The 57,671-nt window shown below is 37.0% G+C and carries 51 protein-coding genes and 1 pseudogene (1 of these 52 running past the window's edge); 17 read left to right on the top strand and 35 right to left on the bottom strand.

Features of this window, described 5'->3' with window-relative positions:
* Positions 1–560, bottom strand: the 5' portion of a protein-coding gene (locus KG732_RS09950) for a DUF481 domain-containing protein (RefSeq protein WP_213523104.1). The gene continues 202 nt to the left of window position 1, outside the view; 560 of the gene's 762 nt are visible here — the first part of the coding sequence; it begins with the start codon at positions 558–560; its stop codon lies off the left edge, out of view.
* A 425-nt stretch (positions 561–985) separates the two neighbouring features.
* Between KG732_RS09950 and KG732_RS09945 the strand changes: the two genes are divergently transcribed.
* Entirely contained in the window at positions 986–2,227 is a 1,242-nt protein-coding gene (locus KG732_RS09945) for a GAF domain-containing sensor histidine kinase (RefSeq protein WP_213523102.1), read from the top strand.
* A gap of 511 nt (positions 2,228–2,738) precedes the next feature.
* Here KG732_RS09945 and KG732_RS09940 read toward each other — a convergent pair.
* From KG732_RS09940 to KG732_RS09915, 6 genes are all read right to left on the bottom strand, one after another.
* Entirely contained in the window at positions 2,739–4,289 is a 1,551-nt protein-coding gene (locus tag KG732_RS09940; RefSeq protein ID WP_213523100.1) for an SDR family oxidoreductase, read from the bottom strand.
* Positions 4,290–4,508: 219 nt separating this feature from the next.
* On the bottom strand, positions 4,509–5,429 hold the full coding sequence (locus KG732_RS09935) for an EamA family transporter (RefSeq protein WP_213523098.1): 921 nt from the start codon (positions 5,427–5,429) through the stop codon (positions 4,509–4,511).
* 123 nt (positions 5,430–5,552) lie between these two features.
* Positions 5,553–5,747 carry a cold-shock protein gene (locus KG732_RS09930; RefSeq protein WP_015363839.1) on the bottom strand — a complete coding sequence of 65 codons (195 nt, stop codon included), beginning with the start codon at positions 5,745–5,747 and terminating at the stop codon, positions 5,553–5,555.
* Positions 5,748–6,089: 342 nt separating this feature from the next.
* Positions 6,090–6,545, bottom strand: coding sequence for a KTSC domain-containing protein (locus KG732_RS09925; protein ID WP_213523096.1), 456 nt, complete (start codon positions 6,543–6,545; stop codon positions 6,090–6,092).
* A 475-nt stretch (positions 6,546–7,020) separates the two neighbouring features.
* The gene (gene lpxD / locus KG732_RS09920; protein WP_213523094.1) at positions 7,021–8,010 is read right to left on the bottom strand and encodes a UDP-3-O-(3-hydroxymyristoyl)glucosamine N-acyltransferase; all 990 of its coding nucleotides are present in this window, start codon (positions 8,008–8,010) and stop codon (positions 7,021–7,023) included.
* A gap of 122 nt (positions 8,011–8,132) precedes the next feature.
* Positions 8,133–9,191 carry an NAD(P)-dependent alcohol dehydrogenase gene (locus KG732_RS09915; RefSeq protein WP_213523092.1) on the bottom strand — a complete coding sequence of 353 codons (1,059 nt, stop codon included), beginning with the start codon at positions 9,189–9,191 and terminating at the stop codon, positions 8,133–8,135.
* 197 nt (positions 9,192–9,388) lie between these two features.
* Here KG732_RS09915 and KG732_RS09910 point away from each other — a divergent pair, with 197 nt between their 5' ends.
* The gene (locus KG732_RS09910; protein WP_213523090.1) at positions 9,389–9,844 is read left to right on the top strand and encodes a tRNA (cytidine(34)-2'-O)-methyltransferase; all 456 of its coding nucleotides are present in this window, start codon (positions 9,389–9,391) and stop codon (positions 9,842–9,844) included.
* Between the two features lie 77 nt (positions 9,845–9,921).
* Here the strand turns inward: KG732_RS09910 and KG732_RS09905 are convergent, their stop codons facing one another.
* From KG732_RS09905 to nadC, 4 genes are all read right to left on the bottom strand, one after another.
* Entirely contained in the window at positions 9,922–10,332 is a 411-nt protein-coding gene (locus KG732_RS09905) for a TerB family tellurite resistance protein (protein WP_213523088.1), read from the bottom strand.
* A gap of 342 nt (positions 10,333–10,674) precedes the next feature.
* Positions 10,675–11,238, bottom strand: coding sequence for a chalcone isomerase family protein (locus KG732_RS09900; RefSeq protein ID WP_213523087.1), 564 nt, complete (start codon positions 11,236–11,238; stop codon positions 10,675–10,677).
* A gap of 28 nt (positions 11,239–11,266) precedes the next feature.
* The gene (locus KG732_RS09895) at positions 11,267–12,199 is read right to left on the bottom strand and encodes a YihY/virulence factor BrkB family protein (protein WP_213523085.1); all 933 of its coding nucleotides are present in this window, start codon (positions 12,197–12,199) and stop codon (positions 11,267–11,269) included.
* On the bottom strand, positions 12,192–13,058 hold the full coding sequence (gene nadC / locus KG732_RS09890) for a carboxylating nicotinate-nucleotide diphosphorylase (protein WP_213523083.1): 867 nt from the start codon (positions 13,056–13,058) through the stop codon (positions 12,192–12,194). The genes KG732_RS09895 and nadC overlap by 8 nt, the downstream gene beginning before the upstream one ends.
* Before the next feature lie 213 nt (positions 13,059–13,271).
* Here nadC and rlmH point away from each other — a divergent pair, with 213 nt between their 5' ends.
* The 3 genes from rlmH to KG732_RS09875 all read left to right on the top strand — a co-directional run bounded on the left by rlmH (position 13,272) and on the right by KG732_RS09875 (position 16,858).
* Positions 13,272–13,745, top strand: coding sequence for a 23S rRNA (pseudouridine(1915)-N(3))-methyltransferase RlmH (gene rlmH, locus KG732_RS09885; RefSeq protein ID WP_213523081.1), 474 nt, complete (start codon positions 13,272–13,274; stop codon positions 13,743–13,745).
* Positions 13,746–14,086: 341 nt separating this feature from the next.
* Positions 14,087–16,264, top strand: coding sequence for a DNA mismatch repair protein MutS (locus KG732_RS09880; RefSeq protein ID WP_213523080.1), 2,178 nt, complete (start codon positions 14,087–14,089; stop codon positions 16,262–16,264).
* Positions 16,265–16,456: 192 nt separating this feature from the next.
* Positions 16,457–16,858: a thiol-disulfide oxidoreductase DCC family protein gene (locus KG732_RS09875; RefSeq protein WP_213523078.1), complete on the top strand. Its 402-nt coding sequence runs from the start codon at positions 16,457–16,459 to the stop codon at positions 16,856–16,858.
* Positions 16,859–16,920: 62 nt separating this feature from the next.
* Here KG732_RS09875 and KG732_RS09870 read toward each other — a convergent pair whose 3' ends face one another.
* The gene (locus tag KG732_RS09870) at positions 16,921–17,091 is read right to left on the bottom strand and encodes a hypothetical protein (RefSeq protein WP_213523076.1); all 171 of its coding nucleotides are present in this window, start codon (positions 17,089–17,091) and stop codon (positions 16,921–16,923) included.
* Positions 17,092–17,200: 109 nt separating this feature from the next.
* On the opposite strand from KG732_RS09870, the gene KG732_RS09865 reads away from it, so the two are divergent.
* A complete protein-coding gene (locus KG732_RS09865; protein WP_213523074.1) occupies positions 17,201–18,322 on the top strand; it encodes a TlpA disulfide reductase family protein in 1,122 nt (373 codons plus the stop codon).
* A gap of 5 nt (positions 18,323–18,327) precedes the next feature.
* On the opposite strand, the gene KG732_RS09860 is transcribed toward KG732_RS09865, so the two are convergent.
* Positions 18,328–18,963: a rhomboid family intramembrane serine protease gene (locus KG732_RS09860; RefSeq protein WP_213523072.1), complete on the bottom strand. Its 636-nt coding sequence runs from the start codon at positions 18,961–18,963 to the stop codon at positions 18,328–18,330.
* A 48-nt stretch (positions 18,964–19,011) separates the two neighbouring features.
* Here KG732_RS09860 and KG732_RS09855 point away from each other — a divergent pair, with 48 nt between their 5' ends.
* Positions 19,012–19,923, top strand: a complete 912-nt coding sequence (locus KG732_RS09855) for a lysophospholipid acyltransferase family protein (protein ID WP_213523070.1) — start codon at positions 19,012–19,014, stop codon at positions 19,921–19,923.
* Here the strand turns inward: KG732_RS09855 and glmM are convergent.
* The gene (gene glmM / locus KG732_RS09850; protein ID WP_213523068.1) at positions 19,883–21,277 is read right to left on the bottom strand and encodes a phosphoglucosamine mutase; all 1,395 of its coding nucleotides are present in this window, start codon (positions 21,275–21,277) and stop codon (positions 19,883–19,885) included. The genes KG732_RS09855 and glmM overlap by 41 nt on opposite strands.
* A gap of 62 nt (positions 21,278–21,339) precedes the next feature.
* Here glmM and KG732_RS09845 point away from each other — a divergent pair, with 62 nt between their 5' ends.
* Complete coding sequence (locus tag KG732_RS09845; RefSeq protein WP_213523066.1) at positions 21,340–21,924, top strand: ACP phosphodiesterase; 585 nt, start codon at positions 21,340–21,342, stop codon at positions 21,922–21,924.
* A 183-nt stretch (positions 21,925–22,107) separates the two neighbouring features.
* Here KG732_RS09845 and KG732_RS09840 read toward each other — a convergent pair whose 3' ends face one another.
* Entirely contained in the window at positions 22,108–23,124 is a 1,017-nt protein-coding gene (locus KG732_RS09840; protein WP_213523064.1) for a low specificity L-threonine aldolase, read from the bottom strand.
* A gap of 201 nt (positions 23,125–23,325) precedes the next feature.
* Between KG732_RS09840 and prfB the strand changes: the two genes are divergently transcribed.
* Together prfB and KG732_RS09830 are read left to right on the top strand one after the other, a co-directional pair.
* Positions 23,326–24,432: a peptide chain release factor 2 gene (gene prfB, locus KG732_RS09835; RefSeq protein ID WP_213523062.1), complete on the top strand. Its 1,107-nt coding sequence runs from the start codon at positions 23,326–23,328 to the stop codon at positions 24,430–24,432.
* Between the two features lie 394 nt (positions 24,433–24,826).
* Entirely contained in the window at positions 24,827–25,324 is a 498-nt protein-coding gene (locus KG732_RS09830) for a hypothetical protein (RefSeq protein ID WP_213523060.1), read from the top strand.
* 29 nt (positions 25,325–25,353) lie between these two features.
* Here the strand turns inward: KG732_RS09830 and KG732_RS09825 are convergent, their stop codons facing one another.
* From KG732_RS09825 to KG732_RS09765, 13 genes are all read right to left on the bottom strand, one after another.
* Positions 25,354–25,782 carry a protease complex subunit PrcB family protein gene (locus KG732_RS09825; protein WP_213523058.1) on the bottom strand — a complete coding sequence of 143 codons (429 nt, stop codon included), beginning with the start codon at positions 25,780–25,782 and terminating at the stop codon, positions 25,354–25,356.
* Between the two features lie 22 nt (positions 25,783–25,804).
* Positions 25,805–26,941: an N-acetyl-alpha-D-glucosaminyl L-malate synthase BshA gene (bshA, locus tag KG732_RS09820; RefSeq protein ID WP_213523056.1), complete on the bottom strand. Its 1,137-nt coding sequence runs from the start codon at positions 26,939–26,941 to the stop codon at positions 25,805–25,807.
* An 11-nt stretch (positions 26,942–26,952) separates the two neighbouring features.
* Positions 26,953–29,886 carry a glycoside hydrolase family 3 N-terminal domain-containing protein gene (locus KG732_RS09815; protein ID WP_213523054.1) on the bottom strand — a complete coding sequence of 978 codons (2,934 nt, stop codon included), beginning with the start codon at positions 29,884–29,886 and terminating at the stop codon, positions 26,953–26,955.
* A gap of 215 nt (positions 29,887–30,101) precedes the next feature.
* Positions 30,102–30,584 carry an ABC transporter ATPase gene (locus KG732_RS09810; protein WP_213523052.1) on the bottom strand — a complete coding sequence of 161 codons (483 nt, stop codon included), beginning with the start codon at positions 30,582–30,584 and terminating at the stop codon, positions 30,102–30,104.
* 287 nt (positions 30,585–30,871) lie between these two features.
* On the bottom strand, positions 30,872–31,714 hold the full coding sequence (locus KG732_RS09805) for an IS3 family transposase (protein ID WP_300980422.1): 843 nt from the start codon (positions 31,712–31,714) through the stop codon (positions 30,872–30,874).
* Positions 31,715–31,737: 23 nt separating this feature from the next.
* Complete coding sequence (locus KG732_RS09800) at positions 31,738–32,172, bottom strand: hypothetical protein (RefSeq protein WP_213523050.1); 435 nt, start codon at positions 32,170–32,172, stop codon at positions 31,738–31,740.
* Between the two features lie 424 nt (positions 32,173–32,596).
* Positions 32,597–32,809 carry a hypothetical protein gene (locus tag KG732_RS09795; protein WP_213523048.1) on the bottom strand — a complete coding sequence of 71 codons (213 nt, stop codon included), beginning with the start codon at positions 32,807–32,809 and terminating at the stop codon, positions 32,597–32,599.
* Between the two features lie 73 nt (positions 32,810–32,882).
* On the bottom strand, positions 32,883–33,419 hold the full coding sequence (locus KG732_RS09790) for a hypothetical protein (protein ID WP_213523047.1): 537 nt from the start codon (positions 33,417–33,419) through the stop codon (positions 32,883–32,885).
* Positions 33,419–34,210: a (Fe-S)-binding protein gene (locus tag KG732_RS09785; protein WP_213523045.1), complete on the bottom strand. Its 792-nt coding sequence runs from the start codon at positions 34,208–34,210 to the stop codon at positions 33,419–33,421. The genes KG732_RS09790 and KG732_RS09785 overlap by 1 nt, the downstream gene beginning before the upstream one ends.
* A 99-nt stretch (positions 34,211–34,309) precedes the next feature.
* Positions 34,310–34,741: a phosphoheptose isomerase gene (locus KG732_RS09780; RefSeq protein ID WP_213523043.1), complete on the bottom strand. Its 432-nt coding sequence runs from the start codon at positions 34,739–34,741 to the stop codon at positions 34,310–34,312.
* Positions 34,742–34,743: 2 nt separating this feature from the next.
* The gene (locus KG732_RS09775; protein WP_213523041.1) at positions 34,744–36,099 is read right to left on the bottom strand and encodes a (Fe-S)-binding protein; all 1,356 of its coding nucleotides are present in this window, start codon (positions 36,097–36,099) and stop codon (positions 34,744–34,746) included.
* A 6-nt stretch (positions 36,100–36,105) separates the two neighbouring features.
* Positions 36,106–37,059 (bottom strand): MlaD family protein, encoded by a 954-nt coding sequence (locus KG732_RS09770; protein WP_213523040.1) that lies wholly within the window; start codon positions 37,057–37,059, stop codon positions 36,106–36,108.
* Positions 37,060–37,132: 73 nt separating this feature from the next.
* On the bottom strand, positions 37,133–38,215 hold the full coding sequence (locus KG732_RS09765; protein ID WP_213523033.1) for an N-acetylmuramoyl-L-alanine amidase: 1,083 nt from the start codon (positions 38,213–38,215) through the stop codon (positions 37,133–37,135).
* A 197-nt stretch (positions 38,216–38,412) separates the two neighbouring features.
* Between KG732_RS09765 and KG732_RS09760 the strand changes: the two genes are divergently transcribed.
* Positions 38,413–41,073, top strand: coding sequence for a putative LPS assembly protein LptD (locus KG732_RS09760; protein ID WP_300980416.1), 2,661 nt, complete (start codon positions 38,413–38,415; stop codon positions 41,071–41,073).
* Between the two features lie 210 nt (positions 41,074–41,283).
* Here the strand turns inward: KG732_RS09760 and KG732_RS09755 are convergent.
* A pseudogene (locus KG732_RS09755) lies at positions 41,284–43,725 on the bottom strand (zinc-dependent metalloprotease).
* A gap of 102 nt (positions 43,726–43,827) precedes the next feature.
* Here KG732_RS09755 and KG732_RS09750 point away from each other — a divergent pair.
* The gene (locus KG732_RS09750; protein WP_213523031.1) at positions 43,828–44,214 is read left to right on the top strand and encodes a hypothetical protein; all 387 of its coding nucleotides are present in this window, start codon (positions 43,828–43,830) and stop codon (positions 44,212–44,214) included.
* A gap of 6 nt (positions 44,215–44,220) precedes the next feature.
* On the opposite strand, the gene KG732_RS09745 is transcribed toward KG732_RS09750, so the two are convergent.
* A complete protein-coding gene (locus tag KG732_RS09745; protein WP_213523205.1) occupies positions 44,221–45,393 on the bottom strand; it encodes a GlmU family protein in 1,173 nt (390 codons plus the stop codon).
* A 282-nt stretch (positions 45,394–45,675) separates the two neighbouring features.
* Between KG732_RS09745 and KG732_RS09740 the strand changes: the two genes are divergently transcribed.
* The 4 genes from KG732_RS09740 to KG732_RS09725 all read left to right on the top strand — a co-directional run bounded on the left by KG732_RS09740 (position 45,676) and on the right by KG732_RS09725 (position 51,809).
* Positions 45,676–46,734, top strand: coding sequence for a DUF3810 domain-containing protein (locus tag KG732_RS09740; protein WP_213523029.1), 1,059 nt, complete (start codon positions 45,676–45,678; stop codon positions 46,732–46,734).
* A gap of 77 nt (positions 46,735–46,811) precedes the next feature.
* Positions 46,812–49,766: an amidohydrolase family protein gene (locus tag KG732_RS09735; RefSeq protein WP_213523027.1), complete on the top strand. Its 2,955-nt coding sequence runs from the start codon at positions 46,812–46,814 to the stop codon at positions 49,764–49,766.
* Between the two features lie 10 nt (positions 49,767–49,776).
* Positions 49,777–51,081, top strand: coding sequence for an amidohydrolase family protein (locus KG732_RS09730; RefSeq protein ID WP_300980415.1), 1,305 nt, complete (start codon positions 49,777–49,779; stop codon positions 51,079–51,081).
* Between the two features lie 146 nt (positions 51,082–51,227).
* Complete coding sequence (locus tag KG732_RS09725; protein WP_213523023.1) at positions 51,228–51,809, top strand: NUDIX domain-containing protein; 582 nt, start codon at positions 51,228–51,230, stop codon at positions 51,807–51,809.
* Between the two features lie 147 nt (positions 51,810–51,956).
* On the opposite strand, the gene KG732_RS09720 is transcribed toward KG732_RS09725, so the two are convergent.
* The 4 genes from KG732_RS09720 to rpsF all read right to left on the bottom strand — a co-directional run bounded on the left by KG732_RS09720 (position 51,957) and on the right by rpsF (position 53,645).
* Positions 51,957–52,451 carry a DUF6495 family protein gene (locus tag KG732_RS09720; RefSeq protein ID WP_213523021.1) on the bottom strand — a complete coding sequence of 165 codons (495 nt, stop codon included), beginning with the start codon at positions 52,449–52,451 and terminating at the stop codon, positions 51,957–51,959.
* 81 nt (positions 52,452–52,532) lie between these two features.
* On the bottom strand, positions 52,533–52,982 hold the full coding sequence (gene rplI, locus KG732_RS09715; RefSeq protein ID WP_213523019.1) for a 50S ribosomal protein L9: 450 nt from the start codon (positions 52,980–52,982) through the stop codon (positions 52,533–52,535).
* Between the two features lie 18 nt (positions 52,983–53,000).
* Positions 53,001–53,297: a 30S ribosomal protein S18 gene (gene rpsR / locus KG732_RS09710; RefSeq protein WP_213523016.1), complete on the bottom strand. Its 297-nt coding sequence runs from the start codon at positions 53,295–53,297 to the stop codon at positions 53,001–53,003.
* Between the two features lie 3 nt (positions 53,298–53,300).
* A complete protein-coding gene (rpsF, locus tag KG732_RS09705; protein ID WP_213523014.1) occupies positions 53,301–53,645 on the bottom strand; it encodes a 30S ribosomal protein S6 in 345 nt (114 codons plus the stop codon).
* Positions 53,646–54,032: 387 nt separating this feature from the next.
* Between rpsF and KG732_RS09700 the strand changes: the two genes are divergently transcribed.
* Positions 54,033–54,737 (top strand): LytTR family DNA-binding domain-containing protein, encoded by a 705-nt coding sequence (locus tag KG732_RS09700; RefSeq protein WP_213523012.1) that lies wholly within the window; start codon positions 54,033–54,035, stop codon positions 54,735–54,737.
* Between the two features lie 106 nt (positions 54,738–54,843).
* On the opposite strand, the gene priA is transcribed toward KG732_RS09700, so the two are convergent.
* Entirely contained in the window at positions 54,844–57,297 is a 2,454-nt protein-coding gene (priA, locus tag KG732_RS09695; protein ID WP_213523010.1) for a primosomal protein N', read from the bottom strand.
* Between the last annotated feature and the right edge of the window lie 374 nt (positions 57,298–57,671).

Genomic DNA, 57,671 nt, shown 5'->3' with positions numbered 1-57,671 from the left:
ACAATGACTTTCTTTTTAAAGAGTACATACTTGCCATTTACCCAGACCGTAGCTCTAAAAGTATCTATCGACCTGGCTCCATTATACTCTGATATATTAAAATTGGTTGTGTTAAAATTTGTCTGCTCATACTCGCTAGAGATAGCCATTTTAAGCCAGTTGTTATTTTTATGAAGAAGTTGAAAAGTAACTCCCGCTCCAACCAAGTAACGCAAGTCAATTTCCCTTCTGAAATTAGTACTTACAAAACCTAATACTAACGGGTATATCCTTCGCTCGGGATTTAAATATAAAAAATTGAGACTTAAAATATCTTCATCTGCTTTTTCTTTCCCAAACTCTTGATAAACATAAGAATTCTGAGTTTTAAACACCCATTTCTTTAATGTTCTAAAACTAAAATCTGATTTGGCTCTAAATATTAAAGTTTCTACATTTCCACCTTGATAAAACCCAGTTAAGGAAAGAGTTGCTTTTAATTTAAGTGTATCACTTTCGTTAATTTGAGCTGAAAGAAAAAAAGGTAGCACTAAAAGACCATACAAAAGCTTTCTTTTCATATTACAATGCAGATTCTCTTTAAAAAAAAGCGAAATATACTTATTTAACAATTATTGTTTAATCATTTTAAAAAAAAATCCTGTTACCTAACAGGCCACCTAATTATACATGCTTCCATTACCTAAAAACCCCCTTAGATTACTAGCTACAACTTTCTGACTCCGAACAATCTTTATACCGAGTATAAAGCACACAGATTGCTGCATGACACCACCCAAAACAGGTTCAAAAATACCGCTCATGATACTAATAAATTTAATTAAATGGCTGGTGCAACATAAGTTTTTAAGGAACATAGAATTACAAGTGTCTTGTCAAATTTCATAAGTAACAGGTTGTATCTTTACATAATAGCTGAAACAGTCCCAATTAAAACCAAACAATATATTGTTTCTTCACTTTATAAAGAATAACCAACTGATAAATGATTACACCACCTATTCTAGATAATGAACTCCAAAGGCAAGCAGCTGTTGAAAAATACAAATTGCTTGACACCATGCCAGAAGAGAGTTATGACAGCATCACCTTTATCATTTCAACCATTTGTGACGCTCCTATTTCTTTAATCACACTTGTGGATAAAAATAGAATATTTTTAAAATCAAGGAATGGAATAGATCTATCAGAATCTCCAAGAGACACTTCTTTTTGTGGTCATGCCATTGCCGGAAATGATGATGTTATGATTGTTCCCGACGCCAGAAAGGATGAACGTTTTAAAGGAAACCCAATTGTAGATAATTTTAAAGCCATCTTCTATGCCGGTGCACCACTAATTGATAAGAATGGTTATAAATTGGGTACTTTGTGTGTTTACGATCACCGACCTAAAACCCTAACTAAAAACCAAATAAATGCTCTTAAAGCCATGGCAAAACAAGTGATGTCCCTTTTTGAAGAGCGATTTAAAACTTTTGAATTACAACAACTAAAAGCACAAGTTGATCTGCGCAATCAAGAACTTAAAGATTTTGCCGGGATTGTGTCGCACGACCTAAAAGCCCCTTTATCCAATATCATAATGATTTCAGAGTTATTGCGAAAAGGAGAAAAAAACCTGTCGCAACAATCAAATGAATATTTAGGCTACCTAAAAGAGAGCTCTAATAGCATGAGTAGGTACATTGATGGGATGTTACAATTTTACCGCAGTGAAGAATTGGTTAGTGAAGATTATGATGAAGTAAGTTATGTAGACCTTATGGAAGAAGTGATCGCTCTGACTGTATTGAATGAGAGTGTACAAGTGCGATATGTACCTGAAAAAGACACTACTTTAATAACCAACCACATAGCCTTAAAACAAATTCTTGTCAATTTGATTTCTAATGCCATAAAGTACAGTGATAAAAAACACACAAAAATCGATGTGCAACTGATCAAACATCAAGTAGAGTACGAATTAAGTGTTCGAGATAATGGAAGTGGAATCCCTCCAGAAAAAATTAACTCGGTATTTAAGTTGTTCTACGTAGGAGCAAAACAAGACAGAAATGGTAAACAAGGAACTGGAATAGGACTTGCTACGGTATCTAGACTATTAGAACACATGAATGGAAGTATAACGGTCGACTCCAAATTAGGAAAATGGACAGAATTTAAGATACACCTTCCTATAAAAGGCACAACAAACTTTCCTGCTTTTAAAACACCTGAAAATTAAAAAAGTTTAGCGCTACTACTTTAGAAGCATCCCTTCTGTATTTGACTACCTTATTCCTGAATTTTTGATTGAACTGTACATCAAAAATTAACGTTTTGTGGCATGCATCATATAATTTGCTTTTGCTTTTTTGATACTTGAAATTCTCTTTAGATAACTTAAGAAATTTCTTTATTTTTTTTTAGAATTTTATGTTCCTCCCTAAAATCAAGCAGTATAAAAATCTGCACGGTACGTTATTCCGCCATTTTTTAAATAAACTTCCCGTATCCGTGTATATCTAGCTCAAAATCTGGATCACTATCGGCAGGGTAGTTACATGTAAAAACGTCAAGAACAACTTGTAAAACTTGAAGAATTGATTGATGTTGACTGCTAGCAAATGCCGTGAAAGAAAAGAATACATAAAAAGCAAGCTATCTGTATCAGAATCTTATTTGGGATATGAGAACGAATTAAAGGTGTACGCTTTATTTAATCTTAATACTATATTTAGACAGGTAAATACTCATTACCAGCTAATAGGCCTATAATCTTTTAAAAATTTACCACACCAATGCTTACCCGTGTTGATGCCATCAAATAAAGGATCCATTACTCTAGCCGCACCATCTACAATATCTAAAGGAGGCTGAAAATCGTGTACTTCTTGTTTTTGTTTAGAAAGTTGCGCTGGATCTTCATCAGTAACCCAACCCGTATCTACCGCATTCATGTAAATTCCATGTTTAGCGAGCGTTCCTGCTGCGGTATGTGTTAACATATTTAAGGCTGCTTTTGCCATATTGGTATGTGGATGGCGGTCTTCTTTATGGAAGGTATGGAACTTTCCTTCCATAGCGCTTACATTAATAATGTGTTTCTGTCCGGTAACCTCTTTTTTCATAATTTCAGATAGCCGATTACACAATACAAAGGGAGCTACAGCGTTCACCAACTGTACCTCTATCATTTCTGTGGTTTCAATCTCACCTAATGTTAATCGCCAACTGTTTGTCATCCTAAGATCTACTTGCTGTAAATCGGCATCGAGTTTTCCTTCGGGAAAAACTTCTTGTGTTACCAATGCCTTATCAAAGCTATAAGGGATTTGAGAAAGCTTTGCACTAGCGCGCAACCCTATTCCTGGCTCTGGACCATGCCAAGTAACTGGCATATTTTTGCTAGATGAAGCACCTGGCGTTAATTGTTGGAGTTCTTGAAGGCAGGTGTAATGATCTGTTAATGTTTCTTGTGCAAAAGCTGGTAGCTTTTCAAAGCTCAATTCTTCATTAGGCATCAAATGAGCGTAAAATCCTGAAGGCCTTCTAACGGTTTGAGCCGCATTATTGATCAAAATGTCAAGGCGTTCATACTTTTGTTCTATATAGTTACAAAATATTTCCACACTGGGAATATGTCTTAAATCCAAACCATGAATGTGTAATCGGTGTCCCCAATCTTTAAAATCCTCCTCTTGAGAGAAGCGCAAGGCGCTGTCATGAGGAAAACGCGTCGTTGCAATCACAGTAGCACCACCTCTTAATAACATCAGAGTAATGTGATATCCTATTTTTAAACGTGAGCCAGTAATCACCGCTACTTGATTGTTAACATTGGCAGTTTGAAAACGTTTGGCGTAATTAAAATCACCACAATCTGCACACATTTGATCGTAAAAGTGATGCAGCTTTGTAAACAGAGTTTTACATACATAACAATTACGAGCTGAAGAAAGGTCGCCTAAATCCTTTTGCGACAGGTCAGCTGCGGCGAGTAATTTGGGAGCTCTAAAAATGGAATCCTCTCGGGCACTTCTTATTCCTGTTTCCTTACGAGCGTGTTTATCACGTTCTTTTTGCTTTCTTATAGCTGCTTTTTGTGCATCCTTCTTGGAACGTTTATATTCTTCCCGTGTTGGTCTTGAAATTTTTCCAGCAGCCTTTATTAAAGCAACGCGCTGCCCTTCAGATAGCTCAAAAATTTGTTTGGGGTCTTCTATGAATTTGTTAAGTGTCCGGATACAGGCCTCTAGTTCTTCTGAAGATGACTTTTCAAAATCCATCTTATTAAGCTCACTCATAGTTAGTTTTTAAAGACACAAATTTAACGGTAAAAGCATGATTTACACAGGATTTTTTTAATTAGTGTAGGCGTATTTGTATTTCTTTTCTAAGGAGAATAGGTCTGCTTTCGCTTTCGCGAAAGCGAAATTAACAATAGACACCCTACAAGACTTCGGACCTGTATTAATTTGTTTTTAAAAGATGTGCGAGGTCGATTAAAGATCATTAAATTAAGGCTATCTACTTTTGGGAAATGGCTTGATTTCATTTTTATCGCGTTGTCGACTATTAATAAAATAGACCCCCGTTAACATAACCGCTGCAGCAATAATGGATTGAGTAGTTATTCTCTCTTCCAAAAAATACCAACCCAAAAGCATGGCAATTACCGGGTTTACGTAGGAAGAAGTCGCCACTTTTTCTGTGGACATATTCTTTAATAGAAAATTGAAAGACGTGAACGCTGCTATACTGCCAAACAAAATCAAACAGGTCAGTGATATATACGCTGAAGAACTCCAATTTAAAGGAGATGCCCAGACTTCGTTAAAGGCAAAACTTGCAAAACCAAGAATAATGCCGGCGGCTAACATTTGATAGCCCGTAGAAACAAAGAAATTTTGAGGTAGGTCAGCCTTTGCCACAAATAAACTTGCTATGCTCCAACTTAGAATACAAGTAAGGATCATTATAATGCCAGTTAAAGCGCCTTCTTTCGTAGTAATTTCATTTTGACTGACCAGAATACACATACCTGATAATCCTAACAACACCCCTATTACAGACTTAGGCTGCAAAGATTTACGTTGTACCGTTCTCATTAATACCAGTATAAACAATGGTTGTAAAGCGGCTAATAAAGCTGCAAAACTAGTATCTACATATTTTAAAGCCCAAACAAAAACACCATTGCCGTAGGCAAGAAATAAAAAACCTGCTAAAACAGAATTACCAAGCTGCTTTTTAGTGATGCGCAAACTAAAACCAAAAGTCTTAGCTATAATAAATATTAAGGTACCTGCAGAAGTAAAGCGAATACTAGCAAGCAAGAATGGAGGTAACTCACTTACCGCCATCTTGTTCCATAAATAAGTGGAGCCCCAAAATACATAAATGGAAAAAAAGGCTAATACAATGAGCAACGTACTTCTATTCATAAGTACAAATCTAGTAGAATAAAGAATTTGAAAAGAGCTATTCTTATAAATAAAACTTATTCCTGGACATAAAAAAAGCCCGGCTAATTTAGACGGGCTCTGTAAGAAATTTAAAGAATCGAATTAATCGATTACTCTAACATTAACGGCATTTAAACCTTTTTTTCCTTCTTTAAGTTCAAATTCAACTTTGTCACCTTCACGGATCTCGTCGATTAAACCTGTTACGTGTGCAAAATGTTCCTGACCTGATCCTTCTTCTGTGATAAATCCAAATCCTTTTGCGTCATTGAAAAATTTTACTGTACCTGTACTCATTTGTAATAATTTAAATTAATAATACTTCTTATTTAGTTTGAAAAGCTCCTCTACAAGAGTATTCACCATAGAAAAACTCGATATAACTAGAAAAATGATAAAAAATAAATAAGAAATCCTACTAAATTTTATGATCATATGCTCCAATCATATAGCAAAAGTAATCATTTTATTTCAAGTACAAATAAAATACACCTAAAATCATCTATATATTATTGAAATACTTATAGTTAGTGCAACCAATTGTGATGCAATTTTTTAGACTGACGCTACAAAAGGCTTTTACCCTATCTTGACCTAAATAATACGTATTGCTTATTTAGGCTTAAAGGATCTATATGCCTATGCTTCTTGTAAGTCCAAATCCTTTTTTGATTTCCGGTATAAGAAGTTGTTAAAGATATTTCGCTTTGCAAATCTATAACGATTATCTGCGTTGATCAATTTCTTATACATTTTTACATCCACTCCAAAATACTCATAAGTTGTGCCGTCAGTAAAAACTATTTCTAATACTCGACCTTTATGATCAAAGTCTTGGATTCCTGTATTGGTAATAGTTGCTGTATACTCAGCGATATTTGCTTGTTTCGTTTCTGGAGCAATACTTACTAGAAAGTGGTAACCATCTATAATTTCACGGCTCATTACCTCGGCTTCATCCCTCTTTTCATCCCCATCTTGGAATTTATCTGGATGCCACTCTTTTACTAAATTGCGATACGTTTTCTTTAACTCTTTAAGATCGATGTCTTTATCTACGTTAAACATCTTTTTGTACTGATTGATACGCTTCATGTGCTCCTCTTTTTAAGGCGGCGCAAAAATACATTATTTATAAAGGAAGAAATGTTAAAATACGAAGAGCAATTATCATTTTTTTTAAAGGGCTAAAACAATGATTAATGATTTAAGTTACAAAAAAACACCACTATCGATTGGCACGAAAGTGATAAGCAAAGAAAAATTTGTAAAAACCTATACCTGTTCTGACCTCTAATTGAATAAAAACCTGCAGGCAACATAAATCCTCAGGCGAGGGGTACCTAATCAGTTTAGTCTTGCCTCTATAAAAAGGGTGGTAATGCGGCGCATCAAAAGCATCATAAAATTGTAAGTAGGAAATGTCCTACAAATTACTGATAAGCGCTCTAAATTCATACGCGCATTTTAAATGACGGCACAATTAATCTATAAACTGAGGATGATTTTGGTGGAACTTGTAACACTACTATTAATTACGCATGCGATAGAATAAACAACTGTTAGCGCACTATTTAGCTAATCTACGTAAAGCCACCCATTGCTTGAGCATATCTCTTGAGTCGGTCGCAGGATAGCCCAATACCGTCTGACCTGCCTTTACATCATTTATAACACCACTTCCTGCGCCTACTGTTGCTCCAGAACCAATAGTGGTGTGATCCTTTATACTGGCACTACCTCCTATAATTACTCCATCTCCTAAGGTTACAGACCCCGCCAGACCACTATGACCTGCCATAATACAAGACCTTCCCATAATACAATTGTGTGCGATCTGCACCAAGTTATCTATTTTACAACCATCTCCTATTATGGTAGAATTAAATTTAGCACGATCTACGCAGGAGTTGGCTCCTATTTCAACACCATTACCTATGACCACATTTCCTATATGTGGTATTTTAACCAGACCTCGACCATCATCAGCTGGTCGATATCCGAAACCGTCTGCGCCAATACTTACATTATTATGAAAAATACACTGTGCGCCTATTTGAGAGCGTTCTCTTATAACTGTTCCAGACCAAGCAATAGTATTAGCTCCTATAGTAGTATCATCAAACACGCTAACATTGTGGTATAACGTAACTCCATTACCTAAAACGACATTTTTACCGATGTAACAATGTGCTCCAATCTGAACACCTTCACCTATACGAGCTGTTTCATGAATAACCGCCGTTGGGTGGATGGCCTGATCAAAAATAGGAGTGGGAGGTTGAAAAGCTTCTAAAAGCTTAGCCATAGCAAGATCTGCGTTTTTTACTTTTACAAAAGCCCGATTACTGCCCGGATCTAAAACGATATTATCATTAATGATTGCTACTGACGCCTTGGAGTCAAACCAAAATTTAGCATACTTATTATTGCCTATAAATGTTAAATCGCCAAGAGAGGCGTTTCTTATTTCTTCTACTCCTGTAATGCGTTGTGTTGTATTTCCGATCAATTCTCCTTGAAGAATGTCGTTGATTTGTTGTACCGTAAAAGAATGCATAAATAAGGGTGTTGTTAAGTTGTAAAACTACTATATCCTGAGTTAAAATAAAACAGTAGTCTCCAAAACCTAAAAAAAAGGCCGTTTTATAAACAGCCTTTATAACACAGAAAAAAGAATTGTTAGTTTTTTAATGACTTCATATCTATTACAAAACGGTAGTTGACATCGTTTTCTTGCACTCTTTTATACGCCTGATTGATCTCCTCTATTGAGATCATTTCTACGTCACAAACAATGTTGTTATCCCCACAAAAATCAAGCATTTGTTGTGTTTCTTTAATTCCGCCTATTAAGGAACCTGCCACTCTTTTTCTTCCAAGAATCAAGCTACCACCGTGCATAGGCTCTAAAGGCTCAATAGCTCCTACCATACACATAGTAGCATCGCGTTTTAATAAATTTAAATACGGATTGATATCGTGCTTTACCGGAACCGTATTCAAGATAAAATCAAAAGAAGCGTGATGCTCTTTCATTTCCTGTGCGTTATTTGAAATAAGCACACCACTTGCTCCAAGTCTTTTTGCATCACCAGCTTTACTCGGAGAAGTAGTAATCATTATAGTTTCTGCACCCATTGCAGCAGCAAACTTAATACCCATATGTCCTAATCCTCCCAAACCTACGACTCCAACTTTATCACCTTTTTTAACCTTCCAATGGTTTAAAGGAGAGAACGTAGTAATTCCAGCACATAATAGAGGAGCAGCAGCCTTTAGGTCCAAGTTTTCAGGTATGGTTAAAACAAATTCTTCTCTTACCGTAATGCTGGTAGAATAACCTCCAAAAGTATGATCGCTTTCGGCTCCACCTATACGATCTTTTCCATTATATGTTCCAGTCATTCCGTTTTCGCAAAATTGCTCTAAATCGTCTTGACAAGCGCTGCAGGTTTGACAGGAGTCTACCATACAGCCCACTCCTACAAGATCTCCTTTTTTATAAGTAGCAACCTTATTTCCAACTTCTAACACTCTCCCTACAATCTCATGTCCTGGAACAATAGGGTATTTTGCATTCCCCCAATCGTTATTTTTCGCATGTATATCACTGTGACACACACCACAATAGAGTATATCAATAGAAACATCATTGTCATTTAGATCGCGACGTGTGATTGTCATTTCTTTTAAATCTGCATCTTTATTAATAGCGCCGTAAGCTTTTATCTGTTGCATTATTTTATTTTTAAGTTGTTGGTACCTGTTGTCAGGACTATTTTTTTATAAAAGTACTCATCAATACAGGTTATTGAGGTTAATGAGGAGTTAAAGCAGCTCGGTGACTACTATTTTTTTGGATAATTGTTCCGCTTTCGCGAAAGCGGGGATTATAAGAGCCTCTTTCCTCCTATATTTGTCTTTTAAAAAAATACATGTCGTTGCATATTGTTCTTATCGAACCAGAAATTCATACCAATACAGGAAACATAGGTCGGTTGAGTCTGGCCACCGCGTCCCAGTTACACTTAGTAAAACCATTCGGATTTGAATTAACTGATAAGCGTTTAAAAAGAGCCGGTTTAGATTATTGGCAGCATATCGAACTTACTATTTATGAAGATACCGAGGATTTTTTTGAGAAGAACAAGAATAGAAAAATGGTGTTTTTGAGCAGCTATGGTACTAAAGACTACACAGAAATTCCTTATCAAAAAGACGTTATGTTGGTTTTCGGAAAAGAGTCTAAAGGCCTTCCTAGCACTATCACAGAACGATTTAAAAATGATTTATACAAAATACCTCAATACAGCGAGCACCTACGCAGTATCAATTTAGCTAATGCTGTTGCCGTCGTCACATATGAAGGCTTGCGTCAGTTGCGCTCCTAAAACAAAACCCTTAAAGGACTAGTTGAGTCATGCAATGAATCTTATTTCTCTTAGTTGATGGAAATAATAGCCCCCAATTAATTACTGTTTCGCGTGTGTATTTGCATCAATTCTGACACTGGTATTTCTCCATGCGGGTATTTTATCATGCTTTGAAGTAATGTGTCAACTGTAGTCTTTCTAAAGCCGTACTGCAAGGCTACTTCGTGTAAGAGCTGTAATTCTTGTTCATCTACATGACCGTCTATGTGCATCATCAACATCATTCTATGAAAATGTATAATGCGCTTGTTGTAATCCTTAGGAGTAGATATGGATAACTCTTCCGGATGTGTCAACAAATAGTTGATCTCTTCATCACTCAATTCCATTCGTTTCCCAACAGATGTGACAAAGGCTATTTCTTCCTTTTGCAAACGATTATCGACGAATGCCATTAGGATCAACTCACTAATGATATGTTTCTTCTCTTCGGTTGTATACGTCATCCTAATTTTAATAGTGAGTAAAAATACATATTTATCAGGGGGAACTTCAACACCTTCTCTACATTTAGGAGCCGAAAACAATATTGATAAGATTGAGATTGTTTAATAATCCACTAAGGTACTTTGCCATAAATTTTCTCCTCTCTTGTATAGCTTTCTACATGAGGTTTTAGAATTTCTATTTCATCACTAACAGTTTTTCATGTAGCGATGGCTACTTGACAATTTGCTTTCGCAAAAGCAAAAAACAGTATCACTAAGGTAATTACCTAATTCATTAGGTTCCAAAAATAGGAAGCCCATGAAAGATACATGGGCTTTATAGGGTAGTACATAAAAGAATTATCCGTTGAGCATTCCCTCTTTAAGATCTTCATCCACAGGATCATTTCCTAACCATATCCCAAACAATCCTTTTTTAAATTGAAGCCCCTTTATCGTACCTATATACTTAGCATTTTTAGATACTAAGGTACCTTTTCCAGGAATGTAAGCGATTTCAAAATGATCCCCTTTCACAATAGGTTGGCTAAAGAAACCTATAAATTCATTGATTTCAGATTGTATAGCCTTGCGCTCCTTAGAAGTACAACTATCACCAAAGCCATCTTCTACAGAAGTCTTCATTTTTTCTTGAGTGACTACTTCATCAGTAATGTCTAAAGTGATGGCCATAGCTTTGTCTGCTTTAACAAGCGCATTACCATCTCTAGACTTGGTATTTACATAAAGAGCTCCAACGTACAGATTATACCAGAGTTTCTCTCTTAAACCAGCTCCATTCAAATCTAGTTCTTGTCCGGCAACAGTAATATTCTTTTCTACAGTTACCCCTTCAATTGTTTTTTGACCAGTTGCAGTATAAGTACCTAAAAGTGCTATAGCCGCTAAAAGTAATTTTTTCATTTTTTTAAATTTTTAGTTTTTAAATATACTACACTGTTTCCAAATTCCGTGCCTTTAAGGCCCGAAGAGATGCATTTAATTCAAACCCCAGCAGTAACAGGTTAGCATTAAGCCATATATAGACCATTAAAATAAGTAACGCGCCAATGGAACCATAAATCTCGTTATAGGAAGAAAAGTTATCAATATAAATCCCATAAAGATAGGAGAATAAAATAATCAACCCTGTAGTTAACAAAGCCCCTATTGATAAAAACCTCGTCGTCCTTCCTTCTTTAGTACCCGTATAATACAAGGTACAAACAAATATGAAGAGCATCATTATTAAAGTGATGTATCTGATAAGCTTCAACCAGATTTCCATGGAATCTTGAGTCATAAAATCTCGTGCTCTAAGCGCTGCTATCCAATATTCAACCACCCCTGCTAATACTACCCCTAGAAAAAGAAAAATAACCAACATAACAGAAACTGCTAAAGCAACAACATATTGTCTAAAAAAACCCCTATTCAATTCGGAATGGTAACTGCGTTCAAAACCATTGAAAATAGCATTGACTCCATTAGCCATTAAAAATAATGAAGTTAAAAAAGCTATGGTTAAAAGCCCTGTATTTTCCTGTAAAGCAATTTCTGAAAATATATTATCGAATGCTCCCGCGGCTTGTGCCGGTAATAAATCATTTACAAAAAGCAATACTTCTTCTTGAAAATTATCAATTTGAATAAAAGGTATTAAATTAAGAATGAATAGAATAAATGGAAAGATCGCCATAAAAAAACTATAAGATATAGAACTAGCTCTTGCCGAAAAAGCCCCTTGAACAATTCCTATAGTGTAAGTCTCCCATAAATCCCAAAAGGTCATTCCCTCAAAACCTGGTAACTTCCATTTATCAATGAGAGCAACAAACCAAGAGATGATGGGTATGCGATCAACTATTTTTTTAAACCTACTCATCAACAGCTTTAAGACTTAAATCTAAATTATAAACACTATGGGTAAGCGCTCCACTAGAGATAAAATCCACACCACATTCGGCATATTTTCTTGCAGTATCTAGGGTGATTCCACCACTGCTTTCTGTAAGGCATTGACCATTTATTAATGCCACCGCTTTTCTAGTATTTTCGTAATTAAAATTATCAATCAAAATGCGGTGAATACCATCATTGGTTAAGATTTCTTTGATTTCCTCCAAATCTCGAGCTTCCACAATTATTTTAAGGTTGCGATTGGTCTCTTTTAAATATTGTTTTGTTTTTTGAATGGCTTTAGAAACACCACCAGCAAAATCAATATGATTGTCTTTAAGCATGATCATATCGTATAAACCAAATCGATGGTTCACACCACCACCTATAACTACCGCCCATTTTTCTAACATACGCATTCCAGGAGTGGTTTTACGTGTATCTAAAATTTTGGTTTTAGTACCTTCTAAAACATCAACAAATTTTCTTGTTTTGGTAGCAATAGCACTCATGCGCTGCATAGCATTGAGCGCCAGACGCTCTGCTTTTAATATAGATTGTGAAGAACCTGTAACATAGAATGCTTCATCCCCAAATTTTACAGGACTTCCATCTTCTATTATTACATCCATCTGTAAGCTTGGATCTACTTCATGAAATACCGCTTTCGCGAAAGCGACACCTGCTAAAATACCATCGTCCTTAACAAGTAATCGCGCTTTACCAATGGCCGTATCAGGTATACAAGACAAACTACTATGATCCCCGTCACCTACGTCTTCTCGCAACGCATTTTTAATAATACGTGTGATTTCTTCCTGAGCCTCTTTAGAGTTGTAATCCATGATACCTATTTTCTTTTCAAAAATACGGATTTCCTCTATTATGAAGTGAAGTTGAGGCTTGCTTTATATGAAATTAAAGAGACTTTTATCACTCCTGTAATTGCCACACTCCTTTGCATTTATAATAGCATCCGTTATCTTGAAACTTTTCCAATACCTGTAAGAGTTAGCATTTTCTAAGGATGGAAATGGTAAATACCATAACTTTGCGACATGAAAATCACACTTCTAGCCGTTGGTAAAACAGACGATTCTCGTATAGAACAACTCACCCAAGTGTATGTAGATCGCTTACATCACTACATTAATTTTGAGTTAGAAATCATTCCTGATCTGAAGAGAACAAAGAACCTCAGTGAAGAACAGCAAAAGAATGAAGAAGGCAAACTAATTCTCAATAAATTGGAAAAGAGTGACTTTGTAAGCTTACTCGACGAGAAAGGTAAGAAATACAGCAGTCTACAGTTTGCAGAGTTGATCAATAAAAGAAGTGTTTCTGGTTTAAAGCGCTTGGTTTTTGTCATAGGCGGTCCGTATGGGTTTTCTCCAGAGGTATATTTCAGGTCCAATTCTAAACTATCGCTAAGCGACATGACTTTCTCTCATCAAATGGTACGTTTATTTGCGGTAGAACAGGTGTATCGAGCATTTACCATATTAAAAAACGAACCTTATCATCATGAGTAGGCTGGGATAAAGCAGGTATCTCTTTTGCTTTATTGTTCCTGTATCACAGGCTTTATACGTTGAATAGTGCCATCTCTTGTTATCCTCCTGTTTTGTAACCCAACTTCTCCACAAAACTATTTTCCTTTGTCTTTTATTCCATGTATCAAGCGCCTCAAGAACCTTTTTAATCAGTATTAAATTTTGTACAACATCAGTCTTATGTTTTTGATTCAAAAGCATCAACTTACCACATCAACAAATTATCACATCAGTCTTCCGCCTTTTTTATATTCTTTCCTTAATTTATTGTAAAATGCACTAGTATCCACTTCTACCTAACTTATTTTTGTAACACTCATATGAAGAATATTTCAACAAAAACGATTCAGGATTTAGAATTCGACGTAGTACTAGCACAAGCCAGCACTTATTGTGTTACAGAGGATGGAAAAGCTGCTGTCAACGCTTTAGAACCACTTACCACAAGGTTTTTAATAGACCGAGAATTAGCTTATACCAATGAATACTTGTGCTCGTTTTCTAGCGAGCATAGAATTCCCAATCACGGATTTGATGTTATAGAGAAAGAACTTCAGTTGCTGGGAATTGAAAACAGCACGTTGGAAAAAGATAGTATTAGAAAACTAGCAGTACTGCCACGTACCGTTAATGAACACATCAAGTTTTTTAAAAAATTACAAGAATATTTCCCTCAATTATTCAAGCGAGTACAGCCTATTGCTTTTAACGAAATCATTCCTGCTCAAGTAGATTTGGTAATGGACCGATTTGGAGAAATCAAAGATGATGCTTCTCCACATTTGAGAAATCTCAGACGTGAGATGAATTCGGTTAGAGGCCAGCTCAATGGTAGTTTTGGTCAAGCGTTGAGTCATTACGGACAGTTGGATTACCTGGACGACATTAGAGAAAGTGTTGTGGAAAACCGCCGAGTTCTTGCTGTTAAAGCCATGTACCGCCGCAAGGTTAAAGGTAAAATAATGGGGAGTTCTAGAACAGGGAGCATCTCCTACATTGAACCAGAGCGCGTGTTAACGCTTTCGCGAAAGCTATCTGAATTAGAAATAGAAGAGCTGGAAGAAATCCAGCGAATTCTTAAAGAATTAACCGAATTTCTACGTTCGTTTATTCCAGAATTTAAAGAATACCGGGAATATCTCGCTCGAACAGATGTGATTGCTGCAAAAGCAAAATATGCTCGTAAAATCAATGGTTGTTTACCTATGATGGTAGCACATCAAGAATTGGAATTGGTAGATGCCTACCATCCGTTATTATGGGTAGCCAACAAGGAACGAGGAGAAAAAACTTATCCACAAACCATACGACTGGCCCCAGAAAACAGGATTATTGTTATTTCTGGACCTAACGCAGGTGGTAAATCCATCACTTTAAAAACTATAGGGTTGCTGCAACTCATGATACAAACAGGAATGCTGATTCCAGTTCATGAAAAGAGCCGAATTTGTGTTTTTGATTATATCTTGACTGATATTGGAGATAATCAAAGTATTGATAATCATTTAAGTACGTATAGTTACCGATTGAAAAACATGCGTGGCTTTTTAAAAACAGCTAATGATAAGACCTTGTTTTTAATTGATGAATTTGGTACAGGGTCTGACCCAGAATTAGGGGGAGCGCTTGCAGAAAGCATGCTGGAAGAACTCGACGACCGTAAATCTTACGGCATCATTACTACGCACTATACCAATCTAAAGATGCTGGCTAACGAGCTTCCTGAAATGACTAATGCCAACATGTTGTTTGATTCTCAATCGCTAGAACCTATTTATCAATTGCAGCTGGGAGAAGCAGGCAGTTCTTTTACCTTTGAAGTAGCTCAAAAAAACGGTATCCCCTATTCTTTGATCAATAAAGCAAAGAAAAAAGTAGAACGAGGCAAAATACGTTTTGACAAGTCTATTGCTGCTTTACAGAAAGAGCGCTCTAATTTGAGACGGAACAACGACAGCCTGCGCGACAAAGAAGTCAAAGCCACCCAACGAGCAACTAAGCTGGAAGACACCCAAGAACGGGTACATCAAAAATTACAAGATTTTCAAGAGCTCTATGACGGTTACCAGCGATTTATTCAGTTGGGTAAGAAGTTTGATAGCCTAGCGGCCAACTTTGAAAACAATAAAAAGAAAAAGTTGTTGCTTGATGAACTGATGAAGATGGTCATCACAGAAAACGTAAAACGACATCCGGCACAAAAGAAAGAAACTCCTAAAGTTGTAAATCAACAAAAAGGAAAGCAACAACAAGTAGAACAAGAAGTAATTCAAAAAGTTCAGAAAATTAGAACTGAAAAAATAAAAGCTAAAGTTGCTCTGGTTAAGGAAGAAGAAAAGAAACCTCAGGTAGCTCTTAAAATAAATGACAAAGTACGACTGGCCGATTCCAAATCGGTGGGGACTATAGATAGTATTAAAAAGGGCAAAGCGACCATAAACTATGGCTTTTTCACCACTATTGCCCCAATAGAACAATTAGAAAAAGTCAGTAAATAGCCTAACAACCGCTGTTCTGATGTGCATAAAGTTCAGTGCTCGATGGAGTCTGTTCTAAAACACGTTGTACACTAATATGTTTTTTTACCTCTAAGAGTTGTTATATTTTTGAAAAGTGGTTATGCGTTCAAGTTGAGAAGCTTACAAACCAGCTTTTACGCAATTTAACTAATGGCATATACCACCCTATAAATGAAAGAACATCAAGACATAGTGTTATTTGATGGCGTGTGCAACTTGTGCAATGCAGCCATTCTGTTCATCATAAAGCGCGATAAAAACAACCGATTTAAATTTGCTCCGTTGGAAAGTGGTGTGGGTAAGGAGTTGCTCTCTAAACATCAAATTGATGCTTCTAAAATAGATTCTATCGTATTGGTAAGTGGGAATTCCGCTTTCGCGAAAGCGAGAGCTGCATTGCGCATCTCAAAACACTTGACTGGACTATGGCCTCTACTCTACTCGTTGATCATTATTCCTAGCTTTATATCAAATGCTGTCTATGATTTGATAGCGAGAAACCGCTACAATTGGTTTGGTAAAAAAGAAAATTGTATGATTCCTACGCCAGAATTGAAATCTAAATTTTTATAAGTTGGATGCACGGATTATAAAACCTTAAGAGTAGCATTAACACCGAAATAGAATTGCTGTACCTACTTAGTTTTCTTGTTTTGCCAGTAAAAATATACACCAGATAGCTCAGTAAAAAAACCAATAAGAATCATTCCTTTTGCGCCCACCACTTCTGTTAGAAACATAACTACCCCTACCAAAACAATGATACTGCCTAAAGCGATCAAATAAATAGAACCTTTTTTATTCATGCTTCAAAGATACTTGTTCTACTTAACGCATTGAAATTACCTATATATTTTTTGCTTTCTTTAACCAGATTAACGTAAATGTCAAGTATTTTAGCTCAAAATTTTAACGATGAAATATCTGATTGTTTTTTTAAGTTTTCTAGCTGTAAATCAATGTAATGAAAAAAATAAGGAAACACACTTTATTAATGGTGATGCTCCTGGAGTCTTAAATGGAATGCGTGTTTATCTTAATGATATAGATGAGAATGGACGCACTATAGTGGTGGATACCAGTATTGTGATGGAAGAAAAGTTCTATTTTGATAAAAAAGAAGAATTGAATACTGAAGAAATAAGATTGATCACTTTAGATGGTAGCCAAGGTAATTTTTTATTATTGATTCAAAATGATCATGTGGCAGTTAGGCTTAAAAAGGATTCTCTTTTTGATAGTGAAGTTGTGGGAAGTAAGTCCAACGAAGATTTAAAACTATTTAAAAAACGTCAATCTACCTATGCCACTAACTCAAGGAAATATCGAGATGAACGAGCTGCAGCTATCAGAAGTGGTGATCAAGCTCTAGCCACGACCATAACGAACCAATGGACTGCTGCTGAAAATGAATTCAGGGATTATGCAACACAAATGGTAACCAGTCATAATTCTAGCGTTATGGCTCCTATGATACTTGGAGAGCTATTAAGTAGCAAAATGTTAGATGAAAAAAAATCTAGGAGCATCTACACTAATTTTGATCCTCAAGTAAAAGAGTCGGTAATGGCAAAAAGAATAGATACCTACCTCCAAAAGGCAGAATCGGTCGTTGTAGGTGCAAAAGCACCTGATTTTGAGGGAGCTAGTCCAGAAGGTGAAATCATACGACTTAGTGAAGTCTTAGGAAAAGTGACGCTGATAGATTTTTGGGCTTCTTGGTGCGGTCCTTGTCGTAGAGAAAATCCTAATGTGGTGAGCGCATACAACAAATACCATGATAAAGGTTTTAATATCCTCAGTGTTTCACTAGATCGCAAAGGAGGTGAAAAAGCATGGAAAGATGCCATCATCAAAGACAAAATGGATTGGAATCATGTTTCTAGATTGCAGTATTTTGGACCACTTGCAAAGCTGTATAACGTCAATGCTATTCCAGCTACCTTTTTATTAGATGAAAACGGTATCATTATAGCAACTAATTTGCGTGGACAAGAGTTGCACCGCAAACTTGAAGAATTACTAAGGGAATCTTAGTAAAATCATTTTTTTAAAAACTTCATCAATACAAACAACACTACTATTGTGGCTGTTAAAGCCGCTACGGTCAGGGTATTGGTATAAATCAGATCAAAATTATAGATTAAAGTTACCAAAATTCCAGCCACCGCTCCACCAAAATGGGCGTCATGGCCTATGTTGTCATTAAGTCTCTTCATTCCATAAAAAGAATAGATCAAATAACCTATTCCAAATACAAATCCCGGAATACCAAAATAGATCCTCATGGAAGGATCTAATAAAATAGCACTATAAATAATTCCGGAAACAGCGCCACTTGCTCCTAGTGCACTATACTGGTACTCGTCCTTATGAAACAGGTAGCTTAAAAAGTTAGCTGCTAATAAGCTGACCAAGTAAATAATAAGATAACTTAGGTCTCCCAGCTTACTTACCACTACATGAGAAAAAAAGAACAGTGTCAACATATTAAAGAACAAATGTCGCTGATCTGCATGAAGAAAACCACTGGTGAAAAAACGCCATTGTTCGCCGCGTTGAATTCCGGCTATATTAAAAAGGTATTTACTTTTAAACGCATAATCTTGAAACCCTTTAAAGCTTATAATCAGGTTGGCCACTATAATAACAATAGTGACAATATCTAGTTGGTACATGAATGAATTTATAACTGACAAGATAGTATATTTGCTTAAAATTAGTACATGCAGGCAGTTGGTTTTTATCTTATATATCCTATTCTTTGGATCATTTCGCGATTGCCTTTTCCAATTGTTTATGTGTTAAGTGATTTCTTTTATTTTATTACTTATTACATCATCGGTTATCGTAAAGAGATCATTAAAAACAATTTAAGAATTGCTTTCCCCAACAAAGACGAAAAGGAAATTACACGATTAGCTAAAAAAAGCACCCAACACTTTTGCGACATTTTTATTGAGATGATTAAGTCCATGGGAATGAGCAAAATGTCGATGAAAAAAAGATTTCTTTGCAAGAACCCTGAAACAGTAAACGCTTTCGCGAAAGCGAAACGCCCCCTTATCGTCATGTTCGGTCATCAAGCAAGTTATGAATGGACCATGGTCCTCGATGAGGTTTTAGACTACAAGGTCTATGCTATCTATAAGCCTTTGAAAAATAAAAGGTGGAATACTTTAATCGTCAACATTAGAAAAAAATTCAATAGTGAATTGGTCGCAATGAAAGAAGCCACCGCCGCAATGAAAGAATCTGCAGAAAAAGAAGCAGCTTTATTTGCACTAGTAGCAGATCAATCTCCTATGGCGGGACGTGCTCAGTATTTCACTAACTTTTTTAACGTACCCAGTGCTGTGTTTAAAGGCGGCGAACGCATTGCAAGAGAACACCAAACAGCAGTAGTGTTTCTTAGGGTCACTAAAGTAAAACGAGGCTATTACGAAACAGAATTTGTCAATATTACAACAAATGGTGCAGAAACAAAGGACTGGCAGATAACCGACACCTTCTTTCAACTGCTTGAAGAACAAATCATCAAACAGCCAGAATATTATTTATGGTCTCATAAACGGTGGAAGTCTACTTTAGAAAATACTAAGCATGCCGTTGAGCTATCTCCTCGAGTTCAGCAATAAATCGATCAGCTAGTGCATCTGCTAGTTGTTGTGTCGAAGCCTCGGTATAGATACGTATAATAGGCTCTGTATTGGATTTTCTCATGTGTACCCAATGGTCAGCAAAATCAATTTTAATACCATCAATACTGGTAACTTCTTCAGATAGGTATTTTGCATGAATATCCTCAAGAATGGCGTCTACTGGCATGCCTTTCACCAATTGAACTTTTTTCTTGCTCATAAAGTAAGCAGGGTAACTGGCTCTCAACTCGCTTACTTTCATTTTCTTTTCAGTAAGTAAAGAAAGAAACATGGCCACACCTACTAATGCGTCTCTACCGTAGTGGGATTCAGGATATATAATACCTCCGTTTCCTTCTCCGCCTATCACTGCGTTTTTTTCTTTCATTTTTTGCACCACGTTCACCTCTCCTACTGCGGCGGCAAAATAAGTACCTCCGTGCTTTTCGGTCACATCGCGTAAAGCTCTTGAAGAGGAAAGGTTTGAAACAGTAGCTCCTTTCTTATGACCTAAAATATAATCTGCACAAGCGACTAAGGTATATTCCTCTCCAAACATTTCTCCTGTTTCATCTACAAATGCCAGTCGATCTACATCTGGGTCTACAGTAATTCCAAAATGCGCTTGGTGTTTTTTAACTGCCTCGCATAAATCTCCTAAGTGCTCTTTAAGTGGCTCTGGATTGTGTGGGAAATGCCCTGTAGGATCGCAGTACAACTCTACTACTTCTACTCCTAATGCTTTACATAAAGCAGGAATAGCTATACCTCCAGTGCTGTTAACACCATCTATAACCACTTTAAAACCAGCCGCTTTTATAGCCTCTATTTGAATAACTTCCAGATCCAGTACCATTTGAATGTGCTGGTCCATATAATCTTCTATAATTTGAACTGTTCCTAAATCATCCACCTCAGCGTAATGGAAATCCTCTTGATCAGCACTGTTTAAAATCTTCTGTCCTTCTGCTCCATCTAAAAATTCTCCTTTATTATTCAATAATTTCAGAGCGTTCCATTGCTTAGGGTTATGACTAGCGGTAAGAATGATTCCACCATCGGCTTGTTCATTGGGAACTGCAAGTTCTACGGTAGGAGTAGTACTCAGCCCTAAATCTATAATATGACACCCCATACCTATTAAGGTGTTTTGTACCAAAGATTGAATCATAGAACCGCTTAATCGTGCATCCCTTCCTATAACTACTTTAGGAGCCTCTTTTCCAGAGTTTTCTTTGATCCAAATGGCATAGGCACTGGCAAACTTAACCGCGTCTAAAGGAGTTAGATTATCACCTGGTGTCCCGCCTATGGTTCCACGTATTCCTGAAATAGATTTTATAAGAGTCATTAATTATTGGTTTACATTTGAAGCAAAAGTAGTCTTTCTAAAAATTATTACTCCAAGCTCTTATGAATTATCTCGCTCACATTTACCTTTCAAAAGAAGACAAAGAATTGAGAATCGGTAATTTTATAGCAGATGCTGTTAAAGGAAAAGACTTCAGTAGGTTTCCTATACGTGTGGCACAAGGAATTATACTCCACCGGCACATTGATACATTTACCGATACACATCCTGTGGTTAGAAAAAGTAAAGACTTAATTAGGGGGACATACGGACATTGGAGCGGTGTTATCGTAGATATGTACTACGATCACTTCCTTGCTGCTAACTGGCTTGACTTTCATGAAATGCCTTTGTCAGATTACGTACAAGGATTTTATAAAGACCTACAAGAGCAGCATGCGATATTACCAAAACGAATTCAAAATTTCTTGCCCTATATGATAGAGCAAAATTGGCTGTATAATTATGCAACCGTAGAAGGTATTTCAAGGATTTTTGAACAAATGAATCATCGTACCAAAGGGAAAAGTAACATGAACTTTGCTCCTATTGAGTTACTTAAATACTATCAGGAACTAGAAGTACATTTTAGACTCTTTTTTAAGGATTTAAAAAGTCATGTAGAAGAACGCAGGTTAGAATTATAAAGTCACCAAATTAGATGCCCAATTCCTATTCTAAAAACCGCTCAATGATTACTTATCCTGTGATTAAATCAATTCCCTTTTACAACCCTCAGAGCGCCTTTTTAAGGCCTTCCCTTTAATACCATCCTAACTTTACCTCTTAATACTTAAACATTGGGCTGTTAAAAAGAACACATTTGACAACTACCAGCTTTTAAAATCTCTAAAAAACTGAAGAACCAACAAATGATTTTCTTGCGTATAATCCAAATGAGTGACCAATCTCAATTTGCCTTGTCCCATATTGCTAATGATCAGGTTTATTGAAGCACAGTAATCCATTACGGCCTTCTCGTCTTTCACTTCAAAGATGACGATATTGGTCTCTACCGGTTCTACTTTTACTACATAATCAAGCGAGGCAAGTAGGTCACCTAGTTCTTGAGCCCTTAGGTGATCTTCTGCCAATCGATCAAAATTATGTTCCAGCGCATAATTTGCTGCAGCGGCCATAAAGCCTATTTGTCGCATACCCCCACCCAGCACCTTACGCACTCGCATGGCCTTTTTCATGATCTCTTTTTTACCAGTAAGTACAGTACCTAGTGGTGTTCCCATTCCTTTAGAAAAACAGACGGAAATGGTATCAAAGATTTCTCCATATTCTTTAGGGTTTTGTCCAGTGGCCACTAGCGCATTCCATAAACGCGCTCCATCCAGATGCAATCCCAGACCGTGCTTTAGACAAACGGCTTTGATTTCTTGAAAGGTTTGAAAGTCGTAACAAGCACCACCGCCTTTATTAGTGGTGTTCTCCAAACATACTAAAGAAGTCAGTGGACTGTGGTAAAAATCTGGCGGATTGATCGCTGCCTCAACTTGAGCAGCCGTTACCATACCTCTTGATCCATCTAATAATTTACAAGAAACACCACTATTGAAAGAAACACCACCTCCTTCATAATTATAGACATGCGCATATTTATCACATATCAACTGCTCCCCGGGTTGCGTATGCATTTTAATTGCCGCTTGATTGGCCATACTTCCGGTTGGGAAAAACAAGGCATCATCCATCCCAAATAGTGCTGCAACTCGCCTTTCTAACTCGTTTACCGTTGGGTCTTCTTTATAAACGTCATCCCCTACTTCTGCTTGAAACATAGCCTCTAGCATTCCTTTGGAAGGTTTTGTTACTGTATCACTTCTTAAATCTATCATTGATGTTTTTTGTTGTTAGGACTTGCTACCTACTCACTTCGATCGACTCACTACGAGCAGGAGCGGTAAAGCTTTTAGGTGTTCCGCTTTCGCGAAAGCAGAACACCTAAAAGCAATATAAAAATAATATCTATCCCACACACAAGCATGGATAAAAGCAACTAATTTAATTCTATTTTTGCAGTAGTTGAAAATGACACTATGATTACTGCCGAACAGGTTAAAGAATTACAAGAACGCGTCCACAAACTAAAGGATTATTTACAGATTGATACCAAGCAAATTGAAATCACTAATCTAGAAGAAAAAACCTTTTCTCCAGACTTCTGGAATAAGCCTAAAGATGCAGAAGTGATCATGAAACTACTGCGTAACAAGAAGCAATGGACAACAGATTACGCCACAGCCGTAACCCTTACGGAAGATCTGGAAGTGCTCTTTGAGTTTTTCAAGGAAGACGAGGCTAATGAAGAAGATGTTATAGTAAAGTATAAGGCCGCAAACGATCTGATTGAAAAACTAGAATTTAAAAACATGCTTTCTAATGAAGGTGATGATATGAGTGCTGTACTTCAAATCACTGCTGGAGCTGGTGGCACCGAATCCTGCGATTGGGCCGAAATGCTGATGAGGATGTACATGATGTGGGCCGAAAAGAATGGTTATAAAGTCAAAGAACTCAATTTTCAATCAGGAGATGTGGCCGGAATAAAAACAGTTACTCTTGAATTGGAAGGAGATTATAGTTTTGGATGGTTAAAAGGTGAAAATGGAGTTCACCGACTGGTGCGCATCTCTCCATTCGATTCTAATGCAAAACGTCATACTTCTTTTGCCTCTGTATATGTATATCCGCTTGCAGATGATACCATAGAAATAGATATCAACCCAGCAGATATTAATTGGGAATTTGCCAGATCCAGTGGTGCTGGTGGTCAAAACGTCAATAAAGTAGAGACTAAGGCCATACTAACTCACCATCCATCGGGTATCGTGATTCACAATTCTGAAACGCGTTCCCAGCTAGAAAACAGAGAAAAAGCCATGCAGATGTTAAAATCACAGCTTTTTGAAATTGAATTACAAAAACGCAATGCAGCTCGAAAAGAAATAGAAGCTGGTAAGATGAAAATAGAATGGGGTTCTCAAATACGCAATTACGTATTGCATCCTTATAAACTAATCAAAGATGTGCGAACTGGTCATGAAACCGGTAATACTGATGCCGTTCTTAACGGAGATTTAGATGCTTTCCTTAAAGCTTTTTTAATGGAAGATAGCAAAGAGACCCCTAGTAACGAGCTTTAACTTAAGTATAGCATACACCATCTGTGTTTTTAAGCTTCAGTTAAAATGAGAACCACTTTATAAAATTGATCTCCAACAAAAGCAGAAAAAAAGGAACATAGCAATGAAGGAGGATATTCCGATTTAAAAGGCTAAGCCATCAACCATTGCATTTAAGTAGGCTATTAGAGCAGTAAAACAAGAACTACTCATAAATAAAACTTTATCAATAGCAACCACTTTAATACAGGGTTTTATAGATAACCATAGGCAGTAATAGGTAAAGAAAAGATGTGACAATTTTTAATAAAAGAACCTTTGTATCTGTATTTCTTAAGACATTAATCTAATCTTAACACTATAAAATACCTATCATCGATGATTAGCATCAGTTTTACAGTAAAATAATTAAATTATGAAAAAGATAGTGGTTACTTTACTTGTATTGCTAGGAGGTATTGCGTCATCAAATGCACAAGAAATTTCAAAAAATGCCATTGGTATTAGAACGGGAGGTGGAAGTGGTTTTGGTACGGAAATATCATACCAACGAGACTTAGGAGCTAACAATAGATTGGAACTGGATTTGGGTTATGAAAGTGGGAAACACTTTGACGGATTTAAAGCCACTGGAATTTATCAATGGATATGGAATCTAGAAGGTAGTGTTAACTGGTACGCTGGTGCTGGTGGTGGATTAGGAAGCAGTAATTTAGATGCTGATTTTCCCGGAAGAGAACGTTTTAATAACGACTCAGAAACTTTTTTCTTTGCCGCAGGACAAGTAGGTATAGACTACCATTTTGACATTCCTTTATTGCTTTCTCTAGACATTAGACCAGAATTCAATTTTGGAGACTTTAGAGATGGAAATGATCTGAATATCGCGTTAGGTATCAGGTACCAATTCTAGATTATCTATTTATCAAAAAAGAATGGCAATCAGAAATGGTCGCCATATTTGGTTGATCTCTGAGTTACTTTAATACTAATTTCAGATGCTGGCTGATTTGCTACGACTACTATTCCTGGAGTAGTCATACTCATAGTGACTGGTGTATTTGTCAAAGGTCTTGAGAAATAAAATTCATACACACCCTGTTTTAAATTATAACTAGGAGATGAAATGCTATACCCACCCGTATTCTGTTGTCCCATAGCTACCACAATTACTGATTGCGTGTTAAAGTCTACCTTTGGAATTTTAAAACCTGGGGATCGAGTTGCATTGAGAATTTCGTAAAATTCTTTTAGCTTTTCTTCGTTGTCAATAATCATTGACTTCTCTTCCAAGATATTGCTATTGCTATCATTGATAAGAATCTCAAAGTTTTCGGAAAGGGTTGGTTGGGTCTGAGTTGCCCTTTCCATTTTACTACAACACGAGTTGAAACTACAAATACTTAGTGCTAGCAAGCACCGAATGATACAATTTTTCATATTGGGGTATAATTTTTAGTATGTCGTATTGTTCTGCTTTCGCGAAAGCGGCATTCTTAAAATGATTTAGGACTTGATCATCTTTTAAGATCTTCAAAGCATTTGCTGCCATTTCTTCAATGTTGCCTACATCACTTATGTAACCTGAAACACCATCTTCATTCACCTCTGGCAATCCCCCAGTATTTGTGGAGATGACTGGAGTGCGATTTGCCATAGCCTCTAAAGCAGCAAGACCAAAGCTTTCTTTCTCAGAAGGCAATAAAAACAAGTCTGAAAAACAGAGAATGCGATCGATTTCTGTACTGTTGCCAACCCATTTGACCTTTATTTTTAAACCTGCTTTAATGGCATATTCCTCTGCTACGAATCGTTCTGGACCATCTCCTACCATAATTAATATGGCCGGTAGCTGTTTCTCAACTATTTCAAAAATTTTCACTACATCTAAAAGGCGTTTCACAGGCCGCATATTACTTATATGGGTAATGATGCGTTCTTGAGGAAATGCCATGATCGTTCGATCACAATCTTTGAACTCTGTTTTATACAACGACATATCAATAAAATTAGGAACCACCTCGATTTGCTTGGCACTATCAAAAAGCGCTATAGTATCCCGTTTTAAACTAGCTGAAACAGAAGTCACCACATCGCTATTATTGATACTGAAAGTAACTGCCGGTTTATAAACAGGATGGTTTCCTACCAATGTAATATCCGTACCGTGCAAAGTAGTAACCATAGGCAATCTAATCCCTTGATCTTTTAACATTTGTTGCGCCATATAACCCGCATAGGCATGTGGAATTGCATAATGAACATGCAAAAGTTCAATCCCGTATTCTTGGACCACATTTACTAATTTACTAGAAAGGGCTAACTCGTATGGCTGGTAATGAAACAACGGATATTCCTCAACGTTTACTTCATGAAAAAAAATATTCTTTGAGAGCAAATCTAGTCTTACCGGTTGTTTATAGGTCACAAAATGTACTTCATGGCCCCGTTCAGCAAGTGCTGTGCCCAACATGGTAGCAACTACTCCACTACCACCGAAGGTAGGATAACATACTATAGCTAGTTTCATTAATTCAATTTTTAGTCGATGATGGAGTCATAGATAAGTTGCTGTATATCTGTTCTGATATTTTTGTCAATGAGAAATCTATTGCCCGCATCAGGATATATTCTATTGGACAAAAAGACATATACTATTTCTTCTTCTGGATCTGCCCAAGTATAAGTACCGGTAAAGCCACTATGTCCAAAACTTCTTTTACTCACACAACCACAGGTAGGACCTTCTTCTTCTAACTGTGGTTTATCAAATCCTACGCCTCGTCTTACGTCACTTTCACAAAAATAGCAGGTATTGAACTTGTTTATCGTCTCAGGCTTGAAGTATTGTCGGCCGCCATAAGTACCGCCCTGGAGATACATTTGCATCATCTTTGCTATATCATTTGCATTTGAAAATAAACCGGCATGGCCGCCTATTCCGCCTTGCATCGCTGCACCTTGATCGTGCACATAACCATGAATCAACTGTTTTCTAAAAGTGGTATCATTTTCCGTAGGGATGATCTGAGAAACAGGGAATTTTTTACGAGGTAAGTAACCCGTGCGGTTCATTCCTAAGCTTTTATAAAAGTGATCTTGCGTGAGTTCATCTAGGTTATTACGGAAGTGATTTTCTATATATTTTTTTAATAAATAATACGGAAGGTCGCTGTATTTGTATTCGAGGTCTTCTCTTAATTCACTGTTTAAAATTCGATTAAATATAGTGTCTTGGGCCATCGTATTAATAAACAACTTGTCGGCTACTTGAGTTCTGTAATTTGCTTTAGATCCGTTGCTGTAATATTGTGACAACGGTTGATGGGTTAAAGAGTCCAGCGTATAGCTATAAAATGGAATCCATGGCGTTAACCTAGCATAATGGGACAGCATTTGCTTTACTGTTATTTGCTCTTTATTAGTGCTCTTTAAGTCTGCGTCTAATTTAGAAATAACATCATCTATAGAGATCACATTTTTTTCTTCCAGCTCCATAACTAGCGGAAGGGTCGATAGAATCTTTGTAACAGAGGCAATATCGTAAAGATCACTAGAGGTGACTGGATCTTTTTTATCATAGGTATGATAGCCATAGGTCTTGTCTAAAACCACTTTCCCGTGTCGTGCTACTAGAATTTGCATTCCGGGAGCACCTTTTTTGTTGATCGTATAATTTGCAATACTATCTATTTTTGCAAGTACTCTAGAGTCCAAACCTACACTAGAGGGATCATTACCATAAGAAAGACGTTTTATATTTTTAACCGCTATACCTTCATTCACTTGAAACAAACCAGCGCTTACTGGTAAGGTACCTTCTGCATCTCTACCACCAAAAATGAGTTGTGCGCTCACCTGTTGACTCCACTCACTATTTTGATAAGACATAATGATTCCTTCAAAATTCTTTACCGTCTTAATCTGAGCAAGCATATAGGGACTTACAAAACCATCAAAAATAATGCGATGCTTCCGTGCTATCTCATACAACCAAGTCAACTCGCGTTCATTCAATTGATAAGATTTCCATGGATTCTCATTACCCCTATGCAATCCTACGATAACTGTATTGTATTTTTTTAGCATTTGAAGCAATACATCCAGATTATCTGCTTCAATCTTATCTACTTTGGCATACTTATTAAGCTCATTATAAAAAACCTCTCCAGAGGCATCACCCAGTGCTACATAAGCGATTTTCTTTGTTTCTAGATGAGCGATAGGTATAACAGTGTTCTGATTCCTTACAACAGTGATGGCTTTAGAAATTGCGTTTTCATAAACCACCTCGTCTTGTTCCGTGTTTAAATCCGTTATAAGGTTCGGAATAACCACGGGTTTGTATTGATGAAGGCCTACAATGTACTTGGCCATCAAGATTTTTTTTACAGAATGTGCTAATCGCCCTTCGGTAATATCACCTGCTTGCATGGCAGCAACAATTTTATCTATAGATTTAGGTACATCTTCAGAAATCAATAGCACATCATTACCCGCTTTAAAGGCTTGTAAATCTATTTCTCCTGGGGCACTAAAGTTACTCGCCCCTTTCATATTCAAGGCATCCGTAAAGATCAATCCATTAAAACCTAGCTTTGTTTTTAATAAATCGGTGACTACTTTTTCACTGATACTTGTCGGGTAACCGGACCTGGGTTCCAGACTTGGAATATTTAAATGCGCCACCATAACACTCGCCATTCCTTGATCAATTAACTTTCTATAAGGAGTTAATTCCACGCTATCGATACGTGCTGCACTAAAATCTACTGTTGGTAAGGTTTTGTGACTGTCTTGATCTGTATCTCCATGGCCAGGAAAATGCTTTGCACAAGCCAGTGTTCCTGTACGCTGCATACCATTCATAAAAGCACTGGCTTTGTCGGTCACCTTATTCATGTCTTCCCCAAAGCTTCTATTTCCGATAATAGGGTTCTTGGAATTGGTGTTGATATCTACTACTGGAGCAAAATTAATATGCACTCCTAGTCTTTTGCAATGTTCACCAATTCTTTTTCCTACCTCATAAGCGGATCTTGTTCCAGGAGTTGCTCCTAGAGTCATGTTCCATGGAAATGCATACGTGCTGTCCAGTCTCATGGCGAGACCCCACTCGGCATCCATGGCGATCAATAGAGGTATTTTGGATTTGGCTTGCAACTCATTAGTTAAATGAGCTTGTTGGACTGGCCCTCCTTTTGAGAAAATGATGCCACCTATCTTATATGTTTCCACCAATTTGCGTACCTGGTCAGCATGTGCTTTTCCTTTATTGGAAAAAAGGTCTACCATAAATAGCTGCCCTATCTTTTCTTCTTGAGAAAGGCTTTGGTACACGCTATCCACCCATTGCATCTGTGCGATAGAATCGGTAGCAACGAGAGGTTGGTTTGTGGTTAATTGTGCTTGTAATGTGTACGCTTTCGCGAAAGCGAGCACGAATACAAGCCATGAAGTATAGTTTAATTTCATATCATCGATCCAATGTTTTCAATCAGAAATCAAGAACTATTTCCATATCAAATGATTGCTAGCTTCTTTTGACGAAACAGAAATATAAATAGGTAGCCTATTGCGAGCTTCTTGATCTTGATCTTGATCGAAAGATACCGAAAAACCAAAGGCTGACATAAAAAACCCGGCCTAAAAGTAAGCTGGTTTATGAATTATTTTAAAAATTAAGTATTCTAGAAAAACCTAGAATGCCAGCTTTCACTTGCAGGCACTTCCCAGTGTTCTTTATACTCTCCTACTGTTTCAACCAAGTTATTGAAAACAATAGTGTTGGGGGAGACTGATTTTGCTTTTGCCATTTTTTTAAATTCGGCCAATTCTTTATGAGCAAGGTAGGGACCGTTTTTAAAGGTCACATTCATTTTGTCCATCAAATCAATGCGAAATGCTTTCTCAATAGACTGAATAAAACGAACACAAGAATCTATGGAACACCCTGTTGCCCCTGCTTCTGATTGATCTAGACCGATAACTATAAAACGATTGTATGGATAATCCACTCCTGCTTTAAGATTCATTCCATGAGCGGTCCATTTTTGTAAAAAATTATCCATTTGAGGTTTTAACTCATTGATCTCATCTGTAGTAAACGGCCTATTTGCTTGGTAAATCCATATTCTAGAATCGTCTGGAAGGTCTTTAAAATTTGCGTGCATGATTTATTTTTTTGTCTTTATTTCTAAATGCCATTGATATCAAAAAATCAAAGCAGATGAGTTGGAATGTAAATTTTAGTACTACTAAAAGTCTCTTTTAATCATTCTTGTAGCTTGGAAAACACTTATACCTATTAGTATCTTTCAAATTAAGTGAATTAAGACTTTATTATATAATTTAAACAATAGATTTTTTTGATTTTTGTACATAAATTAACTTCCTTTTTTATCAGTATCTGTGTAGTCCTAAATAAACGATACAGATTATTAAAGATTAAATTTATTATTTAAATCTCATTGAAGCTAGCTTCAATGAGATTTTTTGATTTGTACTGTTTCATTTTAAGTTTATTCTGTTCGTGCATCTGCTGTGGTGTTAGCATATAGTTTGATAAATGTGGTCTTATATTATTGTAAATACCAACAGCTTCTTCTACCAGTCTTTTCTTTATTTCTAAAGATTTGACTTTTTTTGCTACATCAAACTCTTGTTTGAGTATTCCGTTCACTCGTTCTGCAACTGCGTTTTCGTACGGATCGTACTTTTCAGTCATACTAGGTTTAATAGCATGCTGTTTAAGTAGGTTCTGGTATTCATTAGAGCAATATTGTAATCCTCTATCAGAATGATGAATAAGTGGTTGATCTTTATACTTTCTATTATTCAAGGCCATTTCAAGAGCTTGTAGTGTTCCATTAACAGAAAGACTTGCTGAGACATTATATCCTACGATTCTTTTTGAATAAGCATCAGTTATTAATGCTAGATAGGATGGGTTTTCTCTAGTCCCTAAATAAGTGATATCACTAACCCATACTTGTTCTGGTTTATTAATCACCATATTACAAACAACGTTTTTATGCTTTCTAAAGCGATGATGTGAGTCTGTGGTTATATGATAGGATCTCTTAGGTTTTATAAGCATATGATTTGCTCTGAGTATTCTAAATAATTTATCTCTTCCTACATTTATAGCAGAGAGTTTATCTTTCAACATATGATATAGCTTTCTAGTGCCTAGTTTAGGCATTATACTACGTATAGCCCTGACTAGCTCAATAACTTGTTGTGAGATATGTTGTTTTTGAGTTCTAGATTTAATGGCTCGATAATATACCTGTCTGTCCAGCCCAAGTAAGTTACAGGTGGAAACTATTGTTTCTTCTTGATCTTCTTTGAAGCGTTCAATAACTCGGGCGTGTAATTTTTTCTGATAGCGATGTCATATTCTTTCTCTGCCATATCAACTAGCATATCAAAGATGATTACCTTCTTATCAGCTCTTTCTGCAAGATGTTCAGCTCGAGCCTTTTGCTTTTCCAAAAGTTTGACTTTTGCCTCTAGTTCTATGATTCTTTGTTCTGGTGTTTTTGCCATGGTCACAACGGATAGGTTCTCCCAATCAAAGGTACCATATTTTCTGAGCCATGTGGTAATCGTTGACCTGGCTTGAATGCCATACTTAAGGTGAGCAGACAACCTGTCTAATTGACCAGACTCAATTTCTTCGACTATTTGAAGCTTAAAAGAAAGCGAGTAGTCTTTTTGGGTTCTTTTTGCATAACCCTTCTTTACTGACTTGTTCATTACACTAAATTTTAGTGTATCGCTATTTTAGGACGGGACAATCCCTAAAAAGAAAAAAGCATACTAATCAATTCCTAATTAGGACAAATCAAAAACAAGGCTGATTAAATAAAAAACATCACTAGACCGTAATTATTCTAGTTTTAAAGCGGCCTTTTTTTTAATCAAACAAGTTTTTAAGGAATGAGACGATCCTAATTTATGTATTAAAATTATTTACCCTTCGTCTTCTTAACTATATATCCAGCACTAAAAAAACCGAATATCAACATAAAGGCTAAGAAGAACAGGTAATAGCACCAACCATAGTCTGCCATATCAAAGACTGTAAAAAAAATATAACAAAGAAAAGTCGTTACAATAGCGCTTATGAAAGCATAAACTAGTCTCATTTTAACAGGGGCTTTTTTAAACTCAAATACACTCATTTCCTTTTGTCCTTACTCTCTTTACGCATCGACCACCATATAATTCCAGCTACCAAAAGACCAAACATTAAAAAGTCTACAGCAAACTTGATGATACTAAATCCTTCATCTCCAGTAAACTGATAGAAAATGGACATGATAATCGCATATACCAGCCCTCCTAAGGAGCCAGATAGCACAATACTTTTATAATCAGGTTGTTGTTTCAATACGTTTACTTGGTGTCTACCCTATCGATAACTAACATATTTCTATATTCGCCTATACGCGGATCGTAACTATCTAATTCCATTGCTGTAAAATATAAGTCGTCTTACCTTTAACTGCATCTTCTATCAACTCATCGTTATCGACATAAGTAAGCAATAATACATTAGGCTTGCGACCATCTTCATCTTTGATTTCGAAAGATTTGATTTTTTTATCTTCAACCTTTACTATGGTATCAATAATAACAAGACGCTCCTCTTCCTTTTCCATTTCTTCAATATCATTAGCAAACAACATAAAAAGAGAAATAGGCTCTGGGCAAGACTCTGCGAATTGAATACCTACTTGCTCTCCTAATTTCTCGACATTTTTTGCATCGTGGAAATTGAGCCCTTTGCCATCAAAATACGTCTGATTAGAAGAATAGGCTTGAAGCATACCAGATCCTAATTCCGTCTCTGCCTTTTCTCTAGTCGCTATACCTTCTTTAGTTGGTATACATTCACAGACTTTCTCTGCTAGTTCTTTGACCGCTTTTTCATTGAACTGTTGTGCGTTTACAGCTACTGTCGTCAACAATATTACTATTAGAATGGGTGCCACCTTCATTATAAATCGTTTGCGCTTGCTATTAATTCTGCGATATCCATCACTTCTACGTTACCTTCTTTTTCGGCAGCTTTTATACCATCGGTCATCATGGTATTACAGAAGGGACATCCAGCAGCAATAATATCAGCACCTGTATCTATAGCCTCATCCGTGCGCTCGATATTGATGTCTTTATTTCCTGGCTCTGGTTCTTTAAACATTTGCGCGCCCCCAGCTCCACAACAGAGTCCGTTACGCCGGCTGCGTTTCATTTCAATCAATGCGGCATCTAGCTTTTCTATCAACTCCCTTGGAGCCTCATAAATATCATTAGCACGTCCTAAATAACAAGGATCGTGATAAGTAATTTTCTTTCCTTTAAATTTCCCTCCTTCAATCGTAAGGCGACCAGTAGAAATTAAGTCCTTAAGAAATGAGGTATGGTGAATCACTTCATAGTTTCCACCCAATTCTGGATACTCATTTTTAAGAGTATTAAAACAGTGAGGACAGGCCGTAACAATTTTTTTGATCTCATAGCCGTTTAAGACTTCTATGTTCATCATCGCTTGCATCTGGAAAAGAAATTCATTTCCAGCTCTTTTTGCAGGGTCACCCGAACAACTCTCTTCTGCTCCTAACACTGCAAATTCTACTCCAGCTTTATTTAATAACTTTACAAAAGCTTTGGTGATTTTCTTTGCTCTGTCGTCAAAACTACCACTGCATCCTACCCAAAACAATACTTCTGGCTGTTTGCCTAGTGCGATAAATTCTGCCGCTGTTGGTACTACTAGATTGTTACTCATATCTTAATAATTGAGAATCCGTTTAAAGAATTTAGAATTGTTATTCTTTGTAAATTGTTACTGTTGTTGTTCCGCTTTCGCGAAAACGAAACAACACAACTATTTATGGTTCTTAAAAACCTCTATAGTTACTTCCTTCTCTACTAGATGAGTGAATTCGCCTGTATATCGTGTTGCTCTTACCATGTGGTTATCGATCCAATGGTAATTTCCACCTCTAGGTTTACCCATTAACAAGCTGTGAAATTTAAAACCATGTTTGTTCAGCCAGTCTTCAGTAACCTGACGGTGCTCCTCAGTTCTAGAGGTAAAGAAACAAATAACGTGTCCTTGATCATACCATTCATTGAGCGTTATTAACGCATCTGGAAAGGGTGCACAAGTAGCCATTCTCTCCGGCTCTTCGTTAGGCACATCTTCTGTGATGGTTCCATCAATATCTATTAAATAATTTTTCACTCCTTCTGGAAGTACTGGACTTGCCAGGGATCCATCTCTATTCAGGGCTTCCTGAAACTGTTCTTTACTCATATTTATTCGTTTACCCAATTAAGGCGGTCCATTTGATTATAAGGCCACGGTGCTCCATTGTTTTCTATATTACTCATAGTAACGTTTAATTCACTAGGTGCAGCACTGTTCTCTAACACTAGATACCTTCTCATTTCTATGATAATACTCAAGGGATCGATTCCTATGGGACAAGCTTCAACACAAGCATTACATGTTGTACAAGCCCAAAGCTCTTCGGTGGTGATATAATCATTGAGCAAGGTCTTTCCATCATCGTTCCATACTCCCTCTTTGTTGATCACCGCTCCCACCTCTTCCAATCGATCACGGGTATCCATCATTATTTTACGTGGGCTCAATTTTTTACCTGTAATGTTTGCTGGACATTCAGAAGTACAACGTCCACATTCTGTACAAGTATAGGCGTTAAGCAGTTGTACTTGATCTAAATCAAAAATATCATTTGCTCCTAGTGCGGCAGGAACTTCATCTGCGTCATTAGGATCTGACGCAGCAAATGGATCTGCATTTGGATCCATCATCATTTTTACTTCTTTAGTAACAGCAGCCATATTAGTAAACTGTCCTTTAGGAGTCAACTTTGCAAAATATACATTAGGGAACGCCAACATAATATGCAGGTGTTTGGACCAATATAAATAATTTAAGAAGATCAAAATTCCCGCAATGTGCAACCACCAACAGGTTCTTTCTATAATTAGTAAGCTTTCAAAGCTCATTCCATCAAATAAGGGTGCAATAAATCCGCTGATGGGAAAACTACCCGCATTGACATAATGTGTAGCTGCTTCACTAGTAAATCGACCTGCCATTACGCCTTCCTGTATGCTGAGATCTGCCGCATTCATGGTTAAGAACAACGTCATCAACACAACTTCAAAATAAAGAATATAGTTGGCGTCGTTTTTAGGCCAGCCTTTGAGCTCACCCATCATCAACCGCTTGATATTCATTACATTTCTACGCAGCCAAAAAATAACAACTGTGGCTACAACCAGAAATGCAAGAATCTCAAATATAGCGATCAACACATCGTAAACACCTCCTAAATAAGGAGCAAAAATTCTGTGTTGTCCAGTAATACCATCAATAATGATTTCAAATACTTCAATATTAATGATTACAAAACCTACGTAAACTATCACGTGCAAGAAACCCGCAATAGGACGTCTCACCATTTTTGATTGCCCCAACGCAATGCGCGCCATTTGGGCAAAACGTTCTCCTTTACGATCAGAGCGATCTACTTTTTTTCCAAGTTGAATATTGCGTATCATCTTTTTGATGTTACTCGCAAAGTAACCTACTCCTGCAAGGAGTAGTAAAACAAATATGATATTAGGTAGGTATTCCATAAGTAATTATTGGTCTCTATCTTCTGGTTTTTCGTATTCTCCTGCCTTTTTTCCAAAAATAGAAAAATGTACATATCGCTTAGGATTAAGTTTAATGTCCTGCATCAACATTTCTGCTTGCCTGGTGGTTCTTTCTAAATTGTTGTACAAGGAGTCGTCTGTCATTAGTTTCCCAAGACTTCCTTTACCTGAAGCTATATCACCTAACACAATATTAAATTTAGCGACAGCATCTTGTAATTCTTTCACTGTTCCTGAAATTTCAATTCGAGCTAAAGTATCTGATATTGCAGCAAAGTTTTCAGTAGTAGTATCTAAGTTCCTAATTGTTCTGTCTAGCTGTACTTTATTATCGGTAAGGAGTAGCTTTGCACTTTTGGAGAGGCCTCTTATTTCGGCTAAGGTTCTACTCACCTCATCTAAACTGTTCGTAATAGCAAGTCGGGTTTTAGGACTCAAGGTTTGATTCACAGCAGTTAAAACAGAGTCTGCACTAACTACCATGTGCTCAATCTTATCTTTTAGAGGGATGAACTCATCCATGACTTTTCCTTGAATACCGTTGTCTGTATGAGATGCTAAAGTGTCTCCAGGCTCTGCTGGTCTAGCAGCGCTTTCATAATTAGGCACTATAGCCAGTGCCTTTCCTCCTATCAAACTAGTACTGTAAACCGATGCGACACTTTCTGAAGAGAAACTAAACGACTCATCTACATGAAATTTAACCAATAATCTTCCAGATCTATCCAAAAAATCGATGTTATCTATATTCCCTACTCGTAACCCATTGATGGTAACAGGTGCTGAAGAAGTCAGTCCTTCTACATTATCATAAACCGCGTAGTACGACCTGTCACTTTTCAAAAAATTGCGCCCTTTTAAATATTGATATCCAAAAATGAACAGCGCTATGGCCCCTATTGTTAAAATACCGACCTTGATTTCTTTTGAAAATTTCATAATACTGACGTAATTGAATCTGTAAATATAAGACAAGCTATTTTTAAAAAGGCTAACATTTTTTTAGGATTTATTAAAGCCTTCGGCGTTCTCCTTTTTCATAAACTACTATAAATGCAGAGGTGTAGCCTTTTGCAATAGCCTTTTTTCTTAAATCAGACGCTTCTTGTAAAGAATACACATGACCCGTGAAATACCTATATAGGGAACCTTCTTTTTCTCTAGAAATTTCAGGCAAGCTTTTAAAGTTATAAGCTTGTGCCTCTAATTTATTACTACTTGCACTTATTTGTACTTTATAAACAGGCTTATTCCCCGATACTGATGGGCCTGTTAATTCCCTCCGTACCTGTTCCACTTCAAAAAGATTGACATCCCTATTCTTTTGATAATCTAATACTGCTGCATAAATGGAATTGGCTACTTTTTTTTGACCAGAAGTACTTCTTAAAAACGCACGCTCTTCTTTATTGGTTAGAAAACCGGTTTCTATCAATACACTGGGCATATAAGAAAGTCTTAAAACGGCAAATCCCGCTTGTTTTACACCGCGATTTTTACGATTCAGTTGGTTTTGAAACCTATCCTGTACATTGGCACCCATTTCAATACTGTTATCTAAGTACTCTTCTTGTATCATGAGATTGGTCGCAAAGCTAGACGGGTCATTAGGATCAAAACCTACATATTTCTCTTCGTAATTCTCTTCTAATAAAATCACAGAATTTTCTCGTTGTACGACTTCTAGGTTATCTGCATTTCTATGAATACCCAATACCCAAGTTTCATTTCCTTTTGCTTCTGTAGCAGCTGCAGCATTGCAATGAACAGATACAAATAGATCTGCTTTTGCATTATTTGCGATATCTGCTCGTTGATACAATTCTAAAAATTGATCTGTAGTACGCGTGTAGACTACTTTTATCTCTGTATGCGATTCCAATTGTTGACCTAAAAGCTTCACTACGTTTAGAGCTATATCCTTTTCAGCAGTTTGAGCTACATACTTGCCAGAGTCCTTACCTCCATGTCCCGCATCAAGCACTACAGTAAAAACCTTTTTATCGGTCGTTTTTGTAGAATCGATAGGTATATTTGCTATGGATGCGATGGGAATACCAAGAAGTATAATTATGAAATATATCTTTGTTTTCATATGTAAACTATAAGTTGGGTCGGTGTTGTTGATTAGTTCGCTTTCGCGAAAGCGTAATTATTAAAAAACGCTTCAAATTTATATGTAGTTTTGACGTTTTAAAAACCAAACCATTACTACTAACAAAAATAGCATAACCTAGATTGCAATTACGTTTTAAGCATATTATTTTATCCCTACTGTTTTTAACAGGCTTTATGTCTGTTATGGCCCAGGATCTTCCAGAAACAGGAACTCCTATACCAATGCAACAACCTAAGCCCGACCAAGAAGAACAGGAAGAAATACCATTAAAATTAAAAGTAATTAAAATTCCAGAGGTTTCAAAAGACTCCGTAGTGAACGACTCGGTTAAAAAACCAAAAGCGTTCCTAGAATACCGGATTGAATCTAGTGCTAAGGATTACAAACGTATTGATAGAAAAGGAAACACCATTACCTTATACAACGAGGCAAAAATAATTTACGGAGACATTACGATAGAGGCTGGTAAAATCGTTATTAACAATAATACAGGTGATGTTTTTGCCTACGGTATTGTAAAAGATTCTTTAGGCTACACACAACGCCCCGTATTCTCTCAAGGCGCTAATATAGTAAAACCAGACTCTATAATTTTTAATAAAAACTCACAAAAAGCATTAACATTTAACTCTAGAACCACCCAAGGAGAATTCAATGTCATTGCAGAAACGACAAAAAAGGTAAATGACTCTGTTTTCTATATGCAAAACGCTCGATTTACTACTTCTAAAAATCCAGAAAACCCAGAGTATTATTTTCTCGCACGTAAAATCAAGTTTGTCCCCAACAAAAAGATTGTTACTGGACTTGTAAATATGTATATAGCAGATGTTCCAACACCTTTAGGACTGCCATTTGCATACTTTCCTATGACCAAAGAACGTAAAAGCGGTATCATTATTCCTTCATTTGGTAACAACAACAGTCAAGGGTACTTCTTACAAAATGGTGGCTATTATTTTGCAGTTAACGATTATATGGATTTAACTGTTTTAGGAGATTATTTTACCAATGGAAGTTATGGTAGTCGAGTCGAAAGCAACTATACCGTGCGCTATAAATACAATGGCAGCTTGAGGTTCTTATTTGAAAACCAGCTGCAAAGCGAGCGTGGATTTTCTGATTTTGCTCAAACTTCTCGTTATAACATCAACTGGCAACATTCTCAGGATGCTAAATCCAACCCAAGCTCTAGATTTAGTGCAAGTGTAAATTTAGGAAGTAGTCAATTTTTTAGACAGTCTTTTAATCAGGTCAATCAAAGCGCTACACTTGTAAACAACTTGAGCAGTTCCATCTCTTATTCTAAGTCCTTTCCAGGGGAACCTCAAGTCAACTTTAGCGCAAGTGTCACCCATAATCAAAACACCAATACAAATGCTGTCAACCTAACTTTGCCTACACTTCAAGGTAGTGTTTCCAGAATATTTCCTTTTGCTCCCAAAGAAGGAACTAAAAAAGGAGTGATAGAAAACATCAACCTTCAATACAATTTAAGAGGAGAAAATCGCATTACTACAACAGATGAAGATTTTTTTACCGATAAAATGTTTGACAATGCTGTCATGGGATTAAAACACAGTATCCCTATAGCTACCAACTTTAAACTAGGATATTTTAGCTTTAGTGCTAATGGAAACTATGAAGAGAATTGGGTTTTTGAAACCTTTAAACAGTCTCTTGTAGAAAATGAAAGTGGTGTTTTTGAAACGGTCCGAGATACTATAAAAGGATTTGATGCGTATCGCACGTATAGCTATGGAGCGAGTGTAGGAACTACCGTTTACGGTAGTTGGAAATCAAAGAATGCTGAATCTAAAGTACAAGCCATAAGACACATCATACGTCCTAATATAAGTTACTCGGCAAATCCTAGTTTTGAGGAGTATTACGATCGCTTAGTTACAGAGCAAGGATTGGATGCTCCTGGGAGAGAAGAGCAGTTTTACAGTCGTTTTGATGGAACATTATTTGGTGCACCAGGACGTAATTTTTCTAGCAGCATTAACTTTGGGGTTCAAAACAACATAGAGGCAAAAGTGAGGGATAGCGACTCTACAAAAACAGATCTAAAGAAAATTCAAATTCTTAAAAGTTTAAACTTTAATACCTCTTATAACCTGGCTGGTGATTCCTTGAACTGGAGTCCTTTACAAATACGAGGGGTGATCCCAATTACTAAAAATATAGATCTAAATCTAGATGCTAACTTTGATCCTTATGCACTCGATAACAATAACAACCGCATCAATACCTTTAACATTAATAATGGCGGTAGCCTGTTCCGTTTGACACGTGCAGGTTTCCGCACCAGTTTTAGGTTGAGCAGCAAAGACTTTGAAAAAGACAGTGATGCAGAAAAAGATGCATCTGACGAGCGCACCCAACAAAATGGTGGCCGTACTGATGATCTTTTTGGCGAGTCTGTAGATTACAGCCGACAAGAAAATCAAGAACCAGAAAAACAAGATATCAACATCAATAAAGATCGGTATCGATTCAAGATTCCTTGGAATTTGAATTTTGCCTATACGATGACCTATAATAATGCACAGCGACAAAATGCCATTAACCAGCAAAGTTTAATGGTAAGTGGTGATCTAGAACTATCGCCACGTTGGTCCATAGGTGGTAATACAGGTTATGATTTTGCTAATAAAGGTATTTCTTTTACCACATTGAGATTTCAGCGGGACTTAGAGAGTTTTAATATGAGCTTTAACTGGACACCTATTGGTCCTAGGAACAGTTGGTTTTTCTTTATAGGCATTAAAGCAAGCGCCTTAAGCGATATCAAATGGGACCAGCGCAGACAACCAGACCCCACTTTCTAAATCCTTTTTACTTTTTCCTTAGCTGTTAGGTCGTTCCAACTTGTTTAGCAAAGACGCTAGCCTTTATTACGAGTGCAACCATATGTAACCAAAATCAATTACCCTAGTCACTAAGCTTGGGTTCTATTGGTTTTAGGTACCAACATACTTGTACCATTTCAAGCCGCATTAGAAACTTTTATAGATTCTAAAGATCAGAATTAGAGACCTCTATTTAAAAGAATACCCACAACCAATGGGACTTCCATCTGGAATCGACGGTAATTTCTTTACTTCAAACAATTCTGGATGCTTATAAAATGTATTGATTTGCATTAACAATTGGTTCTCAAAAAGATCTCGTTTGCTCAAGTCTTTTTCAATCTTTTTCAATTGGTTTCTCGCCGCAGCCTTTACGTCTATATTCGTTTGAGAACTAATTATAAGATTCATCAAGTGATTTATAAAAAGCTCTTGTGTTCTATGAATAATGGCTGTAGCATATAAATCATCATTTTTATCATTTCTAAATATGTGATCAGAAACAGCATTCAATAGGGTCCCTAAAGTCAAAATAACATTAGGAGCGTCATTAAAATCATTGATGTTTTTTACCTCTTTAAAATTATTAGATACAAGAGCATTAGCAGTGGTGATTCGGTTCATACGCTCTGGATGAAATAAGAGATCAAAGGTCATGCCTACACTAGTAGCTGCAGCATTTAATGGATCAAAACCCACCCCAGTTTCTGATTGAAAGCTTTCTCTTGTTCTAGAATATCCGTATGCTCTAGGTGGAAATAATTTTAAAACCGATTGCGGAATCTTCAACGTCTCTGGATCTATTGATTTTAATATACTGCGCAATGCTTGAACTTGTTGAAAAGCACCTACAGTTTTAAATTCTTCATTGCCATCTTTTGTTAGAAATTCATACTCCAGTCCTCCAACAAGTTTTGTAGTCGCCTCTACTTGGTACCTGTGTGCAAAATAAACAGGTACAAATACATCTTCTAACACACTTAAAGCCTCTCCAGATCTGATATTATCTAAAGAAAATTGATTCATAGCAATCTAGCGAACTTTTAAAATATGTATTAATTCTTCTGAGGGATTTGCTCCATTATCCCAAAGGTGTCCACTGGCACTTGCACCACCAGCCGCTCTAGAATCGCTGTCTGAGATGAACTTGAGGTTTTCTACGTCTGCTATGTTAATAATCGATTGTAAAAAAGCGGCTTCAGATTGATTGGCTTTTGGGCTACCATAAGAATACTGTACGGTTAAGTTGTCCCACCTTCCGATTCCTACGTCATAAGCATCTCCTAAAGAAATCACTCCATCTACAAGGTCATACTTAGGATGCGGGTAATCCATAACGCTCGCTCGGTCTTGTGTACTTGCTGCAAAATTATGCGCAAAACCTAAAGTATGTCCTACTTCATGCGCACCTAACTGTCGTATTCTCGCGAGCGCCATATCCATCATGGCCTTATGATTTTTATCGTTTTCTTTAAAAGGTTCTTTAAGCAATCCTTGAGCAATCATAAAATCTTGACGTATGCGCAAACTTCCTAAACTCACATGTCCTTTGATGATCTCACCAGTTCGTGGATCTGTGATACTACCGCCATAACTCCAGCCACGAGTGCTGCGATGTACCCATTGGATCACATTGTATCTCAAATCCATAGGATCTGCCCCTTCTGGAAGCATCTTTACTTGAAAGGCATTCTTATAACCAGCGCTTTCAAAAGCTTCATTCCACCAGCCGGCCCCTTCTAATAAAGCGCTGCGCACTGGATCTGGCGTTCCACGATCCAAGTAATAAATAATAGGTGCTACCGGCTCACTGATGGCTAATTCTGGGTTTTTCTTTTCTAATCGATGTCTGGTAATCAATCGTTTTTGGATAGGTTCAAAAACTGGTGTGCTATAATCCATATAACTCATGTAAAATGAGCCACTACGCGGATGAAATACACGAGGCTGGTAACCTGCATCTGGTAATTCTACAAAACTGTGATGCTGGATCACAGAAATACTACTGGCGTCTGGTGCAATACTTTTTACCTCGCTTCCCGCAGGGGTTCCTGTAAAGGTAAGCATGGCTTCAAACTCTGTATTCTTGGGAAAACTCTTGGTGTTTTCTATCCATAAAACACTACGTGTTTTATCTAGCTTATAGATTCCTTGTTTACGGTCTTTTAAACGTGTTGCTACTCCATGAGCATCTTGCATTAAAAACGGAGTCAAATCAATCACATACGTGCCATTTTTATGCTCTTGTATCTCAAAACCAAATAATACAGACTTTGCAAAGGCTTGTTCTATAGAGGCCTTTTCATCTTTATTTATAGAACTAGCACGATAGGTTAAATTAGGCTGTAGGAGCAATAATTTGTTCCCACTTTTGATCCATTTCACCACAACTCCATCGCCTAATTGTCCGCGATCCAGCCCTATATCATTGGACCCTAAACCACTGGTCAAGGAATGTACATAAAGAAATTCTTTGTCTAGATCTTTAACTTCCAAAAGTATACTACCTTTATCCTCCTGATAAGAGAAGTCGTAATAGCCTTTAAATTGCTGGGGAGGTAATGTAGACTGCGCTTTCGCGAAAGCGGAAATTAAAAATAATAAGGAAAGGAGGCACCGAGTACTTTTCATAATTTAATTTAAAAAATAAAGATAACCGATTTTCATAAAAGAAAATTAGTTGTGCGCAACCTTTCAAGACTTGGTGCATCTTTAAATCAAATTATTCCTATCATGAAAAAAATACTTATACTTCTCAGCGTTTTCGTCAGTTTATCCTCTTGTACAGATTGCGATGATGATGCTGTTGTGGCTGAATCAGAAATAGTAGGCAGTTGGGAACTGGTAGCCATTCTAGCAGATCCCGGAGACGGCAGTGGTACTTATCAACCAGCTACTGGAAAGATGCTTCAATTTACCGATCAAGGTGTGGTGAATTGCAATATAAGTTTTTGCTTCGGACAGATAACACAAGCGACGACAACAGGTACTTATGACATCACTACCACCAGTATTGATGTTGATAATTGTACAGGAACCTATTCCTTTAATGGGCCTTTTCTCGAGGTATCACACTTTTGTATAGAGCCTTGTGGGGAACGTTATGTAAGAGTGAACTAGTCAAGATCAATCTTTACGGTACTGAGCCGTTTGCTGATATACATGATCTAAAATATCACTATCTACTTGCTCAAAGGATAACCCACGGCGCTTCATAACCACCTCTGCTACTTCATAAGCTTTGGCAGGTTGGTAAGTTATGTTCCCTTGAGGCCCACCCCAATTGAAAGAAGGAATAAAATTACGCGGATAGCCAGCTCCGTAAATATTGGCACTCACGCCTATCACAGTTCCTGTATTGAACATGGTATTGATCCCACATTTAGAATGATCTCCCATCATCAATCCACAAAACTGAAGACCAGTTTTTGCAAATCGACCAGTTTCATAATTCCAAAGTTTTACTTCGGCATAGTTATTTTTTAGGTTACTGGTATTGGTGTCTGCTCCAAGATTGCACCATTCTCCTATAACCGAATTTCCTAAGAACCCTTCGTGACCTTTATTAGAATAACCAAAAATCACAGAATTATTAACCTCTCCTCCTATTTTAGAATGTGGACCTACGGTTGTAGGACCGTAAACCTTTGTTCCTAATTTAGTGACACTGTAATCACACAAAGCAAAAGCACCACGTATAATGGAACCTTCCATAACTTCAGCATTTTTACCTATATATATAGACCCCGTTGACGCATTTAAAGTGGCAAATTGAAGGGTGGCTCCTTCTTCTATAAAGATGCGGTCTGAATTGATATAGTTCACACTTTCAGGAATAGGTTGGCTTTTCCTTCCTTTAGTCATCAGGTCAAAATCTGCCTCTAAGGCTTTGCCATTCTTAGAAAAAATATCCCAAGTAAAATCAATACGATCTACCTCTTCTTCTAAGAAAAGCACTTGTTCCAACTCAATAGCAGGAGTGTGTAAGTCTTTTACTCGGTAAGCAACCACGTCATTACCTGCCAACAATTTTTGCTGTGGCTTTAAGTTTTTTATCGCTTTGCAAAGGGCTGCGGTAGCAAACACATTTCCAGCAATTACCGTATTATCCGTTGTTTCTACAAGTGGATATTTTGTTTGTAAATACTCCTCTGTCTGAAAACTAACTGTTTCTTCCAGTTGCTTTTCCCATTTCTCTCGTAATGTCAAAATCCCACAACGTATTTCACAAGTAGGTCGGGTATAAGTAAACGGCAGTAAGGCTTGGTGTTTATTAAAGTCGGCTAGGATAAAGTTCATAGGTTTGAATTCTTTTCTAAGGTCAAAGGTCGTAAAACTATTGTCATTTATCATTTTACTTGAAAATAATTATCATGCAGGTTGAAGAAATCATCTTCAATGAATTTCTGATGTTCAAATAGTTGTCAGACCTATTTTCAGAAAGCAAAAAAATTCGTCAGCAGCAAAGTTATGGCACAGCGATAACTAATCTTATTTTAGTCTTTTTTTATGTTGATTCCCTATTCTTAAAACTCAACGTTCCTTGTTCCATTGTCCTACATTAATTCCTAAATTAGCCGCATGCAAAAAAACCGATCGCTCTTTATTGCCCTAGGAATATTAAGTATTCAAGTGAGCTTTTATTACAGTCTGCGATTTTTTCCCTCTGTAGTCGAGTCACTTTATAGCAGGGGTATGTATCCGTATATCGCAAAAGCCATGAGGTTAGGTTTGGGCTGGGTTCCTTTTTCTTTTGGAGACTTGGTATATACCGTAGCTATACTTATGATCATTAGATGGTTGTGGTGTAGTAGAATGGATTTGATCTCGCTTTCGCGAAAGCGTTACACACAACTATTTCTTTCCATAAACGTTATTCTTGCTTTTTTTCACTGCATGTGGGGATTGAATTATTACAGAGAGCCATTGCACAAGGTTCTAGAACTGGATAACAAATACAGTACACAAGAACTAAAAACAGTGGTACGGCAACTTGTTGTCACTTCTAATTCATTACACCAGCAACTACAAAAAACAGACTCCCTTCCCGTAGTGTTCAAAAGGTCTCAAAAAGAACTTTTTGAACTCGCACCTGCTGCTTTTAAAAATATAGATCCTATTTATCCAACACTGGATTATGGAAATTCCAGCATCAAAGAATCGCTACTCACCATGCCGTTATCGTATATGGGTTACAGCGGTTATTTGAATCCGCTGACCGGTGAAGCACAAACCAACGCATGGATTAATAATTACAAAACTCCCGTACTTATTTTACATGAAATGTCTCATCAGTTGGGGTTTGCAAAAGAAAATGAAGCCAATTTTATAGCGATTATTGCAGGAATGAATCACAACGATCTTTACTTTCAATACAGTGCGAGTATTTTTGCCTTGCGCTATTGCATCAGTGAGTTATACCTCAAGGACCCAAAGGCATATAAGGAAATAAGACCCTTTATACGAGAAGGTATTTTCATGAATTACAAAGAGTTAGAAGACTTCTGGAGCCAATATAAAGGTGGTATAGAAGATGTTTTTCAAGTGACCTACGACGCTTATTTAAAAGTCAACAATCAACCTGGCGGAATGGAGACCTACAGCTATGTAGTTGCTCTTTTAGTAAACTACTACAAATAAGGATGTATTTTTTATGAATTCTTTAAGAGGTGAATACGTAGGAGTTTTGGCTATCTTTAGAGTCTAAACTTTAATTCATGAAAAGAATATTTTCTCTCTTGCTATTGGTTGGCATATCCGTGCATGCACAAGAGTATTTCCCTAACAATGACGACATCAGTGCGGTAAGCAATATCACAAGGGTGATTACTAACGCGACCATCGTTACAAGTCCTGGAAAAATAATTTCCAACGGAACCATTATTATCAAAAATGGTAAAATAGAAGCTATAGGAAACGGCATTTCTATACCTAAAAATGCTGTTGTAGAAGACGCTGGTGGCAATTACCTCTACCCTTCTTTTATAGAGTCCTATGGAGATCTATCCATAAAAACTCCGCAACGAGCGAGCAGTAACGGAACCGCACAATACGACGAAGGCCGTAAAGGATATTACTGGAATGATCACATCAGAGCAGAGCAAAGCGCGATGGATTATTTTATGTACGACACCAAAGAAGCAAAAAAATATGTTGATGCTGGTTTTGGAACGGTACAAACCCACCTTCACGACGGTATTGCTCGTGGTAACGGTATGTTGATAGCTCTAGACAATAATGGAACTGATGCAGACCGTATTTTAAAACAAGAAAGCGGGAATTTCTTCTCGTTGAGTAAAAGCCGTCAGTCCAATCAATCGTATCCAACTTCCATGATGGGAGGTTTGGCGTTGTTACGCCAGACCCATTTTGATGCAGACTGGTATGCAAAAGGACATTCTAAATCAAAAGATTTATCTCTAGAGGCTTTAAACGCAAAGAAAAACCTGGTACAAATCATTGAGGCTGGAAATAAGAAAAACCTTCTTAGAGTAGATCAACTAGGAGATCGAATAGGAAAGCAATTTGTAATTGTAGGTGGAGAGGACGCTTATGAGATGATTGCCGATGTAAAAGCAACTAACGCTGCTCTTATCGTTCCTGTTAACTTCCCAGATGCTTATGATGTTTCTAATCCCAATTTAGAATGGTTTGTTAATCTGGGAGATATGAGAGATTGGAAACAGGCTCCTGGTAATTTAATGACCCTATCTAAAGCAGGTATTACTTATGCAGTAACTACTAAAGATTTAAAATCTCCTGCAGATTTAATGAGTAAATTAAAGCAAGCAATAGCATATGGTCTTACTGAAGATCAGGCATTAGCGGCCCTTACCACTACTCCAGCTGGAATACTTCAAATAACTGATATGGTAGGAACGCTTGAGAAAGGAAAGCTGGCAAACTTTATCATGACTTCTGGAAAACTATTTGAAGATGATACCGAAATTTACGAAAACTGGGTCAAAGGTTCTAAACATCTTATAAAAGACAGAAGTACCAAAGACATTGACGGTACTTATGCGACCACTATAAATGGAACTACGTATGACATTAGTATCAAAGGAAAAGGTAAAAAGTCAACGGTAAAAATAGACAGCATCACTCTGGGTTCTATAATTACTTATGATGGAGACTGGATCAACATTGTAACCACTCAAAAGGAAACTGACAATAAATCTTACACCCGCTTTTTAGCCACATCTCAAATGAACAATTTAAGCGGAACGGCCTATTTACCTAACGGTCAAGAAATCGCCTTTACGGCAATGAAAAACAAAGATGCTTCTAAAGATGAAGACGATGAGGAGAAGGAAGACGATGATAAGGCTGTAAAGCAAATGGGAACAATGACCTATCCGAACATAGGTTATGGCAGTATTTCAAAACCTACGGAAGAAACCATCTTATACCGCAACGCAACCGTATGGACGAATGAACAAGAAGGAATTTTAGAACATACGGACGTGCTTGTTAAAGACGGTCAAATAGCTCAAATAGGTAAAAACCTAAGTGCTGGAAATGCGAGAATCGTTGATGCTACAGGTAAGCATTTAACTAGTGGAATCGTTGACGAGCACAGTCACATTGCTATAGATAACGGTGTTAACGAAGCTGGGCATAATTCCACTGCAGAGGTAACCATTGAAGACGTTGTAGATCACGAAGACATTAATATCTATAGAAATCTTGCCGGTGGAGTAACTTCTTCACAATTACTTCACGGTAGTGCAAACCCTATAGGTGGACGTAGCGCAATTATCAAGTTAAAATGGGGCTACAAAGCAGAAGAGATGATTTACAAAGACTCTCCTAAATTTATCAAATTTGCTTTAGGAGAAAATGTAAAACAATCTCGTTCTCAAAATGGAGTGCGTTTTCCACAAACAAGAATGGGTGTAGAACAAGTATTTGAAGACTATTTTTCTAGAGCCCGAGCTTATGCGAACTCTAAAAACGATAAAGACTTCCGATATGATGAAGAGATGGAAGTATTATTGGAAATCTTAGAAAGTGAGCGTTTTGTTTCCTGTCACTCTTATGTACAAAGCGAAATCAATATGTTGATGAAGGTTGCTGAGAAGCACGGTTTTCGTATCAACACCTTTACACATATTTTAGAGGGTTATAAAGTAGCTGAAAAAATGGCCGAACACGGCGCTGGTGGATCTACCTTCAGTGATTGGTGGGCTTATAAATACGAAGTAAACGACGCTATTCCTTACAATGGTGCCATCATGCATTCTCAAGGAGTACTTACTGCCTTTAATTCTGATGATGCTGAAATGTCTCGTCGTTTGAATCAAGAAGCTGCTAAAGCTGTTAAATACGGCGGCGTTAGTGAAGAAGAGGCTTGGAAGTTTGTGACGTTGAATCCAGCAAAATTATTACACATTGATGACCGTACCGGTAGTATCAAAAAGGGAAAAGATGCCGATCTAGTACTTTGGAATGCCAACCCATTAAGTGTGACGGCAAGACCTGAAATAACGATGATTGATGGGATTGTGTTTTTCGACTTGGAACGTGACCTAGGCTTTCGCGAAAGCATCAAAGAAGAAAGACAACAACTCGTAAATGAAATGATCATGGCCAAGAACAAAGGAATGAAAACTCAGACGCCTAAAAAGAAAGACAAGACTTTATATGAATGCGAAACTATTCACTGGTAACATGAAGACAATGAAAAACATAGTATATATTATTAGTGCTTTATTTGCCATAACAGCAACAGCACAACAGACGCCTGCTCCAGTACAACAAGGAGTTTATACGATTATGAATGCTACGGCACATATAGGGAATGGTGAAGTGATCGAGAATTCGGTAATCGTAATTGAAAACGGAATCATCACTGCTATAGCAGATGCCACATCAGTAAAGATGGACCTCAAAGGAGAAAGGATCGATGGATACGGAATGCACGTATACCCTGGGATTATTGCGATGAATTCTACTTTAGGATTGGTAGAGGTTGATGCTGTAAACGCAAGTGATGACGAGCGCGAGATAGGAACTTTTAATCCGCATATACGCTCCTTGATCGCTTACAATGCCGAGAGTCGCGTGGTAGAATCCATGCGCCCTAACGGAGTACTTCTAGCACAAATAGTGCCTAGAGGTGGACGTATTTCTGGAAAATCTAGCGTAGTACAATTGGACGCTTGGAACTGGGAGGATGCCGCAATACGCACTGATGATGGTGTACATATTAACTGGCCGTCTAGCTTTAGAAGAAGTGGCACATGGTACGAGCTAGGACCTATAGAACCAAGCAAAAATTATAAGGAGCAAGTCACAGAGCTTACCGACTTTTTAAACAGTGCACAAGCTTATAATTCCACTGTAACACCAGTAGGACTCAACTTGAAATATGCTGCCCTTCAACCAGCTTTGAATGGGGATGAAAATTTCTACATACATGTGGATGGAGAAAAAGCCATAAGAGATGTTTTAAAATTTATCAAAGCAAACAATATTAAAAAGCCAGTGATCATTGGAGGTCGTGAAGCTGATAAAGTAGCGACTGAATTGGTTGCCATGAATGTTCCTGTAGTTGCAGGACGTGTTCATGACCTTCCAGCTAGAGAAGACGAAGACGTTGATATGCCTTACAAATTCCCTAAACTCCTTGCAGATAAAGGTGTCATGGTAGCCCTAGAAAACTCTGGAAGTATGGAAAGACATCAAGCTCGTAATTTTCCTTTCTATGCAGGAACTGTTGCAGGGTACGGAATGGATATGGAGCAAGCCTTGATGATGATCACCCTTACCCCAGCAAAAATTTTAGGAATCGACAAGAAGTATGGTTCTTTAGAACAAGGAAAGAGCGCTACGTTGTTTATATCTAAAGGTAATGCTCTAGATATGAGAGGAAATCAACTGACAAGAGCCTTTATAGACGGAAGAGATATTTCTCTAGATTCTCATCAAACCGAATTGTATGAACGCTATATGAATAAGTTTGGTGCAGAAATAAAAAGGTGATCAAAGAATACAAGCCGCTTGCCACAAGTTGAGTACAAAAGGTGAAAACACCTATTAAACTAAGCGTTAGTACCTCTAAAGCTTTTCATTAACTAGAATCGCCTATTCAAAGTGAATAGGCGATTTTTTCATTAATTTAAGTCCCTATGAAACACAAGATTCAAAAAGAAGAAAAAGTCTTTGATGATTTTCTAAAAATCTATAAAGCTGTAGTAACTCACGAGACTTTTAACACCGATCAAGAAATCACTGCTACACGCCTCGCCTTAGACCGAGGCAATGCGATAGCGGTGTTGCTATATGAAAAGGATACCGATAGTTTTTTATTTATTCGTCAATACCGCTATCCCAGTGCACGACATGGTCAACCCTGGACATTAGAAATCCCCGCTGGCTCCATAGACACTAATGAATCGGCAAAGGATGCTGCTATACGTGAAGTAAGAGAGGAAATAGGTTATCAAATAGACCAATTGCAATTCATAGTAGAATACTTCCCCTCCCCTGGAATACTTTCAGAACAGATCAGTATTTTTTATGGCGAAGTAACTTCTAATCAAAAAATAGCAAAAGGCGGTGGCTCTATTTCAGAAAAGGAAGATATTGAATTGGTTAAAATATCCAGACAGGAAATCAGACAACAACTTGAAGAAGGTTGTTTTAATAACTCCATCAGTATTATAAGTCTACAATGGTATTTACTGAATAAAATCTCTTTTAAATTTTAGGTGATTTTGGAAGCTATAATCCGTTTAAAATAGGCTTGCCCCTAGTACTATCGCTTAAAACTAATGACCCCGTAATTAAATCTAGAGGGATTAAAAAAAAGCCAATTCTTATACATTGGCTTTTGTTATACTTGTCACAGAAAGATTTTAAAACCCATTGGTTTCTTTACCTAACTCCATAAGATCATCAAAGTAATTAAACAATTGCCCTTTAGTAATAACAGCACCTGTTTCAATAAGCTTGAATTTATCTTCATTAGGGTTCTTACTGTAAGCTTTTTTAGCAGTAAAAATCTTTACCTCATCATCCATCAGGTTTTTTTGAAGCCATTGATACCCATCTTTAGTAGTAATATCGATCAACTCATCACCTATCATAATAGATATGACTTCCATTTCTTTTTCACCTAAAGAAAACAGATTCATATTCCTTGGGGAAATATGCTCTAAGTATTGAGCTTTTTGTAGGACTCCTTCCCATATCAAGTCAGAGAACACATCTATTTCTTCTTCGGCTATTTCTGGTTGATTTGTCCTTAAATCCTCCCATTCTTTTGCTGTAATAGATTGGGCAGCAAGAAAATTGATGAACTCTGAGTGCATTTCTTCCAATTGCTCTTTGGTAAGTCTTCTATATTTCATAAAAAGCTTGTATTACAAATTTGTATTAAAAAAAGCCGTTTCAACTTAATGAAACGGCTTTATAAGGGATAAGACGGCGTCTTACTTCTCGGCTACTACGTTAAAAGGAAGTTTTACAGTTACTTCTCTGTGAAAACGTACATCAGCCTCATAAAGGCCCAATCTTTTAATAGCGCCTCCAGCTATAGAGATGAACTTCTTTTCTATCTCGATACCGTTTTTAGCTAAGATATTGGAAACATCTGCAGTGGTAATAGAACCAAACAATTTGTCTCCGTCTCCGGTTTTTGCAGTTATTTTCAAGTCAAGAGCTGTAAGTTGATCAGCTTGATCTTGAGCAGCTTTAATGTTTTTAGCTTCTTTATGAGCTCGTTGCTTAAGCGTTTCGGCCAATACTTTTTTAGCACTAGAGGTAGCCATTACCGCTAGACCATTAGGTATTAAAAAGTTGCGACCATAACCAGGCTTAACACTCACTAAATCGTCAGTAAAACCTAAATGTTCTACGTCTTTCTTTAATATAAGTTCCATAATGTTAATCTGATTTTGTTATTTAAGTAAATCTCCTACGTAAGGCATGATAGCAATGTGACGAGCACGTTTAACAGCTACAGCAACTTTACGTTGGTATTTTAGTGAAGTTCCAGTAAGACGACGCGGAAGTAACTTCCCTTGTTCATTTACAAATCCGAAAAGGAAATTAGGGTCTTTGTAATCTATATATTTAATACCGCTACGTTGGAAACGACAGTATTTTTTTCTTTGTTGCGTCTCTATCTTTAAAGGAGATAGGTAACGGATGTCACCATCTTTTTTACCTTTAGCTTGTTGTTGTAATGTTGACATAGTTTAAGCTTTAGATTTATTAGACATTCTACTTCTTCTTTTCTCTGCCCACTCAATAGCGTATTTATCAAGTTTTACAGTAAGGTATCTCATGATACGTTCATCACGACGAAATTCTACTTCATAGTCGTTGATTACCTCACCAGGTACTTCAAATTGAAAAAGGTGGTAAAAACCACTTTTCTTGTTTTCGATTGCATAAGCCAATTTTTTTAGGCCCCAATCTTCTTGGGCTACCATTTTTGCACCACGGTCAGTAAGGAAATTCTCAAACTTCTTTACTGTCTCCTTTACCTGGTCATCAGATAAAACGGGATTCAAAATGAAAACAGTTTCGTATTGATTCATAATTAATATTGTTTTTTAACGGCTGCAAAAATAATGTTTTTCTCTAATTTAAACTAAAAGAATCTTTTATATTTTATATGATCTGATTTCAGAACCCTGTTTATTTTAAAAATAAGGACTTTTTTATTCGTTATGCCTACTGCGATTTACTAATTTATAAGCTTGTTACTTACCACATATCGATGATCTCATCAAAAAAAATAAAAAACTTGATTCTTTTTTATCCCTTCAAAATGTGGATATAGTGCCGACTCCTGTTATTATTATTAAAACGTTATAATCAAGATAAATTAGCCCACATGTTAATTTATTTGGTTGTTCGTGTTTTTTATTTGTATTTAATCAGAAAAGTGAGTACTATTGTCTAGAAACCATTAATTAAAGACGATGAACAACACTATTTTGACCTGCTTTGTAGTAGATGATTCCAGTATACAACGACTCGCTATAGTTAAGATGATTGAAGGACATCCTAATTTGAGGTTAATAGGCGAGTTTAGCAACGCTATAGAGACCAAAATAGCCTTAAAGGAACAAGCAGTAGCGCTTATCTTTCTAGACATAGAGATGCCGATTCTTAATGGATTTGATTTATTAGACGACATTACCGAAAAACCAGGGGTCATTTTTGTTACAGGACAGACCAAGTATGCCTTCAAAGCATTTGACTATGCTGCGATAGACTATTTGCAAAAGCCTATTAAAAAAGATCGTTTTCTTTATGCAGTGGAGCGGGCAATCTTAGCCCAGAAAATGAAAACTGAACTGATTGAAGATCGCGGCGATTTTATCTTTGTGAAAAGTAATCTTAAAAAACGCAAAGTATACCTTAAAGAATTAAAATACATTCAAGCACTCGGAGATTACGTAAAACTCATTACTGACGAAGATAACTTAATCGTTCTCTCTACGATGAAATCCTTTGAAAGCACGCTTCCTGAAGAAGACTTTTTGCGCATTCACAAATCCTACATCGTCAACTTGAGAAAGGTCGAAAAATTTAATTCTAAAGCCGTAGAACTAAGCAATGAAGTGTTGCCTTTAAGTCGCAATAGAAAATCAGAGCTTGTTGAAGCACTATCTCAATTCTAAGCCGTTGTTATTTTAAAAACTTTTAATAACTACCTGTTTTTAATAATAGTAAAAAAGTCTGATGTAGTTCCGCTTTCGCGAAAGCTAAAATCACAACAAATCTATTTTAATAAGCATCTACATCTATGTTACACCTTACAGAACGGTACTGCTTGATAGATTCAAAGCTTTTCTTTACTTTCATGATATAGCCTTTTACCTGATTTGGAGCCTGTTGTTTTGTTAACTTAATGAACACGTGGATATTATAAAGATTCCTTATGCGAGAAACTGGAGGGAACTCTGGCCCTAGAACTACCGCGCCATGAGGAATTTGATTCAACGCATTTACAAACCAAGTGCTTGAATCTAGTGTCGTCTGGTAGTCACGGTGTTTAAAAGTAATCCTGATCAACCTTTGGAAAGGTGGGTATTTAAATTGATAGCGCTCCTCGATCTGCTCTTTATACATCTTAAGATAATCATAAGAACTGACCTGCTGTAAGATCACATGCTCTGGATGGTAACTTTGTATCAACACCTTACCTACCTCTTTAGTTCGCCCAGACCTTCCTGCAACTTGGGTAAGTAATTGAAAACATCTTTCATGTGCTCTAAAGTCCGGAAAGTTAAGCATGGAGTCGGCATTCATAACCCCAACTAAACTTACATTTCTAAAGTCGAGACCTTTTGTAAGCATTTGTGTACCAACAAGGCAGTCGATCTCTCCAGCATCCATTTGATGAATAAGCTTTTCGTAAGAATTCTTACCTCTAGTTGTGTCCAAATCCATACGAGCCACCTTGTGATTAGGAAACAACATCCTGAACTCTTGCTCTATTTGTTCTGTACCAAAACCTTTAGTATCCATTGCACTGCTAGAACAAGATGGGCATTCTTCAGGTACATAAGTGTGATAGCCACAGTAATGACACCTCAATTGTCCTTTGTATTGATGATAGGTGAGACTAACATCACAATTAGGACATTGAGGGGCGTTCCCACAAGTACCACATTCCATAATAGGTGCATACCCCCTCCTATTTTGGAAAAGAATAACTTGTTTATGATCTCTAAACGCTTGCTGCATGTGCTCAATAAGAGTGTCTGAAAAATGACCGGTCATTTTTTTACGCTTGTGCTTTTCTTTAATATTTACTATATTAATTTCTGGCATCTGAACATTTCCAAAGCGTTTCTTTAATTCTACCAAATGGTACTTACCAGAACTAGCATTGTAATAACTTTCTAAGGATGGTGTTGCACTTCCTAAAAGTACTGCTGCTTTTTTCATGTGACCCAATACTACTGCAGTATCTCTAGCGTGATATCGAGGTGCTGGATCGTATTGCTTAAAGCTAGTTTCATGCTCTTCATCCACTATAATTAGACCCAAGTTTTGAAAAGGTAATAACATCGCACTTCGGGCACCTATAATGACATAAGGCTCTTTTGCGTTGAGCACGTGATTCCAAACCTCCAAACGCTCGTTGAGGTTGTATTTGGAATGATATACCAATACTTGATGTTTAAAAAAGTTTTTTAATCTAGAGATCAATTGAGTGGTAAGGGCTATTTCTGGAAGCAAATACAAGGCTTGACAACCCTTCTCCAATTGTTCTCTAATAAGAGCTACATATAATTGAGTCTTGCCACTTGAGGTCACTCCGTGAAGTAAAACGGTCTTACCGGCTTTAAAACTGCTTTTGATTTGTTGTAAAGCCACAACTTGATCATCATTTAAACGGTACAAATCAGTACCTTCTTCTTCTGTATCCAGTACTCTATCTATTTCTTTTTCAACTTCTAAAAGAATACCTTTGGAGACGAGTGTATTGATAACAGCAGCGGTAACCTTAGCTCTTTCTATAAGCTGTTTTTTAGTCACCTCTTTTGTATTTCCTGCCTGCAACATAAATAAGGTCATCACCGCCTCTCTTTGTTTAGGAGCGCGTTGCAGTTCTTCCAGCACCAATTGAAGCTTTTCTTCTTCTTTTAATCCCTCCTGTAATCGTATAAATTTTTCTGTTTTAGCCTTATAAGTATGATAGAGCTCTTCCTGTAGGATGATAAAATCCTTTTCTAGCATTTTTTGCAGAAGCGGCAACACACTTTTACGATCCAAAATATCCATCACATCTTGAACTTTTAAAGCATTATTAGATTCCAACGCTTCCATTACTAAAAATTCTCTGTCGTTTAGAAGTGCTTCATCTATAAAAGTAGCTTCGTTTTTCAAAACGATGGTTTCACTTTCTAAAAGAAATGATTTAGGTAAAGAAGCTCGCATTACTTGACCTACTGCACACAAGTAATAGGAACTTATCCATTCCCAAAACCTGAGTTGACTTTCTGTGACTACTGGCTGTTCATCAATAATGAACTCGATATCCTTTACCTCGTAAGTAGCGGTGTTTTCTTGATGCACTCGATGAACAATAGCGGTATAAATCTTTGATTTACCAAAGGGTACAGCCACCCTCATGCCCGGCTTTAAAAAATCAGCTTCGAGCATATTGACCGTGTACGTAAAATAACGCTCAAGAGGAAGTGGTAGAATAACGTCAATGAAATGCTGCATAAGTTGTAAAAATAAGAAGCTCCTTTGGTTTTTAGTTCGGTTACCCCATAAAAAAAACAGCTTATCTATTATTTTATTTCATTCTAAAAAGTGTTCTATAATTTCTATTGTTGTTGATAGATCACAACCCCCTAGCACCGCCCTTTAGCAAGACAACAGCGACAGTTTTATTTTAAATGGCCCTCCCAAAGTCCCTTATCCAACTGGTTAAAAAATTCAGTTAAAAGGGCATCATTTTTATTCTTATAATACTGATGTCCAACACCAATTTTACTTCTATACTATTTTTTTGATTTCCCCATCACCCCCACATTTAAACGCCTCTATTTAGCACCTCAAAAATGGTTGAATCTTTATTTAGGAAGCACGTAAAC

The sequence above is a fragment of the Nonlabens sp. genome (assembly GCF_018401815.1).
Classification (GTDB): domain Bacteria; phylum Bacteroidota; class Bacteroidia; order Flavobacteriales; family Flavobacteriaceae; genus Nonlabens.
Note: the sequence above shows the minus strand (reverse complement) of the source record. Positions and strands in the feature narration are given on the sequence as shown.

Coding starts and splice junctions, on each gene's coding strand:
- KG732_RS09945 (WP_213523102.1), top strand. CDS start 986: ATGATTACACCACCTATTCTAGATAATGAACTCCAAAGGCAAGCAGCT.
- KG732_RS09940 (WP_213523100.1), bottom strand. CDS start 4,289: ATGAGTGAGCTTAATAAGATGGATTTTGAAAAGTCATCTTCAGAAGAA.
- KG732_RS09935 (WP_213523098.1), bottom strand. CDS start 5,429: ATGAATAGAAGTACGTTGCTCATTGTATTAGCCTTTTTTTCCATTTAT.
- KG732_RS09930 (WP_015363839.1), bottom strand. CDS start 5,747: ATGAGTACAGGTACAGTAAAATTTTTCAATGACGCAAAAGGATTTGGA.
- KG732_RS09925 (WP_213523096.1), bottom strand. CDS start 6,545: ATGAAGCGTATCAATCAGTACAAAAAGATGTTTAACGTAGATAAAGAC.
- lpxD (WP_213523094.1), bottom strand. CDS start 8,010: ATGCATTCTTTTACGGTACAACAAATCAACGACATTCTTCAAGGAGAA.
- KG732_RS09915 (WP_213523092.1), bottom strand. CDS start 9,191: ATGCAACAGATAAAAGCTTACGGCGCTATTAATAAAGATGCAGATTTA.
- KG732_RS09910 (WP_213523090.1), top strand. CDS start 9,389: ATGTCGTTGCATATTGTTCTTATCGAACCAGAAATTCATACCAATACA.
- KG732_RS09905 (WP_213523088.1), bottom strand. CDS start 10,332: ATGACGTATACAACCGAAGAGAAGAAACATATCATTAGTGAGTTGATC.
- KG732_RS09900 (WP_213523087.1), bottom strand. CDS start 11,238: ATGAAAAAATTACTTTTAGCGGCTATAGCACTTTTAGGTACTTATACT.
- KG732_RS09895 (WP_213523085.1), bottom strand. CDS start 12,199: ATGAGTAGGTTTAAAAAAATAGTTGATCGCATACCCATCATCTCTTGG.
- nadC (WP_213523083.1), bottom strand. CDS start 13,058: ATGGATTACAACTCTAAAGAGGCTCAGGAAGAAATCACACGTATTATT.
- rlmH (WP_213523081.1), top strand. CDS start 13,272: ATGAAAATCACACTTCTAGCCGTTGGTAAAACAGACGATTCTCGTATA.
- KG732_RS09880 (WP_213523080.1), top strand. CDS start 14,087: ATGAAGAATATTTCAACAAAAACGATTCAGGATTTAGAATTCGACGTA.
- KG732_RS09875 (WP_213523078.1), top strand. CDS start 16,457: ATGAAAGAACATCAAGACATAGTGTTATTTGATGGCGTGTGCAACTTG.
- KG732_RS09870 (WP_213523076.1), bottom strand. CDS start 17,091: ATGAATAAAAAAGGTTCTATTTATTTGATCGCTTTAGGCAGTATCATT.
- KG732_RS09865 (WP_213523074.1), top strand. CDS start 17,201: ATGAAATATCTGATTGTTTTTTTAAGTTTTCTAGCTGTAAATCAATGT.
- KG732_RS09860 (WP_213523072.1), bottom strand. CDS start 18,963: ATGTACCAACTAGATATTGTCACTATTGTTATTATAGTGGCCAACCTG.
- KG732_RS09855 (WP_213523070.1), top strand. CDS start 19,012: ATGCAGGCAGTTGGTTTTTATCTTATATATCCTATTCTTTGGATCATT.
- glmM (WP_213523068.1), bottom strand. CDS start 21,277: ATGACTCTTATAAAATCTATTTCAGGAATACGTGGAACCATAGGCGGG.
- KG732_RS09845 (WP_213523066.1), top strand. CDS start 21,340: ATGAATTATCTCGCTCACATTTACCTTTCAAAAGAAGACAAAGAATTG.
- KG732_RS09840 (WP_213523064.1), bottom strand. CDS start 23,124: ATGATAGATTTAAGAAGTGATACAGTAACAAAACCTTCCAAAGGAATG.
- prfB (WP_213523062.1), top strand. CDS start 23,326: ATGATTACTGCCGAACAGGTTAAAGAATTACAAGAACGCGTCCACAAA.
- KG732_RS09830 (WP_213523060.1), top strand. CDS start 24,827: ATGAAAAAGATAGTGGTTACTTTACTTGTATTGCTAGGAGGTATTGCG.
- KG732_RS09825 (WP_213523058.1), bottom strand. CDS start 25,782: ATGGAAAGGGCAACTCAGACCCAACCAACCCTTTCCGAAAACTTTGAG.
- bshA (WP_213523056.1), bottom strand. CDS start 26,941: ATGAAACTAGCTATAGTATGTTATCCTACCTTCGGTGGTAGTGGAGTA.
- KG732_RS09815 (WP_213523054.1), bottom strand. CDS start 29,886: ATGAAATTAAACTATACTTCATGGCTTGTATTCGTGCTCGCTTTCGCG.
- KG732_RS09810 (WP_213523052.1), bottom strand. CDS start 30,584: ATGCACGCAAATTTTAAAGACCTTCCAGACGATTCTAGAATATGGATT.
- KG732_RS09800 (WP_213523050.1), bottom strand. CDS start 32,172: ATGAACAAGTCAGTAAAGAAGGGTTATGCAAAAAGAACCCAAAAAGAC.
- KG732_RS09790 (WP_213523047.1), bottom strand. CDS start 33,419: ATGAAGGTGGCACCCATTCTAATAGTAATATTGTTGACGACAGTAGCT.
- KG732_RS09785 (WP_213523045.1), bottom strand. CDS start 34,210: ATGAGTAACAATCTAGTAGTACCAACAGCGGCAGAATTTATCGCACTA.
- KG732_RS09780 (WP_213523043.1), bottom strand. CDS start 34,741: ATGAGTAAAGAACAGTTTCAGGAAGCCCTGAATAGAGATGGATCCCTG.
- KG732_RS09775 (WP_213523041.1), bottom strand. CDS start 36,099: ATGGAATACCTACCTAATATCATATTTGTTTTACTACTCCTTGCAGGA.
- KG732_RS09770 (WP_213523040.1), bottom strand. CDS start 37,059: ATGAAATTTTCAAAAGAAATCAAGGTCGGTATTTTAACAATAGGGGCC.
- KG732_RS09765 (WP_213523033.1), bottom strand. CDS start 38,215: ATGAAAACAAAGATATATTTCATAATTATACTTCTTGGTATTCCCATC.
- KG732_RS09760 (WP_300980416.1), top strand. CDS start 38,413: ATGTCTGTTATGGCCCAGGATCTTCCAGAAACAGGAACTCCTATACCA.
- KG732_RS09750 (WP_213523031.1), top strand. CDS start 43,828: ATGAAAAAAATACTTATACTTCTCAGCGTTTTCGTCAGTTTATCCTCT.
- KG732_RS09745 (WP_213523205.1), bottom strand. CDS start 45,393: ATGAACTTTATCCTAGCCGACTTTAATAAACACCAAGCCTTACTGCCG.
- KG732_RS09740 (WP_213523029.1), top strand. CDS start 45,676: ATGCAAAAAAACCGATCGCTCTTTATTGCCCTAGGAATATTAAGTATT.
- KG732_RS09735 (WP_213523027.1), top strand. CDS start 46,812: ATGAAAAGAATATTTTCTCTCTTGCTATTGGTTGGCATATCCGTGCAT.
- KG732_RS09730 (WP_300980415.1), top strand. CDS start 49,777: ATGAAAAACATAGTATATATTATTAGTGCTTTATTTGCCATAACAGCA.
- KG732_RS09725 (WP_213523023.1), top strand. CDS start 51,228: ATGAAACACAAGATTCAAAAAGAAGAAAAAGTCTTTGATGATTTTCTA.
- KG732_RS09720 (WP_213523021.1), bottom strand. CDS start 52,451: ATGAAATATAGAAGACTTACCAAAGAGCAATTGGAAGAAATGCACTCA.
- rplI (WP_213523019.1), bottom strand. CDS start 52,982: ATGGAACTTATATTAAAGAAAGACGTAGAACATTTAGGTTTTACTGAC.
- rpsR (WP_213523016.1), bottom strand. CDS start 53,297: ATGTCAACATTACAACAACAAGCTAAAGGTAAAAAAGATGGTGACATC.
- rpsF (WP_213523014.1), bottom strand. CDS start 53,645: ATGAATCAATACGAAACTGTTTTCATTTTGAATCCCGTTTTATCTGAT.
- KG732_RS09700 (WP_213523012.1), top strand. CDS start 54,033: ATGAACAACACTATTTTGACCTGCTTTGTAGTAGATGATTCCAGTATA.
- priA (WP_213523010.1), bottom strand. CDS start 57,297: ATGCAGCATTTCATTGACGTTATTCTACCACTTCCTCTTGAGCGTTAT.